Origin of the sequence: Streptomyces sp. NBC_00775 (assembly GCF_036347135.1) — a bacterium.
In the GTDB taxonomy this organism is placed as follows: Bacteria; Actinomycetota; Actinomycetes; order Streptomycetales; family Streptomycetaceae; genus Streptomyces; species Streptomyces lutosisoli.
The window spans coordinates 10,315,459-10,371,614 of the sequence record NZ_CP108938.1 but is presented as its reverse complement, the minus strand read 5'-3'; the positions used below and the strand labels follow the sequence as shown (position 1 = coordinate 10,371,614).

Genomic DNA, 56,156 nt, shown 5'->3' with positions numbered 1-56,156 from the left:
AGCCACGGGAGTGCGTTCGGGATCCCCATGGGGAAGTCCATGAGCTTCCCCATGGGGAATGCCGGGGCCGTTCACAGAGGCCGAGGACTACGTGATCGTGACCGTCACGAAATGCCGACCAGACCCGTTTTCAAGAATCCCCATCACCCCGACCGGCGAGGGAATCTACGACCGGAGAACAGCAGGGCCGCCACCACGGGACCTTCATCGGCGACGGCGGGGCATGCTGGTGGTCGTACGGGCGAGCCGGGAGGTGTTGGCATGCGGAACTGGGCTGGGGGATGGATGGTCGCCGGCGTATTCGTCCTGGCGGCCTGCGGAGCGTCGGCGGGTGGCGGATCGGCCGCAGGGCCATCCGGGAGCCGCTCGGAAGGGCTGTCGGAGGCACCGTCCTCGGCGGCACCCGCGAGCCCGACCGTGCCCGCGACTCCGACCGTGCCCGCGACTCCGACCGGGCCAAGCCCGTCCGGGCCGGCCACCACTCCCCCCGCTTCGGCGGGAAGCTGTGCCGCCGGGGAAGCCACAGTCACCGTCACCCCCGCTGACGCGTCCGACCAGCGGCTGTGCGTGCGGCCCGGGACCGTGGTGTCCCTCGTCCTGGAGCCCCGAACGGACGACAAGCGGTGGACGGACGTGCAGAGTTCCGCGCCGGTCCTCGTCCTGGCGTCCGGATGGAAGCTGGACGCGGACGGCACCGCCCGAGCCTCGCTGCGCTGCGCTGGGACAAGGGGCGGTACGGCCGACGTCACCGCGCTGGCGAAGGCGCCGGACGTGGCGGGCGCGCCGCGCGTCGCCTTCACGTTGCACGTGAGTGTGGTGCCGTACACGTCGCAGGGGTGACCCCGGTGAACCCGGGATCACCCCTGCGACGCCGCTTCGTCATTCGCAGTCACGCACCTTGATCGTGTAGATGCCGCGGCCGTGGGTGGCCGCGTACAGGGTGGTGCCGTCCGGGCTCAGCTTGAGCTGGAGCACGGCGACGGCCGGGAGGTTGCCGACGCGCTGCCACGTGGTGCGGCCCGGTGCGCGGTAGACGACGCCGAGGTCGGTGGCGACGGCGAGGCCGCCGTTCGGCGTGACGACGGCGGAGTTGGTCGGCACGTCGGGGAGGTTCTTCGAGATGTCCTTCCAGGTGGTGCCGCCGTCGGTGGACTCGAAGACGTGGCCGACGCCGGCGCCGGGTCCTTCGGTCCAGTGCCGGGAGAAGCCGTTGACCGCGAGGAAGACGTGGTCGGCGTTCTTGGGGTCGATGGCGAAGCCGCTGAGGTAGCGATTGGGGACGGTGCCGTCCACGCCGGTGGCCGGGAGAGTGATGTCGTGCCAGCCGGTGCCGTCCGCGTTGCCGACGGAGATGCCGCGCGCGAAGCCCTGGTTGTTGCAGGGGCCGCACCAGGCCGCGTAGACCTTGCCGCCCGCGGCCGCGACGGCGGTCGCGGTGTGCCCGGCGCCCAAGTCGTACACGCTGGTCCACTCCGAGCCGCTGCGGATGGCGTAGCCGTGGGTCTGGACCCAGATGTGGCGGCCGCCGGCGATCCAGGTCGAGCTGTTCTTCGCGTCGGCCGTGATCGGGGCGATGAAGCGGGCCTCGCCGGTGGCGTTGTCGGCGGGGGCGACGTTGTACGACGTGATCTTGCTGGAGTCGGTGATCCAACTGCCGTCGTTGACGGCGCAGTTCTGGGTCACCTGGATGGCGAGGTAGACATATTCCTCGGCGATGTTGCAGCCGTTGGCCGGGTCGGTGAGCGTGTCGCCGCCGTCGCCGCCGAAGTTGGAGCCCATCACCGTGTCGTTGCTGCGCAGGATGGACTGGCCGTTGTCCTGGAGGCCGCCGGTGACGGAGACTCCGCCGTAGGCCAGGTCCTTGCCGACGCCCACCGAGTAGTACTGGAGGGTGTCGATGGTGCCGTCATTGAGGGAGGTCCAGTCGGTGGCGTGTCCGGAGGTGTCCTGGGCGCCGTTGAGCGGGCGCTTGTAGACGCCGCCGTCATTGCCGACGTAGACGAAGCTCTTGCCGTGGTAGCTGCCGATCGCGACGCCGTGCTGGTCGGAGTGGGTGGTCTGGTTGCAGTCGCCCGTCTGCTTGGCCGGGTCGATGCTCCAGCAGGAGAAGCCGAAGTTCCAGTACGGGCCGACCGTCGACCAGCTGCTGCCACCGTCCTTGGTCTCGTAGACCTCCTCCAGGCCCGCGTACACATGCTCCGCGTTCGCCGGGTCGACGGTCAGGAACTGGTTGTACCAAGCCTGCACGCCTGGCATGTAGCCGCTGGAGGTGAGCGCCGAGCCGTCGGCGGCCAGGCCCTGGTAGTCGGCGATCTGCGTCCAAGGACCGGCGGGAGAGCCGGACTTGGACACGTAGATGCCCTCAAGACCGCTGTCCGGGTTGGTGTTCAGCTGCTCCGGCGACTGATCGATGGCGTAATAGCGCGAGCCGTCCGCGGAGCGGGCGAAAGTGACGTTGCCGACGTTGTCCGCGTCGGACGGCAGGTCGCCCAGGCCGCTGGTGATCCGCGTCCAGGCACCGTTCACCTTGGTGTAGAAGCCGTTGTAGTCGTCACCGCTGCGCCAGCCGACCGCGAGGACCACCTTGGAGGGGTCCTTCGGGTCGATCGCGATGTCGTTGGCGATGTTCTTGTACGCGGCCGAGGGGTCACTCGCGAGTGAACCGCCCGGCAGATAGTCGGGGTTGGGCGCGAACTCCAGCTTCCAGGCGCCCTTCAGCGCCTTCGTGGAGTGGCTCCACACACCCTCGCTGGTCGCCGCCCACACCTTGCCGCCGCCGAAGCGCAGCTCGTGGACGGTGGTGGACTCCAGCTCGTCGCCGCCGACCCGGCTGCGGGAGGAGAACGTGCCGTGACGCGGGTCGGACAGGACGTAGACGCCGCTGCCGAGGTACGCGTCCGCGTTCGTCGTCGCCTCACCGGTGCCCAGCCACAGCCGCCCTGCCCCGTCGAGGGCGAGCGCGCCGGTGGACTGCGAGGGCAGTTGGTCGCTGATGGGCTGCCAGCGCCCTCCTCCGGTACGGGAGCGCCACACTCCGCCGCCCGCACTGCCCGCGTACACGTACCCGTCGTCGTCGGCGGCCATCGCGGCCATCCGGCCGGTCACTTTGCCCGAGCCGCCGCTGGAGTTGGAGTCGTAGTCGCGGTAACGCGGGTCGTCGGAGTTGTAGGGCAGGTCGGTGACGTTCCGCCAACTGCCGCCGGTGCTCGGCAGGTTGGTCAGACTGGTCCAGGCGGCGCCGTACGCGCCTGGTGCGACGATGCCGGGTGAGGTGCGGGCCTCGGCGTACTGATCCGCGCCCTCGGCGATCTCGTCGGCCTCGTTGCCGTCGTCACCGCCGTCATCCTCCGCCTTCGCCCTGGGCGTGATGCCGCCCACCGACTGCGCGCGTTCGGAGGCGAGTTGGGCGAGTGCACGGGCCCCGAAGGGGCTGCCGTCCGGGCCGGACGCGGCGCCTGCGGGTATCGCGACGAGTGCGGCGGACGCGGTGATGGCGCAGATCGTGAGCCATCGTCTCTTACGGGTCGGTGCTGACACCAGATCCTCCTAAACGGGCGTTGATACAGCCGTCGCGGGAGACCCGATCAGTGCGGGAGGTGGAGCGTCCGACGCTTGAACAAGTTTTGGCGAGAACCTGTCACTCACCACATCCGTGCCGGAATCCAGCTGGCTCATCGCATGGAGAGGCGTACCGCGTGGGGGTGGTGCTCGGCGATCAGATCGCCCCAGGCTCGGCTGAGCTGGATGACGCCGTAGGCGCGCTGGAGGGCGGAGCGGGTGCCGGGGCGGTCGGCGGTGTCCTCGACGAGGAAGCGGGTAATGCCTCGACAGAGGGCAAGTGCCTGTCCGTCTGCACGGGTTCCGGCACGCAGGGCGTCCAGGGCGGGGGCGTGGCGATCGTGGACAAGGGCGCGTTTCGTGTCGTGCGGAAGGTCGCCGAGTACGTGCCGGAGGTCGAGGACGGACAGTGTGTGGAGTGTTGTCTCGAACGCAGCCCGCTGCGGGGTGCCGACCGGCCCAGCGGACCGGCAGGTGATCGCCACTCTACGCTGGCGGCATGACGGGATATCCGGGTTTCGGAGTGCTGCTGGCCAAGTTGTCCGATCGCAGAGACCTGGACATTGGCGCCCTGGCACGGCGAACCGGAGTCTCCGAACCCGAGATCCAGGACGTGTTGGACGGCGTCGTACCGACCCCATCGCTGCTCCGACAGCTCGGACCCGCACTCGGTCTGCACGCCGAAGACATATTCGTGTTCGCCGGGGTGACCGTTCCGGATGACCTGGCTCCCCTGGACGCGGAGGCCCGGAGGTGGGTCCCGTATGTCGTGAAACATGCGGTAGGTCTCCCACCGGAGAAGCGGAGCGAGTTGCGCCACCTCGTCCGGTCGTTGCCACAGCGCGAGTTCATGCAGTCTCCGCCGTTCCCGCAGCTCTATGACCCGCCTGCTGGGCCGCCCGGGGCCCTGCTCGTCCGCATGCTCCGATACCGGAACCTGGATTGGATGGGCACGGCCAGGACCTTTCTCCTCCTGACCGGCCGGTACTGGTCCGCGGCCACGTACGGAATGGTCGGCGCCGGCCGCAAGGAGCTCAGTCGCGATCTTGTTGCCGATTTCGGGACCGTGCTGGGCATCCCGGCCGGCGATCTGGCCGCTCTGACCGGCATCACCCTGTCCGAGGAGCCGCACACCCCGGAGCCGACGGCGGCCGATATGACCGATCTGATCTGGGACCTGCGACGCCTGACCGCCGACCAGGTGCGGCACGCCAGCGAGGCGGCAGCATCCATGTGGCCGATGTGACCACGCAGAAGAAGGGCCGCATGCGGGTGCCGCGCAAGCACGTGGAGACGGTAGACGGGGAGGTGATCCGGCTGGGGTCGTTCGTGGACAACAGCCGCCGCAAGGCTGCGAAGTTGAGTGTGGAACCCCGCGCTGATCCAGTGCTTGGACCGCATAGGTTCGCCGGGTTGGGCGATCAAGGCCATGATGTCGAGTGGCCTACCTTCCTGTCGGATGCCTTGCCGCGACGGACCTCGGCGCGTTCGCATCGCCGGTGCGGCACTAGAGTGAAATGGTGACCTCTCTGCCAGAAGACCCGACGCGACTGACCAGAGAAGACGACCGCGACTCGGCCGTGCAACGCCTGCAGGAGGCGTACGCCGAAGGGCACATCTCGCACGAGGAGTTGGACGAACGCCTCCACCAGTTGCTCACCGCGAAGACGCACGGCGAACTCGTGTCGGCTCTGGCCTCGCTCCCAGAGGAGAATGCGGGCACCACGTCCACGATTGCCGTCGCAAGCGGACGGATCCAGCGGCGCGGCGTATGGCGGGTACCTCGGATCCTCAAGGTCGAGTCCGCATTCGGAAGGGTGCACTTGGACCTGTCCCGGGCGGTCATCGAGCATCCGGTAGTCGACATCGAGTTGCAACTCGGCACCGGCAAGGCCAAGATCACGGTGCCTCGCGACGCGATCGTCGACGCCGAGCATCTGCGCACCGGGTGGAAGGACTTGCTCTACAAGCCCCGGCGACGCTCCCGCCCCGGCGGGCCGAGGATCCGGATCTCTGGGACCATGGGGTTCGGGCGGTTGAAGATCCGCCACGCGCGGCGTTGAGGCCCCAACCGACGCCGGCACCATCTGCCCGGCACCTCTTCGGCCCACTGCCGAATTGATCGGGTGGGGTAGAACCCGGGCAGGGTCCGTGCCGAACTCAGGCGGCACGCATCCACTGCGCTTCCCGGCGTCCCCCGGCCGGGCAGCCGAGCTGTCCGGCATCGCGCACGGCCCCGCCGTCGCGCGCGTAGAGCGCTGTGGCGCCCGATCCGTGCGGGTGAGACGTGTCCGGCCGATCACGCACCTCGCCAAGTGGCCAACGACTGAGGCGGGCCTGATAGATGCAGGGGAGATGAGCCGGGCCAGGCGGCACGCTGTTGTGGCGTTCAGGGGATTTTGCCGTAATCCGCATCACCCCGTTTGGGCCGTGTCCGGCGGGTGGCGTCTCGGGGGGAGAGATGGTGGTTCAGTCACCCACGCCCGCTCGGTCCCGAAGTCGTACGACGGCTGCCTCACGGGAGCTTTCGCGCTATGGGCCGTTCGCGGCGGCATATGCCGTGTTCCAGTCGCTGGTCGGTGTGCTGCCGGAGACGATTTCCGGCGCGAGCGCACGGTATGCGCTGGCCATGTGTGCGGGACTGTCGACCGGCATCATCGTGCGTCTAGCGGCCCTCGTGGCACGTCATCGTTCCGAGCAGCGCGCGACGCCGGAGCCGGGGCAGCAGACCGCCCCGTTCGTCGGTCTGTCCAGGCTTGTCGATGGCACTACCGCCGCACTGCTTGCCAGTTGCTCCACCGTGGACGACCCGGAGCGGGGGCGTCTGACCGGCTGGTCCCATTTCCTGGAGGAAGGGGAGGCCGGGGAGCCGCCGACGGCCATTGGTACGGCTTATGGACTGCATACCGTGCTGACGCTCGGCGCCACGGACGGCCGGCTCGCGCCTTCGGAACTGGTGGAGACGCTATGGCGGTTGCGGCTGCCCGACGGCGGGTGGGCGGCCCGGACCGGCGCTGGCGTCGGCCGCCCGGAGGTGACCGCCCTCGTGGTCGGGGTCCAGTGCCGGCAGTCGCGCGAGCAGGGTGTGCGCTGGTTGCTCACCGCGGGCAGTCTCGACAACCGCGTCGAGCACGTAGGGCGTTCGCTTGCCCCGCCCCAGCGGGGCCATGATCACGCGGTGATGCGGCATTTCACGGCCGCCTGGGTCGCCAGGGCCCTGCTCAGTACCCCTGCCGGCTACCTGACCGGTGACGCGGAGAGCGAGCAGCGCCGGGTCGACCGGCTCGAGGCCTCGCTAGCCGCGGTCTGGCGGTCGCAGCGGGACGGGGTGTGGGGATGGGAGGACGACCGGTACTTGCGGCCGATCTGGATGACCTATCAGGGCCTGTCCGTGCTGCGGTCGCCGGAACTGTGCGGTTGGACGCCCCCTCATGACTGATCGCCCAAGCCGAAGCGGTCCGACCGGACACCGCGCGCCGAGCCGCACTTTCGTATGACCACGCCCTGGGTTTCAGCAGCTCATGCTGCGGATGGCGGAGGTACGGCGTAGGGGGTGCGGACGCCATTGTTACGGTCGCGGGATGGAGAGCTGGGACGAGGACGGCGTACGCGCACGGATACGGGAGATGGCGGCACAGGACCCGGGGCGGGAGCGCTTCGGGGCGGACACGCACGGCTACGAGCTGACGCCTCCGCTGCCGGAGACGGAGATCCGGGCGTTCGAGGAAACTCACGGCATCGATCTGCCAACGCAGTACCGGTCCTTCGTCGCGGAGGTAGGCAACGGCCGCGCCGGTCCCTGCCACGGGTTGATGCCATTGACCGTCCCCCGCCCGGAGGCCGACGAGGAGTGGGCCGTGGACGACGAGTGGGAGCAGGACCGGCGGCTGGGCCGGCTTGCCCGGCCGTTCCCACTCACCGAACCCCTGCCCGGCCGGATCAACCCACTGACCGATGCGCTGCCCCAGGGCACACTCATGCTGGCCGAACAAGGCTGCGGCATCTTCATCCGGCTGATCCTGAACGACCCGCGAACCGGCGAGATCTGGCAGATCGATCCGGACTGGGGCGGCTTCGTCCCAGTGAGCCCCGACTTTCGCACCTGGTACACCGACTGGTTGGAGAGCCCGTGACCGCGTGTCACGCCGGGGGTGTCGGTTTTGCGAGTGGGGCCGCTGTGGCCTCCTGCCTCCACCACTGTTCCGTGCGCTCGGCGGCACAACGTGGCGTTGACGTTCTGCTGGTGCGGCAGGTGGAGTTCCGTGTCCAGCGTCCAGCCGTGCCCGACCGCCTGCCCCCGCTCGCGCAGCGCCTCCAGGACGGGCAGCGACTTCTCCCAGTTCTTCATCCACTCCCCCGACGGTGTGCGTCCGTACGCGTTCGCCGACCGTAGACGTCGATGCCGGTCTGGACAGTGCCAAGGCGGGGAAGGCCAGCCCATCCGGGGAATCCGTCCGGCGCTCAATGCACTCTCGGTAGAAGCCCGCGGATTCACGGCCTGGCCGCCGACGAGGAAGTGGCGGCCTCGACCGCCGACGCCCCTCGTGGCGGGCAGGCGATCATGGTCTCGGGGCCGGGATAGTTGGCGTAGGGTGGAGCCATACGACGCGGGGTGGAGCAGCTCGGTAGCTCGCTGGGCTCATAACCCAGAGGTCGCAGGTTCAAATCCTGTCCCCGCTACTGAAGCCTGAGGGGCCAGCACGATGTGCTGGCCCCTCAGGCGTATCCAGCCCCGGGGCACACGGCGTTGCAGCACGCACGTCGGGCGGGCCGAGCTGCGCTGTGGGCACCGCAGTTGGACTACTCACCATCGGGATCGCACACAGGTACCGGGTGAAGTCGTCGAGAAGGTCAGCCAGGATGCCCCCCGTAGGATCCGGGCATGAGCAGCAAGGGGTGGGGGGTCCTCTCTGGGCTGTGCTTCGCTGGTCGCCCTCGGCTGGGGGGCGGCCGGGCTTGTCGAGGGCGGGTGCGACTGGCATTACGACGGCCAACGAAGCGCGTGTGGGGTGCCGGACGGCTACGGCTGGTATGCCGCCGTCTTCGTCGTCGCGGCCCTTTCGTTCCCGCCGCTGTGCTGGACGGTGATCCGTACCGACGACTGGCGACCGTCGTTGGGGATTTCTGTCGGTGCTGCCATTGCCTTGGGGATCACTCTGTCCACGGGCACCACCCGAGGATTCTTGATTCTGGCGACGGTGGAGGCGGCCATCGCCGTGGGAGTGCCGTTGATTCTCAGAAGGGTCGGGCGCAAGAAGGCGCGGGCGAAGAAGATGAGCAGGAACTCCACGCCGACCTGAACGCCGGGCCGCGGGCCTGGACGAGGACATCGTCTTCGCGACCAAACCGGAGCCGGCCGCCCGCATGATCGGCCGGTTCATCGACGCCGGGCACTGCGTGGGCTGGGTCGCGGGGGACGAGGTCTACGGCGGCAACCCGACGCCGCGGTCCGCGCTGGAAGAGCGTCAGGTCGGCTACGTGCTCACCGCTGCCTGCTCAGCTGAAGTCACTACCGTTGCCGGGTAGTTCAGCATGGACGCGAATTCCGATTAGGCCCCTGCGGGAAGCGACCGGAGGGCACGACCGGCCTCCTGGCGCTTCTACGAGAGCGCCCGGAGGCCGGCCAGGCCGGTGTCGAGCATGATGCGATCGACGGTGGCGGCGAGGGTACTGTCGGCGCCGATCACGGTCTCGGTTCCGCCGGGCAGGAGATCGAGTTCCCGGTACCAGTCGCGCAGATCCGTCTCGCCCACTTCGCCGGCGATCGGCTTGCTGGCATGGCGGGCGAGAGTCTCCGCGAACGGCACGTGCAGGTAATAGCTGTGGGTCGGACCGCGGTGGTCCGCGCGCAGCTGCGCGAGCATGTCGCCATAGTGGTCGGTGTACAGGATGCCCTCCAGAACGACGTGATACCCGGCGTCCAGGGCATAGCGGGCGACGGTGTCGATCAGCCCCACGTTCACCGCGCCCGGCCGGTCCCGCTCGCGCAGCACGACCCGGCGAAGGTTGTCCTGGCCGACCAGGGCCAGGCCCCGGCCGAACTTCTCGCGGAGGCCTCCCGCGACGCTCGACTTGCCCGACGCGCTGTTGCCCCGCAGGACGACCAGCCGGGTCTCTTCCGTGCCCACCATCACGGCGACCAACCTACTGGCAACCGATGACATTGCCCGTCCGCTCACGACGACGGCCCGAACACGCGGTTTGGGCTCCGCCAAGAAGGCGTGGGCGCGGTGGCCGCCGAAATGGTCTGGCAGCTGTATGAGCACGAGGGAGAGGTCCTGCTTGGCGGTGCCGGTGGGCAGCAGCTCGGGCGGGGCCCACCGGGCGGTGGGGGTGACGGCCGGGGCGTTCTGCAGGACGAACCCGATGTCGGCGAGGCCGTCGAGGCCGAGCCGGGCGGCCAGCCGGTCGAAGGGGAGGCGCTGGTGGGCCAGGACGCGGAAGATGCGTGGCGTGGCCGTCGAGGGGCAGGTAGGAGGCGCCGGTGCGTACGACGCCGAGGAGTGCGACGACGAGGTCGGCGCCCCGGTCCAGGTCGAGGGCGACCACGCTCCCGGGGCCGATGCCGTGTTCGGCGAGGCGGGCGGCCATGCGGCCGGAACTCTCCCACAGGCGCCGGTAGTTGAGTTCGCGGCCGGTGGGTGCCTCGCGTACGGCCAGCGCCGCGGGCGCCTCCCGTACCCGCTCGGCGACCAGGCGGTGAACTCCCCCGTTGCCGACGCCAGTTGACCGGACGCGTGGCGCACCCATGAACCCCCCTCATGTTCTGTCGCGGATCACCCGAGCTCTCACCGGGCTCGAGGAAACGACCGAATCGCCCCGGACGTACGGGGGCCGCGGCAACCGGAAAGCAGGGTGCGACGGTCGGGCCACATTGCCCGGATTCGCATGGGTTCCCAGGGAAGGGATTCCACTCAACTTCCACATTGCGGAAGATCAATTCCGTCTTACGGTAGACTGTGCTTCGCGTCTCGACACGTCAACGATCAATCACTCAAGGGGGCGTAAATGATGGACAGCCGCGTCGCACTCATCACCGGTTCGTCGTCAGGGATCGGAGCCGCCGTCGCCCGGCGGCTGGCCGCGGAAGGCTTTCGGATCGTCGTCAACTCGGCCCGGAGCGAGGTGGCGGGGAAGGATCTCGCGACCGAGTTGCCGGACGCGGTGTACGTACAGGGAGACGTGGCCGATGGTGCGGACGCCCGGCGGATCGTCCAGGCCGCGATCGACGCCTACGGCCGCCTCGACATCCTCGTGAACAACGCGGGCACCACCCGCTTCATCCCGCTGGACGACCTGGAGGCCGCGGACGTCGAGGTCTGGCGGGAGATCTTCGACGTCAACGTCTTCGGCGCATGGCAGCTGACCGCCGCCGCCGTCCCGCATCTGAGGAAGTCCGACGCCGCCTCGGTCGTCAACATCTCGTCCGTCTCAGCCACCCGCGCCCTGGGCAGCTCCGTCCCCTACGCGGTGAGCAAGGCCGCGCTCAACCACATGACCCGCCTGCTCGCCTCCCAACTCGGCCCCGACATCAGGGTCAACGCGGTCGCGCCGGGCCTGGTCGACACCCCCTGGTACGACGAGGCCGAGCAGGTCTGGGAGAGCTCCCGGGAGTGGATCACCGCGAACACCCCGCTGCATCGCGTCGGCACGCCCGAGGACGTCGCCGAGGCGGTGAACTACCTCACCAACGCGGCGTACACGACCGGCGACGTCCTGACGGTGGACGGCGGTCGCCACATCGTCTGACGCCGACGCCCCGCCCCTGGAGAGCAGACGGCCCCCGCGGCCGACGGCCTCCGTGGTTGTTGTCCTCGGCGGCGTGGCTTCGGGTGGACGCTCGGCACCAAAGCCGGATGCCCCGTGAGCGCAGAGCGGAGGGTGCGCGGATCCGTGCCCAGCGCCTGGGCAATGGGCAACGGCCTCTGCCCCGCACCGACATGACGGTGCAGATCATCGATATCAAGATCAGAGGTGAGCAGACAGGAGAAACGCTCCCGGCTGTCAGTGGGCCAAGATATGGTCCCCTCGCAAGATCCCGCACATCAAGATCTTCAAGGGGGAACTCCGCCATGAGCAACACCGACAGCACGCACGGGGGATTCACAGCCGAGGAGCGGGCCGCGATGAAGGACCACGCCAAAGAGCTGAAGACGGCGGCCCGCCGCAGCTCGCGCGCGGACAAGGCGGCGGAGGCGGAGCGGGACGTGCTCGCGAAGATCGCCGAGATGCAGGACTCGGACCGGATCATGGCCGAGCGCGTCCATGCCGTCATCACAGCCAGCGCGCCGACCCTCGCGCCGAAGCTCTGGTACGGGATGCCCGCCTATGCGCTGGACGGCAAGGTCGTCTGCTTCTTCCAGAGCGCGGAGAAGTTCAAGGCGCGCTACGCGACGCTCGGGTTCAGCGACCAGGCGAAGCTGGACGACGGCACGATGTGGGCGGCCGGTTTCGCCCTGACCGGGGTGACGGCCGACGTGGAGGCGCGGATCGGTGCGCTCGTGAAGCAGGCGGTGAGCTGAGGCGCGTACCCGGTGAACGGGCTGGGCCTGCGGCACCTTTACGTGCTCGGCGGCCTGGCGCACGTTGTGGCCGCGGGCACCGGGGGGAACGGCAACGCCGGACCGGTGACCGTACGGGCAGCTCGTGTTGGGGGTCGGCATCGTGTTTCGTGAACCTCACGGACAGCCTGGAACACCCACGCCCAGAGGACTTCCCGACAGTCGGGACCATGCTCGACGAGAAGGAAATGCCTCCCGGGGACTCCTGAAGTCCGCCGAAGTCATCCGCGAAGAGCTCGCGCGGACAGGTGCGATGGAGCACCCGGGAGTGGATGAGGCACGGGCCCGGCGATCACGGAATTGCGATCCTCCGTGACCACTGGGGAGATCTGTGCCCGCACTGCCGTCATGGCTGACGCTTCAGCTGATACGAGTTCCTGCGCCGCTGACATGGACGCGCGGGTCTCCCGCGCGCAGCGTCACGGTGAGCTCGCCGGGGCGACCCAGGTCCTCGCCCTGATGCAGGGTGAGGACGGCGTCCTCGGGGACCAGGCCGAGCTCACGCGCGTACGCACCGAACGCGGCGGCCGCGGCGCCGGTCGCCGGGTCCTCGACGACGCCGCCGACGGGGAAGGGGTCACGGACATGGAAGACGGTGGCCGACTCCCGCCATACCAACTGGACCGTGGTCAGGTCCAAGCGGCGCATCAGGGCTTCGAGGCGCGCGAAGTCGTACGCGAGATCCGCGAGGCGGGCACGCGTCGCCGCCGCGAGGACGAGATGGCGGGCGCCGGCGAACGCGATACGGGGCGGGAAGGCCGGGTCGAGATCGGCTACCGGCCAGCCGAGCGCGGCGAGCGCCTCATCGAGGTCGGCGTCGGCGATCTCCTCGATGTGCGGCTCGACACTGGTGAGCGTGGCCCGGAACGTCCCGCCCTCCTCGGCCACCTCCACCGGCACGGTGCCCGCCCGCGTCGCGAACACCAGCTCCCCGGAGCCAATCCGCTCGGCAAGCGCGACGGCGGTCGCGACGGTGGCGTGCCCGCAGAACGGCACCTCGGCCTTGGGGCTGAAGTACCGGACGCTGTACGCCCGTCCCTCCTGGCCGCCGAGGCCCTCCGGGGGCGCGGTCAGGAACGCGGACTCCGAGTATCCGAGATCGGCGGCGATGGCCAGCATGTCACTGTCGTCCAGGGCGCTGGCGTCCAGAACGACGCCGGCGGGGTTTCCGCCGGCGGGGTCACTGGAGAAGGCGGTGTATCGCAGCACCTCGGGGCGGGGCTCATTCGTCGTCATGCTCGCGGCAACACCGGGCGGGCCCGGGGCCATTCCCGGATGGCTGTGTACGCGAGTTGCGGCTCTGGCTCAACTTCTGTGGTGCTTCCTCTCGGCACGGCCCGGCTAGGGTGTCGCGTCGTGACGGTTTTGATCGTTGGTGGTTCCGGGTTCTTGGGTGCCGAGCTGGTCCGGCAAGCGGCAGTGGCCGGGGACACGACGGCCGCGACCTACGCGACCAGGCCCGGGAGCACTCAAGAGGTCGCGTGGCACGCCCTCGACCTGCGGGATCCCGGCAGCGTGGAAGCGGTCGTGGCCGAGGTCAGCCCTCGTGTCATCGTCAACGCATCGAGCGGTAAGGCGGACTGGACGGTCACGGCCGAGGGTCCTGTCCGTCTGGCGATGGCTGCGGCGAAGTCCGGCATCCGGCTGATCCATGTCTCCAGTGACGCCGTGTTCTCCGGCGCCCGCGTCCACTACGACGAGTCCTGCCTACCCGATCCCGTCACCCCGTACGGGGCAGCGAAGGCCGCGGCGGAGACAGGGGTTCTTCTCGTTCATCCGGACGCCGTGGTCGCCCGCACCTCGCTGATCATCGGCGACGGGCAGTCCGTACACGAACGTGCTGTGCACGAACTTGCCGCCGAGCCCGGTGCCGGCGTCTTGTTCACAGACGACATCCGTTGCCCGGTGCATGTGGCCGACTTGGCCGCAGCTCTCATGGAACTCGCGTCGAAAGATGCGAGCGGCATCCACCATCTCGGTGGCAATGAAGCCCTCAGCCGTCACGAACTCGGCATCCTCATAGCCAGGCGCGACGGACTCGACCACTCCCGACTGCCCACGGGTCTGCGGGCAGACAGCAAGCTTCCCGGGGGCCTCGACGTACGCCTCGACAGCCGCGCGACCCAGCGCCAACTGCGCACCACGCTGCGCGGCGGCCACCAGTTCCTCACCCCGGCGGCTTGAACGCCCGGAGCCCGGCGGCTCGCTGTCGCAGATCAGGCACGTGATCCGCTGAGCGCTGACGCACCACCACAGAACTTGGGCCAGACCCCGAGGTGCGACCGTCGTATCAACGCGAGAATGGGGGTCGTACTCTCGCTTGATTACCCGATGCACGCGACTTCGAGAGTCACTCGCCTTCACCGGCCAACCGGCTTGTGAAACGTAGCGGTGGCAAGGCCGACAGCCCGGTCGATTGTGGAGGTCCGCACGCCGAACTGGGCGCGTCATCAAGGCATACGATCAGGCGCTCTTCGCTCTGGAAGGTGATCTGTCGATGCCGGTGCCGAGTCTGCTCGCGGTCTTCGCTCACCCGGACGACGAGTCCCTGTGGTCGGGCGGAGTGCTTGCCCGGCACGCGGCCGCAGGGGCTCGAACTGCGGTTGTTACGGCGACCTGGGCCGCTCACACTCAGCGCGGCGCGGAACTGGCCGAAGCGCTTCGGATCCTCGGCGCAGACGAGCCTCGCATGCTCGGTTACGCCGACGCCTGGGCACCTCAGTCAGCTTCGGGCAGCGTGCGGTTCTGCGATGCGCCGCTCGATGAGACGGTGGGGCGGTTGGTCGCGCAGGTGCGGGAGTTTCGTCCGGAGGTCGTGGTCACCCACGACGCCTACGGTGGGCTGACCGGTCATCCGGACCATGTGCACACCCACCGGGTGACCACGCTCGCAGTCCAGGCAGCCGGACTTGAACGGCTCTATCCGGGTGCGGGTGACCCCTGGCAGCCGAGCGCCCTCTACCTGGCCACGCACCCGCACTCGGCTGTACGGACGCTGAGCGACCTGGCCCGTGCCGGGAAGGCGATGAACAGTGTTCCGGACGAGCGGATCACCGCGACTGTCGATGTCAGCCCTTGGCTGGAGCAGAAATGGGCTGCCGTGCTGGCCCATCGCACCGAGGTGGAGCGAGGGGCCGCACCGGGTCTGCTCGCGGGCCTCCCGGAAGCCGTCCGGGAGCGGATTCTCTCCACCGAGTGGTACATCCGCCAGGACACCGTCTCCCCCGTGGCAGATCAAACCGAACTGACAGCCTGAACATGACGGGCCGCAGTGATGACCAGCAGTCTGACGGACTCGCATCGCGCCACCCACCGTGGCGCGAGTTCGGTGACAAGCTCGACAAGGCGTCCCCGTGACAGCCCGCAGAAGGCGAATGGGGACATGGCCGCACAGGCCTGACCATGGTTCACACCTCGACAACCTGGTGGGCCACCAGCACGTCACCGTCTGCGTGAAGACGCGGTCAGGCTGGCTGCCACAGCTCGACCCGATTGCCCTCAGGATCGGTGACCCAGCCGAATCGACCGACACCCTCCATGTCCTGCGTCTCTTCAGCCACGTCCGCTCCCTTGGCGCGCAATTGCGCGAGCATCGCTTCCAGGTCGCGGACCCGGAAGTTGAGCATGGTCTGCTGGGCGCGGGACCCGAAGTAGTCGCTCTCGGACTCGAACGTCGCGAACACCGTCAGCCCGGCGTCCTGACGCCACAGGCCGTTCTCATCGGCGTCCAGGCCCAGGCAATCGCGGTACCACGCGCCCAGGGCCACCGGGTCGGCGGCCCGCAGGAAGTAGCCACCGACTCCAAGCACACGTTCCATGCCGCCATCTTGCCAGGGCGGTGATCGGGCGTGGTGGCACCACACCATCGCCCGCTTCGCACTCCCGTCTCAATCGCGGGGGAACTCGTACGTCGTCGCCACGAGCAGTTCCTCTGCGCTGGACGTCCGAAGACGGTCCGTCCTGTCGGCGAAGTAGCGCTGGTTGAGCATGGCCGCCGACACATGCCGGGCCTCTTTCAAACCCATGTCGCGGGCCAGTGCCAGCATCTCCTGCGGGGTGAAGAAGCTGATGAAGGGCGTCCCTGATGCTCGGGCGCCGTGCTCCGCCGCCTGGCGCATGGGGCGAGCCTCCTCATCTACGAGCTCCAGCGGCGGCATGAACGACATGGCCAGCGTGGAACCGGGGGCGAGCACTGCCACCTGGCGCAGTGTGGCCGCGTTCGCGTCCTTGGTGAGGTACATGGAGACGCCCGTGGAGGCCACCACCGCCGGTTGCCCCGCGTCGAAGCCGGCGGCCACCAGCTGCTCCCACCACGAGTCGCCCGCTTCGAAGTCGACCGGCACGAGCCGCAGCCACTCGGGGACACCGAAGCCGAGCTCCATCAGGCGCTGCCGCTTCCAGGCCTGCGGGCCGGGCTGGTCGACCTCGAACACCCGTAGGCGGGAGGCGATCTCCGGCCTGCGCTGCGCGAAGGTGTCCAGGCCCGCGCCGAGGATGACGTACTGACCGACGCCCCGACCGACCTGCTCGACGACCAGATCCTCGACGAAACGAGCCCGGGCCACGATGCCCGCCCGAACGCGCCTCATGGCGTGCGGGTCCATGTCCGGGCGGCGGCGCCAGCCGTCGTCCGGGGCCGCCAGCCGCAGGCCGACCTCGTCCTCGAGCACGTGTGGCGGCGGATCGACCTGGACGTGCATGGCCCGCCACAAGGCGACCCGCTCCGCCGTACTGTCCACCGCCGCAGCTTGCTCGTCGCCCATGATGATGTCCCCTCCCGTTGCAGGTCGTCCCTCGTACTTCGCAACGCTAGGCAGGCGGATGCTTACGGCGCTTCTTCAGAATTGCGGTTCGATCACCGGCTCCAAGGTCGGCTTCTCCGTGGCCCAGAACGTCGCAGGCACCAGCGTGACTTAGCCCCATCACCAACGCCGCAGGCCACCTCCGCACGGTCCAGGACAGATAGCAACGCCCGCTCTCCCCCTCGCCGAGGCGGAGCCCGGTGGTCGTCCGCCGTAGCGCCCCCGCCGCCTGGATCGTCCCGCGTCGACCGGCTGTAGCCTCGGCCCTTATGAGTTGGCTTCCTGGGGACTTCGTCCACCCCGTCTACGTGCCCGTGCCCGACACCGCGCTGCATCTGCGGCCGATCCGGGAGGCGGACACCGCGATCGACTACCCCGCCGTGATGGGCTCCCGAGAGCGCTTGTGGGAGATCTTCGGCCCGGCCTGGGCCTGGCCCAAGGAGACGATGACCTATGAAGAGGACCGCATCGACTTGCTGCGGCACGAGAAGGAGATAGCCGCGCACCAGTCGTTCAACTACGCGCTGCTGGACGAGGAGGAGACGGCGATCCTCGGCTGCGTCTACATCGACCCGCCCGAGCGCACCGGCTCCGACGGCGAGGTCTCCTGGTGGGTGGTGGACGACCTCGTCGGCGGCGAGGTGGAGCGCGCGCTCGACGCGCTGGTGCCGCAGTGGATCGCCGCCGACTGGCCCTTCCAGCAGCCCCGTTGTCTGGGCCGCGACATCACCTGGCAGGACTGGCTCGCGCTGCCCCGCGCCTCGTGACGAGGTGAGCACTGCGACGGCTGACGTGCGGCCACCGTGAGATCACCGGTTCGCCCCGAGCCGTCGCGCCATCGCCGACGCCGTGGTGTCGTCGAGCCTCAACAGACTGACGGCCCTGCAGACCCTGTCCACCACCGATGTCGGGATCGCGGGTGACAGATTCGGTTGCCCGGTCACTGCTGATCTTGGAAGGCCTCGTTCCGTCTCGCCCTCGCGCCACGCCGTGGACCCGGACACCACGAGACGGCTCACCCGGGTTCATCCGCGAGAGCCAAAAAGAGTTTGGCGGCGATGTCGAGAACCCGTGTCCGGCTCCGTCCCCGCAGTGAACGCGACCACAATGGGTCGCACAGCACCGAGGAGAACCACGATGGCCAAGTACCTGCTGCTCAAGCACTACCGAGGCGCCCCGGCCGCGGTCAACGACGTGCCCATGGACCAGTGGACGCCGCAGGAGATCTCGGACCACGTGCAGTACATGAACGACTTCGCGGCACGGCTCGAGAAGACCGGCGAGTTCGTCGACGGTCAGGCGCTCGCCCCCGAGGGGACGTTCGTCCGGTACGACGGCGAGGGCCGCCCGCCGGTCACCGACGGCCCGTTCGCCGAGACCAAGGACCTCATCGCCGGCTGGATGGTGATCGACGTCGACAGCTACGAACGCGCCGTCGAGCTGGCCGGGGAGCTGTCAGCCGCCCCCGGGGCGGGCGGGAAGCCGATCCACGAGTGGCTCGAGCTGCGCCCGTTCCTGGGCGTGCAGCCCAACACCATGGAGTGCCACTGAAGTGAACGAGGTCCTGCTCCGGAGCCTCACGCCGGGCGTGCTCGCCATCCTCGTCCGCCGCGGAGCCGATTTCGCGGCGGCCGAGGACGCCGTGCAGGACGCGCTGGTCGAGGCGGTCCGCGTCTGGCCGGCCGACCCGCCGCGGGATGCGAAGGGCTGGCTGGTCACCGTGGCCTGGCGCAAGTTCCTCGACCAGGCCCGCGCGGACTCCGCCCGCCGCCGGCGTGAGGACCTCGTCGACGAGGAACCGGCGCCAGTTCCCGCACCCGCGGTGGACGACACGCTCCAGCTCTACTTCCTGTGCGCCCACCCGTCGCTGACGCCGTCGTCCGCGGTCGCGCTCACGCTGCGCGCCGTGGGCGGGCTGACCACCCGCCAGATCGCCCAGGCGTATCTGGTGCCCGAGGCGACCATGGCGCAGCGGATCAGCCGGGCCAAGCGCACCGTCTCCGGCGTGCGGTTCGACCAGCCCGGCGACGTCGCCACCGTGCTGCGCGTCCTCTACCTGGTCTTCAACGAGGGCTACTCCGGCGACGTCGACCTCGCCGCCGAGGCCATCCGGCTCACCCGGCAGCTCGCGGCAGCGATCGACCACCCCGAGGTGGCGGGGCTGCTCGCCCTCATGCTGCTCCACCACGCGCGGCGCGCCGCCCGGACCGCGCCCGACGGCAGCCTGGTGCCGCTCGCCGAGCAGGACCGCGGCCTGTGGGACACCGCGTCGATCTCCGAGGGCGTCGAGATCCTGCAGGCGGCCCTCGCCCACGACCGCCTTGGCGAGTTCCAGGCCCAGGCCGCCATCGCGGCACTCCACGCCGACGCGCCCACCGCCGAGGAGACCGACTGGGTGCAGATCGTCGAGTGGTACGACGAGCTCGCGCGCCTGACCGACAGCCCGGTCGTCCGGCTCAACCGCGCGGTGGCCGTCGGCGAGGCCGACGGACCGCGCGCCGGCCTCAACGCACTCGCGGCGCTGGACGACTCACTGCCCCGCCACACCGCGGTGGCGGCCTACCTCCACGAGCGCGACGGCGACCTGGCGACGGCGGCACGGCTGTACGCCGAGGCGGCCCAAAAAGCACCCAACCTCCCCGAGCGCGACCACCTGACGCGCCAGGCCGCCCGGCTCAACGCCCGTCGGTGTCGCTGACGGGTCCCGCTCGGACTTTCCCGCGCCACTGGCGCGGCCCCATGGCCAGAGCGGCTGCCTCAAAGTGGCAGGCGGGTCGGGACCAGCTGCACGACGCGTTGCCGACGGGGAAGCTCGGCGACGACGACATGCGCGCTGGAGGCAGCGTGTCTCCACAGACCAGAAGATCCGGCCTAACCCCCGCGCTTCAATCCGGCAGAGCCCCTGCGCTTCAATGGCGCACGCCCCCCCACCGTGCCCTCCCGTCGTCGACGACCCCAGTTCTCAGGCCTCAGTAGGCGGTGAGCCCGTGTTCCCTGAACTGCTCACGGACGCGCTCCGTCAGCGCCGGGTCGGGAACCGGGTTGTCCCGCAGCGGGAAGGGGACCCCGAGAGCCTCGTACTTCGAGGCGCCCAGCTTGTGGAACGGGAGGACGTCCACGCGGTCGACGTTGCCGAGACCGGCGACGAAGCGGGCGAGCCCGTTCACGGCCTCCGGATCGTCGGTCCAGCCGGGGACGAGAACGTAGCGGATCCACACCGCGATGCCGAGGCTGTCCAGGCGGGTGGCGAAGTTGAGCGTGGGGGCCAGTTCTCCGCCGGTCAGCTTCCGGTAGGCGCGAATGTCGAAGGACTTGATGTCCAGGAGTACCAGGTCCGTGTCGACGAGGAGTTCGTCGGAGGCGCGCTCGCCGAGGAAGCCGGAGGTGTCGAGTGCGGTGTGCAGCCCCACCTCCTTGCAGCGGCGGAGGAGTTCGGCGGTGAAGGCGGGCTGGAGCAATGGCTCGCCTCCCGTGATCGTCACCCCTCCCCCGGCCGTGGTGACGAAGCCCCGGTACTTCTCGGTCTCCGCCATCACCTCGTCGACCGTGACCTCGCGGCCGTCCCGCATGTGCCAGGTGTCGGGGTTGGCGCAGTACAGGCACCGCAGCGGGCAGCCGCTGGTGAAGAGGACGAACCGGGTCCCGGGACCGTCCACGCCGGTGGACAGGTCCCAGGAGTGGATCCGGCCCGTCGTCACGACCTTCATCGCGCTCACAGCGATCCGTGGAAGGTGCGGCTGATCACGTCGAGCTGCTGCTCACGGGTCAGACGGACGAAGTTGACGGCGTAGCCGGAGACGCGGATGGTCAACTCCGGGTACTTCTCGGGGTGTTCCATCGCATCCTCCAGCGTGGTCCGGTCCAGGACGTTGACGTTCATGTGGAAGCCGCCGGAGGCCGTGTACGCGTCGAGGATGCCGACCAGGTTCCCGGCCCGCTCGCCGGGCGCGTGTCCCAGGCCCTCCGGGGTGATCGTCGTCGTCAGTGAGATGCCGTCGCGGGCCTGCTCGTACGGCAACTTGGCGACCGACAGGGCGGAGGCGGCCACACCGTGCCGGTCACGCCCGTTCATGGGGTTGGCCCCAGGTGCGAAGGGCTGTCCGGCGCGCCGGCCGTCGGGGGTGTTGCCGGTGTGTTTGCCGTAGACGACGTTCGAGGTGATGGTCAGTACGGACTGGGTGTGCTCGGCGTTCCGGTAGGCCGGGTGCTTGCGCACCTTGGCCATGAAGGACTCGACCAGGCCGGCCGCGAGGGCGTCGGCGCGGTCGTCGTTGTTCCCGTACGCCGGCCAGCCGCCTTCGGTCTCGAAGTCGACGGCCAGCCCGGTGTCGTCCCGGATCACCTTCACCCGGGCGTATTTGACGGCGGACAGGCTGTCGGCGGTGACCGAGAGACCCGCGACGCCACAGGCCATGAAGCGGTGCACCGGGTGGTCGTGCAGCGCCATCTCGATACGCTCGTAGGCGTACTTGTCGTGCATGAAGTGGATGACGTTGAGCGTGTTGACGTACGTCCCCGCCAGCCAGTCCAGCATGCGGTCGTACGCCGCCGACAGCTCCTCGTAGTCCAGGTACTCCCCGGTCAACGCGGGTGCCTGGGGAGCGATCTGCTCGCCGGTCAGCTCGTCCCGGCCACCGTTGATCGCGTACAACAGGGCTTTGGCGAGGTTGACCCGTGCCCCGAAGAACTGCATCTGCCTGCCGACCGCCATCGCCGACACACAGCACGCGATCGCTGTGTCGTCCCCGGTGCGCGGGCGCGTCAGCTCGTCGGACTCGTACTGGACGGCGCTGGTGTCGATGGAGACCTGGGCACAGAACTCCTTGAAGCCCGCGGGCAGTCGGGGCGACCACAGCACGGTCAGGTTGGGTTCAGGGGCCGGGCCGAGGTTGTAGAGGGTCTGCAGGAAGCGGAAGGAAGTGCGGGTGACCAGGGGACGCCCGTCCGTGCCGATGCCGCCCAGGGACTCCGTCACCCAGGTCGGATCGCCGGAGAACAGCGCGTCGTACTCGGGGGTGCGCAGGAACCGTACGATCCGCAGCTTGATCACGAAGTCGTCGATCAGGTCCTGGGCGCGGGACTCGTCGAGCATCCCCTCCTCCAGGTCCCGTTGCAGGTAGACGTCCAGGAAGGTGGAGGTGCGGCCCAGCGACATGGCGGCGCCGTTCTGTTCCTTCACGGCGGCGAGATAGCCGAGGTAGAGCCACTGCACGGCCTCGCGGGCGGTGGTCGCGGGGCGGGAGACGTCGCAGCCGTACGAGGCCGCCATCCGCGTCAGTTCGTCCAACGCCCTTATCTGCTCGGCCAGTTCCTCCCGGTCGCGGATGACGTCGGACGTGGACGGCTGTGCGTCCAACCGAGCGCGCTCCGCGTGCTTGGCCTCGATCAGTCGGGCGGTGCCGTACAGCGCCACGCGCCGGTAGTCGCCGATGATCCGGCCGCGGCCGTAGGCATCGGGCAGTCCGGTGATGATCCCGGCCTTGCGGGCGGCGCGCATCTCGGGTGTGTAGGCGTCGAAGACACCGTCGTTGTGGGTCTTGCGGTAGGTGCCGAAGACGCGGGTGACGAAGGGGTCGGGCTCGTAGCCGTATGCCTTCAGGCTGTTCTCGACCATCCGCAAGCCGCCGTTGGGCATGATCGCGCGCTTCAGCGGGGCGTCGGTCTGCAGGCCGACGATCAGCTCCCGCTCACGGTCGATGTATCCGGGCGCGTGCGAGGTAATCGTCGACGGCGTCCTGGTGTCGACGTCCAGGATGCCCCTGCGCCGTTCCTCCGGGAACAGGGCGCTGACCTTCTCCCACACGGTGCGGCTGCGGTCCGTCGGGCCGGTCAGGAAGGCCGCGTCGCCCTCGTACGGGGTGTAGTTGGCCTGGATGAAGTCGCGTACGTCGACGCGCTCGCGCCATTGCGTTCCGGCGAAACCGCGCCATGCCTCGGGCGCACGTGTCCCGGCTGTCACTGTCGCTGTCATCGCCGGTTCTCTCCCTTGTTCCGCACTGGAATGTCTCCCTTTCCATACTCGTGCGACACGATCGCCGTCAGGAGGGGCCGGGCAGGGCCCACGGCCCCGCCGTCCGGCCCACCCGGCGGGGCCGTCCGGCCCCCTTGTCACGGGCACTCACGCGGCGGACAGATCCGGCCGGACGAGGGTGCCCGAGCTGCCGTGGACGATCTCGTACGCCGCGTCCAGGGATCCGATCGCGGCCAGTCCTCCGGTGTGTTCGACGAACCGGGCGGCGGCCTCGGTCTTGGGGCCCATGGAGCCGTCGGGGAAGCCGCCGCGGCGCAGCTCGGCTGGGGTGGCGCCGAGGACGGGCCGCTGGTCGGGAGTGCCGTAGCCGTCGTAGACGCACGGCACGTCGGTGAGGATGAGGAGGAAGTCCGCCTTCAGGTCCTCGGCGAGCAGCGCCGCGGTGAGGTCCTTGTCGATGACGGCCTCTGCCCCGGTGAGTGCGCCTGTGTCGTGGTCGGCGGTGACGGGGACGCCTCCGCCGCCGGCGCAGATGACGAGCGTGCCGCTGTTCAGCAGTTCGTGGACGGTGTCGGTCTCCAGAACGCGTTCGGGTGCCGGGGAGGGGACGACGCGGCGCCAGCCGGTGGTGTCGGCGGCGATGCGCCAGCCGCGTTGGCGGGCGAGCGTGGACGCGATCTCGTAGGGGTAGACCTGGCCGACGAACTTGGTGGGGTGGTCGAAGGCGGGGTCGTCGGCCCGGACGAGGGTGTGGGTGACCAGCGCGGCGATCCGCCGTCCGGGCAGGGCGTCGTGCAGGGTGCGGGCCAGCAGGGAGCCGATCATGCCCTGGGTCTGGGCGCCGAGCAGGTCCAGCGGGTAGGGGGCGCTCAGCGCGGGGTCGGCGGCGCTCTCGACGGCGAGCAGGCCGATCTGGGGGCCGTTGCCGTGGGTGATGACGATCTCGTGTTCCTGGGCGAGGGCGGCGATCGCGGTGGTCACCCGGTCGATGTTCGCCTCCTGGACGGCCGCGTCGGGGCGTTCGCCGCGGTGCAGCAGGGCGTTGCCTCCGAGGGCGATGACGATGCGCATGGCTCAGTCCTCCAGAGTGGCGACGAGTACGGCCTTGATGGTGTGCAGGCGGTTCTCGGCCTGGTCGAAGACGACGGAGGCGGGTGAGGAAAAGACCTCGTCGGTGACTTCGAGGCCGTCCAGACCGTAGGTGTCGAGCAGTTCGCGGCCGAGGTGGGTGTGGTGGTCGTGCAGGGCGGGCAGGCAGTGCATGAACTTCACGTCAGGGTTTCCGGTGAGGGCGAGGGTCTTGTCGTTGACCTGGTAGGGAAGCAAGAGTTCGATGCGCTCGCGCCAGGTGGCGGCGGGTTCGCCCATGGAGACCCAGACGTCGGTGTGCAGGAAGTCCGCTCCGCGTACGGCGGTCTCGACGTCCTCGGTGAGGGTGATCCGGGCCCCGCTGTCTTCGCCGAGCGCGCGGCAGGCGGCGACCAGTTCGGGTGCCGGCCACAGCGCCTCGGGCGCGGCGATCCGTACGTCCATGCCGAGCAGGGCGCCCATCGACAGCAGCGAGTTGCCCATGTTGTTGCGGGCGTCGCCGAGGTAGCAGTAGCTGATCTCCGGCACTGGTTTGGGGCTGTGTTCGTGCATGGTGAGGACGTCGCACAGGCTCTGGGTGGGGTGTGCGGTGTCGGTGAGGCCGTTGTAGACGGGGACGCCGGAGTGGGCGGCGAGTTCGGTGACGATCGACTGGGCCGCGCCGCGGTACTCGATGCCGTCGAACATCCGGCCGAGGACGCGGGCGGTGTCGGCGATGGACTCCTTGCTGCCCACGTGGGTGTCGCCGGGGCCGAGGTAGGTGGTGGCGGCGGCGCCCTGGTCGGCCGCGGCGACCTCGAAGGCGCAGCGGGTGCGGGTGGAGGTCTTCTCGAAGATCAGCGCCAGGTTCTTGCCGGTCAGCCGGGGCTGTTCGGTGCCGGAGCGCTTGGCCGCCTTGAGGTCGGCGGCCAGGTCCAGGAGGTGGTGGATCTCGGCGGCGGTGAAGTCGAGTTCGCTCAGGTAGGAGCGTCCTCGCAGGTCCGTGGTCATGGGATTCCTCGCTGGTGCGGTGGGAGCGGGCGGGTGCCTGGGTGTCGTCGGGGCGTATGGCCGTGTCGGTGCGGCAGGCCTCAGTTGGCCGGGTCGCGTTCGATCGGGCAGCTCATGCAGCGCGGGCCGCCCCGGCCGCGGCCGAGTTCGGCGCCGGCGATGGTGACGATCTCGATGCCCTGCTTGCGGAGGTAGGTGTTGGTGGTGACGTTGCGCTCGTAGCCGACGACGACACCCGGGGCGAGTGCGAGGAAGTTGCTGCCGTCGTCCCACTGCTCGCGCTCGGCGCCCGCGAGGTCCTGCGGCGCGGACAGCATGCGGACCTTGTCCAGGTCGAGCGCCTCGGCCAGCGCTGTCGCCAGGTCGGAGTTCGGGATGACGTCGAAACCGGTCGGGTAGGCGTCGCTGGGCCGCAGGGTCCACGAGCGCAGGGAGTCGGCGAGGCCGGGATAGACGGCGAAGGCGTCGCGGTCGAGCATGGTCAGCACGGTGTCGAGGTGCATGTACGCGCGGGTGGCGGGGAGTTGGACGGCTATCAGCCGGGTGGCCGTGCCGGTGGAGAAGAGCCGGGCGGCCAGGTTCTCCACGGCCTGGGCGGTGGTCCGCTCCCCCATGCCGACCATGACGGCGCCGTTGCCGAGGACGTGCACGTCGCCGCCTTCGAGTGTCCCGACGGGGCCGTCGAGGACCGGCTCGGGCGCGGCGGAGGCGAACATCGGGTGGAACCGGTAGATGGCCTCGGCGTGCAGGCTCTCGCGCCGCCGGGCGTGCTTGGCCATCGGGTTGACCGACAACCGGTCGTACATCCAGCAGGAGTTGTCGCGTGGGAAGAGGTGGTTGGGCAGTGGGGCGAGCGCGAAGGCCTCGGTGTCCAGCGCGTGCCAGACCAGGCTGTGCGGGGTGGTGAGCGGCAGGTCGCTCTTCAGCATGCCGCCGATCAGGTATCCCACGAGGCTCTCGCCGTCCAGCTCGGCGCAGCGCTCGCGTACCGCGTCCAGCAGGGCGGGGCCCATGGTCGCTGGGGTGACGACCCGGTCCAGGAGCCAGTCGCGGCCCTCGGGCACCTCCAGGGTCTGGGCCAGCAGGTCGGCGAAGTAGTGCACCCGGGCGCCGTGGTCGCGCAGCACCTGGGCGAAGGCGTCGTGCTCCTCACGGGCGCGCTTGGCCCAGAGGATGTCGTCGAACAGCAAGGAGTCGACGTTGCGCGGGGTCAGCCGGGAGAGTTCCAGGCCGGGGCGGTGCAGGATCACCTGGCGGAGGCGGCCGACTTCGGAGTCGACGTGGAAGGCGGTGGTGGCGTTCATGGCGGGGCTGCTCCTGTGGTCGTACGGGTGCGGGGCTGGCTCGGGGCGCGGTCAGTCGCGGTTGCGGAGGCGGTTCCTCCGGAGGGCACCGGTGCGGCTCGTGGGCACGGCACGGGAGATCCGCCTGGCCGTCGGGATGGCGGTCTCGGGAGCCCTGTCGTCGGTGAGAGGCCCGGGGGCCGTCGACTGCTCGCCGTACACCCCTTGGCCCCGCTTCAGCCACACGTACACCGGCAGTCCGAGCAGCAGGACGAACAGCCCGTAGTAGACGGTCTGGTAGCCGCTGCCCTGGATCGACCAGTACGAGAAGGCCATCGCGAGGACGGAGACGGTGATGTCGCGGGCCAGCCGCCGGGGGCTGAGGGTCTCGCGTCCGCGGACCAGCAGCCAGTACAGCTGGGCGGCGGCGGAGAAGAGGTACGGGATCACGGCGGTCAGCACGCTCAGCAGCACGATCTTGGTGAAGACGTCGTCGAAGCGCGTGTAGCTGAACACGGTGATCAGCGAGGCAAGGACGGTGGAGGCCACGATGCCGAAGACCGGGACGCCGTTCTCGCCGCGCAGCTTCGCGAAGGCCCCGGGGAAGAGTCCGTCGCGGGCGGCGGCGTACGGCATTTCGGCGCAGAGCATGGTCCAGCCGTTGAGGGCGCCGATGCCGGAGATGATGGCGGCCACCGCGACCGTGTAGCCGGCCCAGGTGCCGCCGAAGATGTTGTTGGCGGCGTCGGTGAAGGGCGCGGTGGAGGCGCCGAGTTCGCCGTGCGAGACGGTGCCGAAGACGGCGAGGGTGCCCAGGATGTAGATGACGGCGCAGGCGAGGGTGCCGTACACGGTGGCGCGCGGCACGTTGCGGCCCGGCTCGCGGACCCGGCCGGCGACCACGGAGGCGGCCTCCAGGCCCAGGTAGCTGAACAGGGCGATGGCCGCGGCGGCCGAGATCGCGCCCAGCGCCGACTGGCCGCTGGCGTTGAAGGAACCGAAGTTGTGCGGATCGATGAACAGCAGGCCGATGGTGGCCATGAAGACCAGCGGGATGAACTTCAGTACGGTGGTGACCACTTGGACGGCGCCGATGTTCCGTACGCCCGTGAGGTTGATCGCGGCCGGGATCCACAGCCCGACCAGCGCGATGAGCACCGACATCGCCGTGCGGTGGCCGGTGTTGACGAACACCTCGACATATCCGACCCACGCCACCACGATCGCGGCGTTCCCGGCCCACGCGGTAATCCAGTACGACCAGGCGTTGAGGAAGCCGGCGAACTCGCCGAAGGCCTCCCTGGCGTAGACGTACGGACCGCCGCTCGCCGGGACACGCTTCGACAGCGCCCCGAAGGTCACCGCCAGCGCGAGCGCGCCGAGCGTGACGACGCCGAACGCCACGAGCGAGATCGGCCCGTACGGTGCCAGGGCCGACGGGAGCGCGAAGACTCCGGTGCCGATGATGCTGCCGATCACGAGCGCGGTCGCCGAGGGAAGGCCGAGGGCCGCCCTGGGGGACGGCCTCTCGTCGCTTCTTTGGGTGCTGGACATGGCTGTGCTCCTTGCGCGGGTCGTTGGGGACGGGCTGCGGATGACTCGATCCGCGAACGATCCTGCTCGGCGGCCGTCATCGCGGTCAGTGGCCACCCGACCCCCGCCGGGCCCATTGGTCCCATTCGGGAGTCCCGAACGGCCCTGTGCTCCGCCTCCCCGGTGGGTGGGGATGCGAAGCACAGGGCCGTTGACGTGGCGCGGGTCTGGTCAGGAGGACAGGTCCACCCCGTACATCGTGTGGCCTCCGACGAGTTGACGACCGGTCACCAACTCGGGCTCGACACGAATGAAGACCTCCTCGGGCGAGGCCACCCAGGAGCGCGGGCCGGACCGGGTGAGCCGGCCGTTCTCGACGGGACCGGTCACCACGGTCGCGTGGCAGGTGACCGCAACACTCCAACATCAGTACCGCGGAGTCGGTGTCCAGGCACAAGTCGACCGGCAGGACGGCGGGCAGGGCGTGGCGCGTGTGGACGACGCGGCCGATCGCTGCACGGCGCCGGGGTCCGTCACGGCCCGGGCGAAGCCGCGTATGAGCACGCTCCAGCCCTGGCTGAGCGCCTCGTCGATGTGGTCGACCTCGAAGGCGACGTGCGCCCCGACAGCTGTGAGTTCGATCAGCTCAGGGTGGCGGGCGGCCCGGCCGATACCGGGAGGAAGATCGGCGTCGCCTCCGCGCAGGGCCGCCACGCTCGTCTGCGACGCGTCCGTCAGCCGGATGAGGACGGCGGTCCCGGGCATCGCGGTGGACAGTTCCTCCAGATAATGGCCGTAGCCGGGAGCCGTGCCCGCCCGGAATGCCGCCTCCTCCCGGGTCAGTCCGAGTTCCTCGCGTCGCTGAGCGATGCGACGCCCGATGTCGCCCCGTGTGCTGTCCGCGGTGGCGGACACGGCGTTCGACGGTGTCTGCTCCGACGTGGCCCTTCGCTTCCTTGTCTCAGGATGTCCTGATCGTCAGGGCGTCCTGACCGTCAGGGCGTCGTGCTGCGGTGCGCCGAGGACGACCTTGAGCGCGCCGGTGTCGGCGGCCCGTGAGAAGACGTCGTAGGCCTCCTCCATCGCGTCCAGCGGGAAGGTGTGGGTGACCAGGGACGACGTGGGCAGTTGCCCGGCGGCCGTCATACGCAGCAGGGTGGGCGTGGAGTACGTGTCGACCAGGCCGGTGGTGATCGTCACGCTCTTGATCCACAGGTCTTCGAGGTGGAGTGTCACGGGCTTGCCGTGCACGCCGACGTTGGCCACGTGCCCGCCGGGCCGCACCATGCGGGTACACGCCTCGAAGCTCGCCGGCACCCCCACCGCCTCGATGACCACATCGGCCCCCAGGCCCTCGGTGAGGTCGGCGACCAGCTGCTCCGCCTCGTCCCCCGCCGTGGCCACCGCGTCGGCACCGAGGCGCTTGGCGGCGTCCAGCCGGGCCGGGGCCAGGTCCACGGCGATGATCTTCCCAGGGCTGTAGAGCCGTGCCGTGGCGATCGCGGCGAGCCCGATCGGCCCGGCTCCGACCACGACGACGGTGTCCGCGGGCCGTACCCGCCCGTTCAGCACGCCCACCTCGTAGGCGGTGGGGAAGATGTCGGCCAGCAGCACGGCGTCCTTGCTGTCCACGGCACCCGGCAGCAGATGCGTCGACAGATCCGCATGCGGTACGCGGACGTACTCGGCCTGCGTGCCGTCAATCGAGTGGCCGAGGATCCAGCCCCCGCCACCGCGGCACTGCCCATACATGCTTTCCCGGCAGTATCGGCAGCGGCCGCACGCCGTGATGCACGAGACCAGGACACGGTCACCGGGGCGGACCGTGCGGACGTCGCCGCCCACGTCGACGATCTCCCCGACGGCTTCGTGTCCGAGCACCGTGCCGGGGCGTACCTCCGGGACATCGCCCTTGAGGATGTGCAGATCGGTACCGCAGATCGTGACGGCGTCGACACGGACGACCGCGTCGGTGGCATCCTGGATACCGGGATCCGCCACGTCCTCCCACGCGGACTCTCCGGGACCGTGGAACACGAGTGCTTTCATGACGATTCCTTTCTGGACCTGGCGGATGCCTGTGGCGGGGGGGCGACGGCATGTGAGCGCCCTTCGACGGCCTCCTCACGCGTGGATTGACCTTGTATGTCCAGCCTGAGCGTGACACCCGCTGTCCGCTTGGGCCGGTCGGTCCCCCGTAGAGGGACCGGGCAGGGCCGTTCGGGCCGACCGACGGCCTCGCATACGAGCACGGCGTCGTCCTTCCTCGCGGACAAGGGCCGAACGGCTCGCCGCCGGACGCCGGGGAGCACCGGACGGCCCCACGAAGCCGCCCGGACGGCCCCTGCCCTCGTGCGGTCCCCGCTGCCACCGTCCTGTCTACGACGGGACGACGAGGAGGTGCAGTCAGATGCGCGGCACCAAGCGTGTGAGGCAACTGCTGTGGCGGTGGCGCAGCAATCCCCTGCGACGACACGACGATGTCGTCGAGGCCTGGATCGTGCTGGCCGTCTGGGCGGTCATCGCGATCGGCGGCACCCTGGCCGGCATGCTGACCGCCCATGCCGCCGACGGGTCCTTCGCGCGGCTTCGCAGCGAGCGGCACCCGGTCCAGGCCGTCCTCGTCGAGAGCACGGCCCGGACCACGGCGGTCGGGGCGGACACGCCCTACAACCAGGTCCGGGCGACGGTCCGCTGGACGGCGACGGACGGCTCCAAGCACACCGGCCGGGCCCTCGTGAACACCGGGCATCAGACGGGATCGAAGGTCGTTGTCTGGCTGAACAGCAAGGAGCAGCTCACCACGGCGCCGACATCCGCCTCGTCGGCCGCCGTCGAGGCGGCCGTGCTCGGAGCCGGAGCCGCACTTGCCTTCGGTGGCCTGGCTCTCGCCGCCGGGCGCCTCGCACAGTGGCGGCTCGACCAGCGGCGCTACGACCAGTGGGGGCGAGAGTGGGATCAGGTCGGACCGCGGTGGCGGCGCAAGGCCACGTGAGGTGTCACCGGTCCGTACGAAGGTGAGGAGAAAGTGATGCTGCATACGGTGGAGTGGAAGGTTCGCCTCTACCTCTCCGAGGACGGAGGGACGACCAAGGCACGTGTAGTGGTGAACACCGGAACCACGACCCTCACCGGCCACGGGGCCGCGCACTGCAACCCCGCGGACGCCGATGTGCCCGAGATCGGTGACGAACTCGCGGCGGGCAGGGCCATGCACGATCTCGCCCAGCAATTGGTCAACACCGCCGAGCGCGACATCGAGGGCCTGGCCACGCCCGCCACTGGACGAAGCCTTCGCCAGGTGGCCGGATGGCCCATGTGACGGACGCCTGCGCGGCAGCCTCACATCGACTCTGGCCACGCGCACGCCCAGAACCTGGCGACATCGGACATCCACCCCCGATCTCATGTGCCGGGGTGCGGGAGCCGTCGATTCGGTAGGCGCTGTGCTCAGAGACCAAGGCGACGCCGTCAACGCTCCGGCGCAGCCGCTCGATCACGGAGATCAAGCCCTTGACCTCGACGGATCCGCCCAAAATCCCCTGCCCCTCACGCGCCTCGACCGTCACCTGCGCAGGGCCCAACGTCCGCCGCAGCATGTCCCCGGTGATCTCCTCGCGGATGGCGTCGTCGCGCCGCAGGCACCCGCGGCATCTGCTGACGGGCCGGTCGGCCGGAGAACGGTCCGTTCGGCACTCCTGGTGGGGCCGCCCGGGCCATGCGGCGGCGCTCTGCGCGTGGCACGTTGGGTACAGCACCATTCTGAGGAAGGAGCGGCGATCATGCGAGCTCACCTCGGCGACCAGCTCGTTGTCGAAAGCCCGGCCACCGGCGTCACCAGGCGCGACGGCGAGATTGTCGGACTCCACCACGAGGACGGAACCCCTCCCTACGACGTGCACTGGTCGGATACGGACGAGGTGACGCTGGTGTTCCCCGGGCCCGACGCGCACGTCCATCACCTCGAACACGGGCCACGAGAAAGCCCCGCCCCGGTTTCCCCGCCGAGCACGGACGAGGCACGGCAGCAGACGGATGCCGGGGCCGGCACGCCCCCGTCGGACGGGGCGTCCCACGCCGGTGACATCGGCCGACGCATGGCCGCCGCACGCCGGCGCCAGGGGCTGACCCAGGCGGAGACAGCCCGGCGCGCCAAGATGGCGCCCCAGTACCTGGCCTACCTCGAAGAGCGGTCGGCCGACCCGAGCCTGGCGACTCTCATCAGACTGGCCGCCGCGCTGGGCACCTCCGTCGCCGCCCTGCGCGGGGGCGGAATCGATCTCCCGCCAGGCCAGGGCCAGGCACTCCTCGATCCCCAGCTGCGGGACCTCGGCACGGAGGAATGTCGCGCCCACCTCTCCACGCACGGCCTGGGGCGCGTCGCGGTGTCGACCCCTGACGGTCCGGCGGTCGTTCCGGTGAACTACGAGGTCGTCGACAACGCGATCGTCTTCCGGACCGCGCCGAACTCGGCCCCGGCGGAGGCCGTCGGAACGGAAGTCGCCTTCGAGGTCGACCATGTGGACGAGGCCATGAGCCAGGGCTGGAGTGTGCTGGCCGTCGGCCCCGCCCGGGCGGTCACCGAGCCCGACGCGGTGCGAAGGCTGGCCGATCGCGCCCACAGCAAGCCATGGGCGGGGGGCGAACGTGAGCTGTGGGTGTCGATCAGGCCCACCCAGCTCACGGGGCGTCGCATCAGTCCGGCCGATGACAGCGGGCACTGACCGCGCTTCTCCCGACAGGCATTCCACCGCGAGGATCCCGCGACATCCGAGGAGCGGGCCCCGTCCAAGGGCTCGCCGACTTCTGAAGGGAGGCAGCGGTGAGCCAACGAGCACTCTCCCCGGAGCGTGTGGCGACCCTGGTCAACGACGCCACGGCCGCGCCGTCGATGCACAACGCGCAGCCATGGCGCTTCCGCTACTTTCAGAACAGCCGCACGTTCCATGTGCGCGCCGATCTCGGCCGAGCCATGCCCCACTCCGACCCCGACACCCGTGCCCTCCACCTCGGCTGCGGCGCCGCCCTGCTCAACCTGCGGGTCGCGGTGGCCCACGGGGGCTGGTACCCGGCGACCCGGCTGCTGCCCGACCTCGCCGACCCCAGCCTGCTCGCGACCGTACAACTGACCGGGTTCGGCAGCGGCGAGAGCGACCTTGCCACGCTGTATCCGGCGATTCACCAGCGGCACAGCAGTCGTTTCCCGTTCGAGGAGACGGAGATACCCGAGGCCGTACGGACGGCGCTGAGCGACGCCGCCCGTCTGGAGGGGGCGTCGCTGTCCTTCGCCACCGCATGGCATCTGCAGCAGGTGCTGGAGCTCGTCGAGGAGGCCGAGGCACGCAATCGGACCGACCCGGGCAGCGACGAGGACCTCGCCACCTGGACCCGTACCGGCGACCCATCGGTGCCCTCGACGCCCGACGGGGTCCCGGAGTACGCCTTCGGGCCACACAAGCTCGGCGGCAAGGCTCCGGTACGCGACTTCGCGGGCACCAGGTCAGTGGCCGGCCGCACCGCGACAGCGTTCGAACGCTCCCCTCAACTCGCCCTCCTCAGCACATCTCGCGACCGCCTGGAGGACTGGCTGCACGCCGGTCAGGCCATGCAGCACGTGCTGCTGCGCGCCACCCTCGAAGGCCTGTCCAGCTCGTTCGTCACCCAGGCCCTGGAGTGGCCGGACCTGCGCTGGCCGCTGCGGGACCCGATGTCGGGCACCGGCCATGTACAGATGGTGCTTCGCCTCGGCTACGGGCCCAAGGGCCCCGACACACCACGCCGCCCGGTACCGGAGATACTCGACATCCAGCCCTGAGAGTGGGAACTCGACGTCCACGACACCCTCCGTGACGTGGCCGAGGCACGCGGCGTTCAGTGCCCGTCGGCTCGTGCTCGTCGGCTCGTGCTCGTCACCTCCGCTCCGACGATGCGGGCGGCGGCGCGTGCGCAGACGCGGGTCCAGCCGGCGGTGACGTCCGCCGGAGCGAGACCGGCCGCCGCCGAGTACAGGGCGTCGTCGCCCGCCGCCGTGCGCTCGGTCAGTCGTGCGGGACCACGGCCACCGGTGCGGCGGCATGGTGCAGCACCGCTTGCGTCACCGGTCCGATGTGCGGGCCCACCGGCGTACGACGGTTGCGACGCCCGACCACGACCAGCGCCGCGTTGCGGGAGGCGTCGATCAGGTGGGAGCTCGCGTTGCCGATCACCACCTGCTCGTTCACCTCGACGCCGGGGAACTTCTCCCGCCATGGCCGCAGCACCTCGATCATGTTGTGCCGCAACTGCGCGCGCAGTTCCTCGTTGAGGTCGACGTCGAAGGCGCCGCCGTAACCGTAGGAGGACGGCAGGCTCCATCCGTGGACAACGCGGAGCTTCCGCCCGTGCCGGGAGGCGGCTTCGAATGCGAAACCGATCAGGGAACCGTCCGGATGGTCCATGTCGAGGCCGAGCACGACTTCATCGCTCAGGTGGTCGTCTTCGGCGCCTTCACCGGCTCGTACGAGGACGACCGGCCGCTGGGTCCTGGCCACGACGGCGAGTGCCACGGAGCCGACGAGGAACCCGGTGACTCCGCCCAGGCCCCGGGACCCGAGCACCAGAAGATCGGCCTCCTCCGCGGCAGCCAGCAGGGTGGTGACGGGTTGTTCCGGGATCCGCTCGGCGGTGATGCGCAGGCTGGGATGGCGCTCGGCGAGCCGGGCCGCGGTCTCCCGCGGCAGGCGCTCGGCCCACTCGATCTGCGAGTCGTCCACCGGCGGCACGGAGGCGCCCGCCAGCGGGGAGTACGTGTAGGGCTGCCACTGCCAGGCGTGCACGAGGCGCAGGGGCACCTCGCGCAGCAGCGCCTCGTGGGCGGCCCAGTCGGCGGCTGCGAGACTCTCAGGCGAACCGTCCAGACCGACGGTGACGTTGCGGGACATGTGCGGACCTCCTCAGGGGATGCGACTCAGTCTCCGGGTGGCAGGCCCACGTCAGGAGGGGCCACAGGTCCCGGCCCGGGACCGACCGGCCCATCCGGCACGTGTCCCGTTCTCCCGCGAGGGTCCGTTCACACGATCGCGACCGGGCAGTGGGAGTGGTGCAGCAGGGCGGCGATGACCGGGCCCGGTCGCGGGCCGATGCGGTGGGAGGGGCCGTGGGCACCGACGACCACGACGGCGGCTTCGCGGGTCGCCTCCAGCAGCGAGTGAACCCTGCCGAAGTCGACCGTGCGGACCGCCACCTCGACCTGGGGATCGCGCTGCCGTAGCCCGGCAACCGCACGGCGCGGTACAGCCTGTTCGGTCAGTACGCGCACAACAGCACCGTCCCGCGCCCGATCCGCGGGGACGGGGGCCCGGGGTGCCGGCGTCCGGCGCCGATGGGCCGCGGAGTGCAGCACACGCAGCCGGACCCCGCGGCGCTCCGCCTCCGCGAAGGCGAACGCCGCGGCATCCGCGTCGGCGTCGCCTTCCAGGCCGAGCAACACCTCGCCGCGCCCGGCGGATTGGTGGTTCCCCCTGACGACGAGCAGCGGACCGCGCGCGTGCCCGGCCAGCCGCAGGCTCACCGAGCCGAACAGTAAGCCACCGATACCGCCGAGCCCTCGCGTACCGACCACGGTGAGCTCAGCGTCCCGACCGTGCTGAGCCAGCGCCTGGAGCGGTCCGCCCTCGAAGGCGGAGGTCGTGACGGGCAGGCCGGGATGCCGCTCGCGTACCCGGGCAGCCGCGGACGCCAGTACCGGGCCGGCCTCGTCGAGGTCGGGCACGGCGTACACGATGGCCAGCAGGGCGCCACGCAGCACCGCTTCCTCGGCGGCCCGGTCCAATGCCCGTACGGCGATGAGCGAACCGTCCACGCCGACGGTCACATGACGGGTGGTCATGTCTTTCCCTCCCCTTGGTCGGTGTTGTCTAGGTGGCCGCGGACGCCCCGTCGGCCCGGTTCGCCAGCGCCGCGCGACCCGCTTCCAGGCGGGCGACAGGAACGCGGAAGGGCGAGCAGGAGACGTAGTCGAGGCCGGTGTCGTGGAAGAAGTGGATGGAGTCCGGGTCGCCGCCGTGTTCGCCGCAGACGCCGATCTTCAGGGTCGGGTTCGTCGCGCGGCCCTCCTCGACGGCGATCCGGACCAGTCGGCCGACGCCGTCCCGGTCGAGGGTCTCGAAGGGCGAGGTGGCGAAGATGCCTTGCGCCAGGTAGGCGGGGAAGAAGGACGCCTCGACATCGTCACGGGACAGTCCCCACGCCGTCTGGGTCAGGTCGTTGGTGCCGAAGGAGAAGAAGTCGGCGGCCTCGGCGATCCGGCCGGCGGTCAGCGCGGCACGGGGCAGTTCGATCATCGTGCCGATGGGGCAGTCGACGGTGAGCCCGGACGCCTTCGACACCTCGGCGAGTACATGCTCCGCAGCCGCCCGCACGATCCGCAGCTCCCCGACCGTGCCGACCAGCGGAACCATGATCTCGGCCCGGGGGTCTCCCCCGTCCCGCAACCGCTCCACAACGGCTTCGGCGATCGCCCGTACCTGCATCTCGACCAACCCCGGGACAACGAGTCCCAGACGAACGCCGCGCAGCCCGAGCATCGGGTTGCTCTCGTGCATGCGCTCCACGGCGGCCAGCAGGCGCCGGTCGTGGGCGGTGGGGTGGGTGGCGACGCGTACGGCGAGTTCGGTGCGGTCGGGCAGGAACTCGTGCAGCGGTGGGTCGATCAGCCGGATGGTCACCGGCAGGCCGTCCATAGCGGCCAGGATTCCCACGAAGTCGGCCCGCTGGAGCGGCAGCAGCGCTTCCAGGGCGGCGCGCCGCCCGGTCTCGTCCTCGGCGAGGATCATCGCCTCGATCAGGCCGCGTCGCTCGCCGAGGAACATGTGCTCCGTGCGGCACAAGCCGATGCCCTCGGCCCCGTAACGCCTCGCTCGGGCCGCGTCCTCGGGAGTGTCGGCGTTGGCGCGCACCCCCAAATGCCGTACGGAGTCGGCGTGTTCGAGGGTGCGGGCCACGGCATCCGTCAAGGCCCCGTCGCGTTCCCCGGTGTCGAGGAAGCGGCCGACCGGCGAGTCGGTCAGTGGCAGTGCCCCGAGGTGGACCGTGCCCGCCGTGCCGTCCACGGAGAGCACCGTGCCTTCGGCGAGCACGGTCCGGTCGGGTGCGGTGAGCGTCCGTGCCTCGACGTCCACCGTCAGTTCCTCTGCGCCGCACACGCACACCTTGCCCATGCCGCGCGCCACCACGGCCGCGTGGCTGGTCTTGCCACCGCGGCTGGTGAGCACGGCCTCGGCCGCGACCATCCCGGGCAGATCGTCGGGGGTGGTCTCCCGGCGTACGAGGATCACCTTCTCCCCCGTCGCGGCGCGGCGCACCGCCTCGGCCGAGTCGAAGACGATCGCTCCGACGGCGGCGCCGGGAGAGGCCGGGACCCCGTGCGCCAGGGGCTTCGTCTCGGCGTGTGCCTCGAAGCGGGGGAACATCAGTCGGGCGAGCTGCGCCCCTCCGACGCGGGCGAGCGCTTCGTCCTCGCCGATCAGCTTCTCGTCGACGAGCGCCTCGGCGATACGGAAGGCGGCCTCGGCGGTGCGCTTGCCGACCCGGGTCTGGAGCATCCAGAGCGTGCCGCGCTCGATGGTGAACTCGATGTCGCACAGGTCGCGGTAGTGGTGCTCCAACGTGCCCATGTGGTCGATGAGTTGCCGGTACGAGGGCGGGTCGAGCCGCTCCAGCTCGGCAAGTGGCACGGCGTTGCGGATACCGGCGACGACGTCCTCGCCCTGGGCGTCCCGCAGGTAGTCGCCGTAGACACCCCGGGCGCCGGTGGCCGGGTCGCGGGTGAAGGCGACTCCCGTGCCGGAGTCCGGACCCCGGTTGCCGAAGACCATGACCTGGATGTTCACGGCGGTGCCCAGGTCGTCGGGGATGTGTTCACGGCGGCGGTAGAGGCGGGCGCGCTCGCTGTTCCAGGAGCGGAAGACGGCCCGGATCGAGCGGTACAGCTGCGCGCCGGGGTCCTGCGGGAACTCCTCGCCCGTCGCGTCCCGGATCACCTGCTTGAAGTCCTCGACGAGCCGGGCGGGGTCGTCGGTGCTCCCGCGCCGGTCGAACCGTTCCGGGGCGATACCGAGGACCGTGCGGCCGTACATCTGGAGGAGACGACGGTAGGAGTCCCACGCGAAGTGCTCGCTGCCGGCGGCCTTGGCGAGCCCGGGGACGGATGCGTCACCGAGGCCGATGTCCAGGATCGTCTCCATCATCCCGGGCATCGAGAACTTGCTGCCCGAACGCACGGACAACAGCAGGGGGTTGTCACGGCCGCCCAGCTGACGACCGGTGCGTCGTTCCAGCTCCACCAGCGCGTGGGCGACCTGGGCGGCCAGTTCTCCCGGCTCCTCGCCCGTTGCCAGGTATGCGCGGCAGGCGTCGGTGGTGACGGTGAAGCCGGGCGGTACCGGCAGTCCCAGGCGGGTCATCTCCGCCAGGTTGGCTCCCTTGCCGCCGAGCAGGTCCGCCATGTCACGGCCGCCCTCGGAGAATTCGTACACGTACCTGGTCATCTCTCTCATCCTCCGGGGCTGTTCAGGCGTGTGGGACGACGGCGACGGGGCAGGGTGCGTGGTGCAGTGCGGCGTGTACGACGGAGCCGAGGTGGTTGCCGAGCATGGTCCGCCGCACCCGGCGGCCCACCACGAGGAGGGCCGCGCCGGCCGAGGCATGGATCAGCTCGCCGGCCGCGCGCCCTTCGGTGACGGTCTCGGTCACGGCGACCTCGGGGAACTTCTCGCACCAGGGGCGCAGCGTCGCGACCACGGCGCGCTCGTGCTCGGCGAGTAGCTCGGGGCCGTTCACCGGGGCGAGCCTGTCGATCGCCGCGTAGGCGGGCGGCGCGCTGAAGGCATGGACCACGCGAAGCGCGGTGGCACGGCGTCGGGCGGCGTCGAAGGCGAACTCGATGAGTTCGTCGCAGGGCCGGTCCGTGTCGAAGCCGAGCACGACGTCGCGGTACGGGGTCTGGGGTATCTCGTCGGGGGAGATTCCGGCTACCGCCGAGAAGTGCTCGTGGGCGGTGCACTCCCCCGCCCGCACCAGCACCACGGGACGCGGTGCCCTGGCGACCACCCGCTGCGACACCGACCCGGTCAGGAACCCCGCGACGCCGCTGATCCCACGGGAGCCGAGGACCAGCAGATCGGCTTCCTCGGCCGCCGCGAGCAGGACCCCGACCGGCGCGTCGGCGACCGAGTGGGTGACGACCCGCAGGCCGGGGTGCGCGGCGCGCATGCTGTCCGACGCCTGCGCCACCATGTCCTCGGCCCAGGACCGCTGCGACATGTCCGCGGGCACGGTCGGGTCGGGCCGCGGCCGCCACTCCCAGGCGTGCACCAGCCGCAGCGCCGTGCCCCGGCGCACGGCTTCCCTGGCCGCCCAGTGCGCGGCGGCCAGACCTTCGGGAGTCCCGTCGATCCCCGCGGCGACGTGTCGAAGCATGGTCCGCACCTCCTGCGTGCATACCGGTGGATTCCTCTTCTCCCCATCGAGCCTGATACCGGGCTGGGCCCGGGTGCAGGGGCCGGGCAGGCCCTTCCGAGGGGCCCTATGGCCCCGGTGTCGTCCCGACCCTCCACGCCCCGGGCAGCCTCACTCCCGTACGGCGCGCCGGGGCACCGGACCGCATGCACCGGGCGATGCCGTACGGCCCGGCCTCGGGGCCGCTCGGCCCATGGTGAAGACGGGGCTTCGAGGAGAGATTGGAGGTGGCAGGATCGCGTTCCAGGAAGAGGACAGGATCATGAACGCTTCCCCCACTGCCGGCTTGCTGCGGGCGTTGCCCGCCGAGCACGGCGAGCGCCTGATGCACGTAGCCCGGGAGGTGTCGTTCCCGCAGGGAACCCGCCTGTTCGAGGAGGGCCGGCGAGCGGACCGGTTCTGGATCGTCCGTACCGGCACCGTGGCCCTCGACATGCGCGTGCCCGGCCGCCGCGCGGCCGTCATCGAGACCGTCGGGCACAACGAACTCGTCGGCTGGTCCTGGCTGTTCGGACCGCACACCTGGCATCTGGGCGCCGAGGCCACGAGCCCGGTGCGCGCCTACGAGTTCGACGCCGACGTCGTACGCGGCATGTGCCAGGCCGATCCGGCGCTGGGCATGGCCGTGGGCCAGTGGGTGGGAGACATCGTCGCCCGCCGGCTGCGGTCGGCCAGGAACCGGCTGCTGGACCTGTACGCGCCCTACGGCAGCGGAAGCCTTCGCTGACCGTGTCGCCATCCACCGAGGAGTCAGCATGCACGGCACCCCGCACATCGTCAGCGACGTGATGACCCACACCGTCGCCGCCGTCGGCCGCAAGGCCAACTTCAAGGAGATCGTGCGGTTGATGGAGCAGTGGAAAGTCAGTGCCCTGCCCGTCCTGGAGGGCGAGGACCGCGTGGTCGGCGTCGTCTCCGAGGCTGACTTGCTGCACAAGGAGGAGTTCCGGGACGACGACCCGGACCGCGATACCCAGCTTCGGCGCCTTTCGGACCTCACCAAGGCCGGCGCGGTGACCGCCGAGGACCTGATGACGGCCCCGGTCGTCACCGTCCAGGCGGACGCGACCCTGGCGCAGGCCGCGCGGACCATGGCGCACGCCAAGGTCAAGCGGCTCCCCGTCGTCGACGACATGGGCAAACTCGAAGGCGTCGTCAGCCGCGGCGATCTGCTGAAGGTGTTCCTGCGGGACGACGAGGACATCGCCGAGGAGGTCCGGCGGGAAATCGTGTCGTACTTGTTCCGTGCTCCCTTGTCCGCTGTTCGCGTGCAGGTGCGGGACGGTGTCGTCACACTCGCCGGTCAGATCCGGGACACCTCGCTGGTGCCTGTGGCCGCGCGCCTGGTGCGGGCCGTCGAAGGTGTGGTGGACGTGGAGTTCGAGTTGACGGGGCCGGCCCGCGGACCGGAGCAGTGACCAGGGGCCGATGCGACGACCGCACTCAAGTGGGGCCGGTCGGCCCTGGTGTGATGGACCCCGGAGCGTGATGATCGTCGTCACAGCCAGCTCGTGGTCCGCAGTCCACTACTGAACAAGGGGTCGTCATGGCCGAGGCGCGCAAGTTCACGGAACAGGACCCCATCCGGGTCTTCCTGCTGGACGACCACGAGGTCGTGCGCCGCGGTCTGACCGATCTCCTGGACGCCGAGCCGGACATCTCGGTGGTCGGGGATGTGGGCAGTGTCGAGCACGCGCTGGTGCGCGGGCCGGCGCTGCGGCCGCATGTCGCGGTCCTGGACGTCCGTCTGCCGGACGGCGACGGGATCAGTGTCTGCCGGGAGCTGCGCAGCCGGATGCCGGAGCTGGCTTGTCTGATGCTGACCTCGTTCGACGACGAGGAAGCCCTGCTCGACGCCATCATGGCCGGAGCCTCGGGCTATGTGCTCAAGCAGATCCGCGGTTCCGACCTGGTCGCGGCGGTCCGCACGGTGGCATCCGGGCAGTCGATGCTGGACCCCACGACGACCGCCCGGCTGATGCGCTCCCTGCGCGCGGACCCCACCGAGGCACCGGCCCTCGCGCCCGAGCTCGCCAGCCTCTCACCCCGCGAGCGGGACGTTCTCGCGCTGATCGGGGACGGGCTCACCAACCGCGAGATCGGCAAGAAGCTCTACCTGTCCGAGAAGACGGTCAAGAACCACATCTCGCGGCTCCTGGCCAAGCTCGGCGTCCAGCGCAGGGTCCAGGCGGCGGTCCTGGCCAGCCAGCTGGAGCACCCCAACACCGCCAACCTCCCCGGACATTGAGTCCGTACCTCTTCAGAGGCGAGGGGGAACGACGCGGTCGGCCGCCGTCCGTCCGCGGCCGAAGAACTCCGGACACGAGCGGCACCGACGGTCTCAGCCGTTCGGCGAGCCGTCGGCCGTCGCCGCGCCGGTCGGACCCACCGGTACCCACCACACCAGCCGCGTGCCACCGCCCTCGGGCCGTTCGCCGAGCGTCAGTACGCCCCCGAGGGCAACCGCCCGCTCCTCCAGGTTCTTGAGCCCGCTGCGCTGGACGTCGCTGGGCACTCCGCATCCGTTGTCCGTCACGGTGAGCGTCAACTCGCCCCCGGCGCACTGGAGTCGGACGTCGACGGCTTGCGCGCCGGAGTGCCGGGCCGCGTTGCTCAGCGCCTCGCCGAGCACCGCGACCGCGTGGTCCGCGATGTCGCCGGGGACGTCCGTCTCGACGAGCCCCTCGATCCGCAGCGCGGGCGCGAAACCGAACGACGTGGTCGAGGCCGTGACCGCCTCGGACACCCGGCCGCGCAATCCGTTGCCCTCCCGGCCCCTTCCGCCGTGTGTGCGCAGGCCGAAGATCGTGGACCGGATGATCTTGATGGTGTCATCGAGGTCGTCGACGGTTCGCGTCAGCCGCTCCATGCCCTCGGCGTGCTCCATGAAGCGCTGGGCACTCTGCAGCGTCATCCCGGCCGCGAAGAGCCGCTGGATGGCGAGGTCGTGCAGGTCACGAGCGATACGGTCGCGGTCCTGGAGCAACGCGATCTGTTCCGCGTCCCGCCGCCGTTCGGCCAGCTCCAGCGCCAGCGCCGCCTGGTCGGCGAACCCGAGCAGCGGCCCGGTGTCCGCGTCGCCGAACGGCGTACCGCCCTGCACCCTCCCCAGCAGCAGCACGCCCCGGGCCTTCCCGCTGGTACCGAGCGGCACCGCGACCACGGGGCCGAGCCCGGCCCACTGGGGCTCCCCCTCGCGCGCGCGGGCGTCGTGTTGGATGTCGGTGCTGACCACCGGCTCCGCGGAGCTGAGCGCGGATCCGACCAAGCCGTCCCGGGCCGACATCACCAAGCCACCGCGCTGCTCCGCGCCGAGCCCGACGGCGAGCGCCGGCCGCAGCGCCTGCTCGCCCGGTATGTTGTCCGCGATCATGCCCATGTCCGCGGAGACGATCTTCCGGGCCTCGTCGACGATCAGCTCCAGCACCTCAGCGCTGGGCGCCCCGGTCAGCAGGGCACTGGTGACCTTGCCGCTGGCCCGCTGCCAGCGCTCGCGGAGCCTGGTCTCCTCGTACAACCGCGCGTTCTCGATGGCGACCCCGGCGGCCACGGCCAGCGTCGACAGGACGGACTCGTCCTCCGCGTCGAACTCCCGCTCGCTCCGTTTCTCGGCGAGGTAGAGGTTGCCGAACACCTCCTCGCGTACCCGGATCGGCACGCCGAGAAAGGAGTGCATCGGGGGGTGATGGGCCGGAAAACCGTACGACTCCGGATGCTCCGAGAGCTCCGGCAGCCGCAGCGGCACCGGGTGCCGGATGAGCTCGCCAAGGAGCCCGTGCCCGCTGGGCAGCGCCCCGATCTCGGACCGCTGCTCCTCGTCGATGCCGACAGTGAGGAACTCGGACAGCTTCCGGTCGCCGCCGATCACGCCCAGCGCCCCGTACTCGGCATCCACCAGGACCACCGCGGCCTCGACGATGCTGCGCAGCACCTGCGGCAGGTCCAGCTCCCGTCCGACCGACAGAACGGCCTCCAACAGGCTGTGCAGGCGATCCCGGGTACCCCGCACCGCGTCGATACGCACCTGAAGCTCACCCAGCAACTCGTCGAGCCGAAGCTTGGGCAGATGCTGCTCGGAACCCCCGCGCGCGTCCGCCCCCATCGCTTCCTCCGGCCCATCAAGCGGACAAGGCCGCGCATCAGTTCGACTGCCGTCACGGTACTGCCTGGGAGGCCTCGGCGGCACCACGCACCGCTCCGACGACGGGAATCCTCAGCGCAGTTCAGACACCAGGCGGTCGTCGGAGTCTCGTCCGGTCGCATCAGACTTCAGGGCGGCGTCAGGGCGCAAGCCGGAAAGGTTCCGGCTTGCGCCCTGTACCGAAACGGCGCGCGGCTCATTCCGCCGGTGCGCCGGACACCAGCTCGGTGCCGATGCGCGCGGCCCACGCCTCGATCTGCCCGAAGTCACGAAAGTCCCCGCCCTTCCCGGAGGAAACGATCTTCCGGGCGATGAATCCCTTGGCCCCTTCTTCCAGGCAGCCCCCGAACGTGACGTGTTCCCGGACGTCGAGCCGGGTCATGGCCCGCCGCACGCCAGGGACGGGCGGTATGTCCTTCTCCGTGGCCGAGGCGTCGAGGGGACCGCTGCTGAAGAACCACAGCGGTCGCCCGGCGAGTGCACGGCCGTGCCGACGGACGAAGCGGCGGGCGTCCTTGTGCCAGCGCCCCGCGTACAGCGCGCCGCCCACCACCAGGGCGTCGTACGACTCGATGTCCGTCACGAAGCGAGCGGGCACCGCTTCGGCGAGCACGCCTTCCTTGCGCAGGACTTCCGCGATGGTCTCCGCGATCCGCGCGGTCGATCCGTTCGTCGTCCCGTAGGCGACGACCACCTTGCTCAGCATGGCGGTACCCCTTCTCTCGCCTTGCTTCAGAGCTTTCGCAGCCATTCCTCGGTGACTCCGTGCAGGGCCGGCTCGTCCGGCCGCAGGTGCGAGTCGTCCATCCGGTAGGTGAGCTTGTCGGTCACGGCGACCACGCCGTCGATCCGGTCGGTCATGGAGACGGCGATCTCCGCCTCGCTCCGGCGCTCCACATGGCCGTCGAGGGTGACGACACCCTCGTGCACACCGACGTTGACGGCCGAGGGGGCCAGCCACAGCGTGCGGACCAGCACCTCGTCGATCACCTCGCGACGGATGACGTCGTCCGGTTGCAGAAAGACCTGTATCAGGTCGCGGCGGGTGACGATGCCGACCAGCCGATCCTCCTCGTCGACCACCGGCAGCCGCTCCACGCAGCTGTGTGCCATGGTCCGGGCCGCCTCGGCGATGGTGTCGTCGGCTTGCACGGTGACCGGCGGCACGGACATCAGCTGTCCGGCGGTACGGGCGTGCCCCTTCGCGGCCTGCCGACGGGCACCGCGGGTCAGCCCGGCGAACCGGGAGCGGCGCGGCGTCTCGTAGGGATCGGGTACACCCGCCTGCCGGACCATGAGATCGGTCTCGGAAATCACACCGAGGACCTTGCCGTCCTCGTCGACCACCGGCAGCCCGCTGATGCGGTGCTCGGCAAGCAGCCGTGCCACTTCCTTGAACGGCGTGTCGTACCGGACCGTGACGACCTCCGTCGCCATGACCGATCCGACCTTCTTCTGCCTCATGTCTGTTCCTCCTCAGCGCAGTCGGCGCAGATAGGGGTCCTGGGCCCGGCGCGGCAGCAGGCGGACGCGTGCGTCCAGCACGGTGACCGCGGCCGGTGTCGCCAGGACGGGGTTGAAGTCGGCCTCGGCGAGCTGCGGCAGCTCGCCCGCCATACGGGACAGCCGCAGCAGGAGCTGTTCGAGGCCCTGGAGATCGGCCGGCCGGCTGCCGTGCGCGCCCAGCAGCAGTGGCGCACAGCGCGGCGCGGTGATCAGGTCGTGAACGTCGTGGTCGGTCAGCGGGGCGAGCCGGGCGGCGTAGTCGGCCAGCACCTCGGTCGCCGTACCGCCGAGCCCGAACAGGACCAGGGGGCCGAAGACCTCGTCCTGCGTCACGCCGGCGAACAGCTCGGTGCCGCGCGCTGCCAGCGGCTGGACGACGACCCCTGTCATGAGTCCGGCGAAGCGGGTCTCGAAGTCCCGGAAACCGGCGCGCACTTGGGCGTCGCCCTGGAGGTCGAGATGGACCGCGTGCTGTTCGGTCTTGTGGACCAGGCCGGGCCACTGTGCCTTCATGACCACACGGCCGTCGGCACCACGCAGTCGTTCTGCGGCGATGACGGCGTCGTCCTCGGTCTCGGCCCAGGCCCACGGGAGTTGCGGAATGCCGTAGCAGGCGAGGAGTTCGGCGCAGGTGCGCGGGTCGAGCCAGCCGCCGTCCGGATGGGCGGCGAGGTAGGTCTCGGCGACCGTGTGCGCTCGGGCCGTGTCGACCTCCATCAGCTCCGGGATCGTGCCCGCGGGCCGGTTCAGCCAGGCCGTACGACGGGCGGCGTGCGCCAGGGCCCGCGCCACCGCGACCGGCTCGGCGTACGAGGGGATGACACCGCCCTCCGTCGTGGGCAGCAGCTTGACCGGCAGGTCCTGCTCAAGGCGTACGACGGCGACCGGCCGTTCCCGCCGTCCGGGGCCGTCGGTGAGGGCGCGCACGAGGTCGTCGCCGGTCGCCTCGGCGACGGCGGTGGGGACGAGAGCCAGCAGCACGGCGTCGATGCCCGGGTACCGCAGAAGCCGGTCCACGCAGTCCCTGAGCTGGTCCTCCGTGACGGCCGCTGTGGCGTCGACGGGGTTGCCGACTGCGGCGCCCTCGGGCAGCACCGCGAGCAGGTCGTCGATCAGTTCGGGGGTGGGGGCGGGCAGGGACAGCCCGGCCTCGGCGCAGGCGTCCGCCGCGAGGACACCCGCGCCGCCCGCGTTGGTGACGATCGCCACGCGGGTCCCGGCCGGTAGCGGCTGGGAGTGCAACAGGGCGGCGGTTTCGAGGAGTTCACCCACCGAGCTGGTGGCGGTGATGCCCGCCTGGGTGAACAGCGTTTGCCGGGTCACGGTCGGGGTCGCGGCGGCCGCGGTGTGCGAGGCGGCGGCACGGCGACCGGCCTCGGTACGGCCCGCGTCGACCGTCAGGACGGGCATACGGCGGGTCACGCGCCGGGCGGTGCGGGCGAACGCCCGCGGGTTGCCGAAGGACTCCAGGTGCAGCAGGGCGAGGTCGGTACGGCCGTCGCTCTCCCACCACTGGAGCATGTCGTTGCCGCTGACGTCGTACTTGTCGCCGAGCGACGCGAAGGACGAGACGCCGATGCCGAGCCGGGACAGCCCGTCGAGCAGGGCGATGCCCACGCCGCCGGACTGTACGGCGACGCCCGCCGTGCCGGGGCGCGGGTGGCCGGCGGCGAACGTGGCGTCGAGGCGGAGCGTCGGGTCGGTGTTGGAGATGCCGAGGCAGTTGGGGCCGACCAGTCGCATGCCGTAGGTGCGGCACGCTGCCATGAGCGCTTCCGCCTGGTCGCTGTCGAGCCCGGCGGTCACCACGAGCAGCGCCCGGACGCCGGCCTTGCCACACTCTTCGGCCGTGGCGGGCAGGGCATCGGCCGGGATCGCGAGGACCGCGAGATCGGGGACCTTGGGCAGGGCGCCGACCGACGGGTAGGACGGCACGCCGAGGATCGACGAGACGTGAGGGTTCACCGCGAAGAGCCGCCGGGTGAACCCGCCGGCGTGCAGATGGTGCAGAAGGGCCCGTCCCACCGATCCGGGCCTGCGGCCGGCGCCGACCACGGCGACCACGTCGGGGCGCAGCAGGGGTTCCAGGCTGGCGACGTCGGCGGACCGGCCACGGGCCTCGACGGCCGAAAGATAGGTGTCGTCCTCGGCGAGCGCGATGGTGCAGCGCACTTCCGGGCCCTCGAACCGGCGTGCGGCGCGCAGGCCCAGGTCGGTGAAGAGCCGGAGCACCTCGTAGTTCTCGCTGAGCGCGTCGGCGGTGAACGTGGTGACGTCGTCCGCACGGGCCGCGGAGACGAGGTGTTCGACGAGGAGGGTGCCGACGCCTCGGTGGTGCAGCCCGTCGGCCACGGCGATCGAGATCTCGGCCGTGTGCGCGTCGTCGCCGGTCTCGTACTCGGCGAGGCCGATCACCCGGCCCTGGGTCTCGGCGAGCAGCGCTCGGTAACCGGGGCGTGCCGGCGCCGCGGCCCGGTCGGCGGCCAGGTCGGCGGAGCGGCGGCTCGCGGCGAAGAACCGCCGCCGGAGGTTCTCCGTCGACATCTCCTCGTAGAGTCCTCGCAGCTGCTCATGGTCACCGGGCCGCACGGACCGTATGCACACGGTGGTGCCGTCCGCGAGCAGGGCGTGAACGGTGGGGCGGTCGCGCTCGTCGTCCGTCATCTCGGGCCTCCTCAAAACCTCTTGGCCCTTCGAGCATCCAGCGCTGCGCGGCTCCGTCCCAGGGGCTGATCGGGTGCGCCGTATGGGCCGGTCGGCCCCTGCGTCAAGGCCGGTCCACGGCGGATGGTGGACACCCTGGACTCCCGCACGCATGGAGGGACGAGCTGCCATGACCGAGCCAATCGTTGTCGGGGTCGACGCCCGAGATCCGGTGAGCGCGGTCGTGGACTTCGCGTTCGACGTAGCCCGGCGCCGCGGTGCCCGACTGCACGCCGTGCATGCCTGGCGGCTCCCGTCCGCCGCCGAGCAGTGGATGCCCTACGCGTTGCCGGAGGAGGACCGCGGAGCGTGGGAGGACCAGGAGGTGCAACTGCTGTCGGACGCGCTGCGGCCGTGGCGGGAGAAGTATCCGCAGGTGGACGTGTACGAGGACGTCCGTTTGCAGAGCCCCTCGGCCGCGCTGGTCCAGGCGTCGGCCTCGGCGGGGCTCCTGGTGGTCGGCCGCGCGGGCCGGTCGCTGGGGTCCACACTGCGGGCCGTGCTGGAACACGCCGAGTGCCCGGTGACCGTGGTTCCGCGCTGACGCGGGACGGCGCAGTTGCACCCCGCGACAGCCTCGGTAGCGGATGGCGAAGCCGTACGCGGACAGCTCCGGCAGCGGCACCGGATGACGCCGTCGGTGTCGAGGACCACGGCCCGCGCCCCCGCAGCAGACGGGGTACGCGGGCCGCGTCGCTGCGCTCCGCGCTCAACGGTCGTCGGCCACCAGTGCGGTGAGATCGAGGAGCCGGTTGGTGTAGCCCCACTCGTTGTCGTACCAGCCGAAGACCTTCACCAGGGTGCCGTTGGCCTGGGTCAGGGCCGGGTCGAAGACGCAGGAGGCGGGGTCGCCGATGACGTCCCGGGAGACGATCGGCGCCTTCGAGACGCGGAGGATGCCGTTCAGTGGTCCCTCCGATGCCTCGGCGAAGGCGGTGTTGATCTCCTCTGCCGTCGCCGCCGTCCGCAGAACCACCGCGAGGTCGGTGAGCGAGCCGTCCTCGACGGGCACGCGCACCGCGATGCCGTCCAGGGAGCCGGCCAGTTCCGGTATCACCAGCCCGACGGCGCGGGCGGCTCCCGTGCTGGTCGGGATGATGCTGAGGGCCGCCGAGCGGGCCCGGCGCAGATCCTTGTGGGGGCCGTCCAGCAGGGACTGGTCGTTGGTGTAGCCGTGGATGGTGGTCATCACACCGCGCTCGATGCCGAAGGCCTCGTGGAGCACCTTGACCATGGGCGCGACGCAGTTGGTGGTGCAGGAGGCGGCGGACACGATCCGGTCGCTGTGCCGGTCGTAGGTGTCGTCGTTGACACCCACCACGATGGTCGCGTCCGCGTTCTTGCCGGGCGCCGAGAGCAGCACCGTGTGGGCGCCGGCCTTCAGGTGCAGGGCGGCGGCGTCGCGGTCACGGAAGCGGCCGGTGGACTCGATGACGATGTCGGCGCCATAGTCGGACCACCGCAGGGCCCCCGGGTCGCGCTCGGCAGAGACGGAGATGCGTCGGCCGTCGACGGTGATCGAGCTGTCGTCGTGCAGGACCTCACGTCCGATGTGTCCGAACGTCGAGTCGTACTCCAGGAGGTGGGCCAGGGTGGCGGGCGGCGCGATGTCGTTGACGGCGACCACGTGGACGTCCTGAGCGCCCGCCTCCGCCCGGTCGAGTGCCGCGCGCAGATAGGTGCGGCCGATGCGGCCGAAGCCGTTGATGCCGACGCGTACGGTCATGGCGATGAACTCCTTCGCGGGGGTGGGGTTTTCAGCTGATGCGGGTAGGGGTTCTCAGGCGGTCCAGGTCCACTCGGCGACCTCGGACAGGTCGGTGCCGTGTTCGCGGATCCAGGCGCGGTGGCGGGTACGGACGTCGGCCATCAGCTGACGTACGGCGGCCGCGCGGACGCCGAGGCCGGGGACGCGGTCGATGACGTCCATGACCGTGGGCGTGGCCGGTGCGCCGGTCCATCGACAGCCAGTCCAAGCACGGCTGCTTGCCCGCGACCACGACATTCGCATGGTCACGGCTACACAGGACGTGATCGGTGCAGGGGCCGCAGGTCCCCAGAAGGGACCGATCGGCCCCGTGGACCCGCGGCCGGCGGAGGAGAAGGCGGCCCTCTGTGCGAGGCCGGCCCTCCTCTCCAGCGGTCAGCGCAGCCAGCCGTGGTTCCGGACGATGGGCAGCTTGGCCCAGAGCTTGCCGACGCCCAGGGTGTCGCCTGCCGCGACCAGTGCCAGGGCGATGAGGACGACGGCGTAGATGAGGTGATAGTCCACGAACGGGTTGGTGGACATGCTGGCCGAACCGTCCGAGAGGTGCCTGGCGGGCGGCCACTCGGCGATCCACATCAGCGCCATCAACGCCGTGCCCGCGACAGCGGCCAGACGCAGCGCGATCCCGCCGATCAGGGCGAGCCCGATACCCAGCAGGCCCGCCATGAACAGCCAGTCGGCCCAGGTGTCACCCGCCCAGGAGTGGAAGGTGGACTCCATCGGACCCGCGGCCACGCCACCGAGGAAGCCCTTCGTCGGCGAGCCGCCGTCCACCCAGCCCTTGCCCGACGCGGTGGCGTAACCGAAGCCGAAGGTCTTGTCGAGGAACGCCCACAGGAAGACGAACCCCGTCAGCAGCCGCAGCGAGGCGAAGGAGTAGGCCCGCAGAGTGTGCGTGTCGGTGCTCGCCGACACGGCGGACTCAGAGGTGGACGCGGTCCGGCTCGTGCGGAACGACGGCAGGTGGAACCCCGGGCTCCGGTGAGGGTGCTCGTGCACGGCCATGGTGGTGATCCCTTCAGGGAATCGGAGAGTGCCGGACCGGTGCCCGACAACGACCACTCTGGTGGTGCGGGGCACATGGTGGCGGATGCCGAAGGGCCGCGACCGTGGGGCTGAACGGCCCTATCTGCAAGGCCTGTTGGACTTGTCGTCCAGGGCGGGCACGACGGCGACCGCGCCGTGCGGTGGGCCTCCACCCGATCGCTGTGACGCCGCAGTGGATTACGCCGCCAGCGCCAGAACCACACCTTCGCCGCCTTCGTACGACAGGTGCTCGCCATCGGTGGACACCCCCTTCCCCGTACCGACAGCACCCCTGTCAGTTGCTGCCAGGAACGTCCCACCGGCGCCCACCACACGGGAGGGACCACTCGGCACCGCTGCCCACTCTCGGTACCCACCCAGCCTCAGGTTGGGGCCGGACGGCCCCTTCGCCCCGCTCTTCGCACGGCAGCAGGCTCAGGGCATCGCACGCCCTGCAGCTCGCCTCGTCCGAGAGGAGGCCCCCATGTCTGCCACATATCTCGACTCATCAGCGTTGGAGAAGCTGATCTCGGCGGCCGTCGCCGCGCCCTCGATGCACAACACGCAGCCCTGGCGTTTCCGCCTCGACGCCGACTCGACCACCATGGAGATCCACGCCGCCGCCGAGCGGGGGCTTCCGCACGAGGACCCGCACGGCCGGGCCCTGCACATCTCCGCGGGCGCGGCCCTGTTCAATCTGCGGGTCGCGGTGAGTCAGTTCGGCTGGAAGCCGGTCACTCGGCTGCTCCCGGATCCCCACCACCCCGGGCTGCTCGCCTCCATCCACATCACCATGCGCACCAGCCCGCGCACACTCTACGGCGACGACCTGTACGAGGCGATCTGGCACCGGCACAGCAGCCGGTTCCCCTTCGCCAACCAACCTGTTCCCGGGGCCGTACTCCACGAACTTGCCGAAGCCGCCCACTCCGAGGGCGCGACGCTCGCCGTCACCGGACCGCGCGAGACGACGCGGCTGCTACGGGTCACCGCCGAAGCGGAGCACCGCAACCACGCCGACCCCTCACGCAGCACCGAAAGCCGCCGCTGGACGAACCGGGACGGGGCCGCGGACACAGGTATCCCGTCCACGGCGCTTGGGCCCCAGGACACCTTTGAGCAGCTTCCCCTGCGTGACTTCAGCGCGCGGCGATCCCAGGAACAGCTGCCGGCCCGGCCGTTCGAACGGACACCTGCGCTCGTGTCGCTCAGCACCTGCCACGACCGGCGCATCGACTGGCTCCGGGCCGGACAGGCACTTGAGCGCGTCCTGCTCGTCGCAACAGCCCACGGAGTGCGCACCTCACTTCTGCACCAGGCACTGGAGTGGGCTGACCTCCGCGACGAGCTGCGTTCCGCGACGTCTCCGTTCGACCACGTCCAGATGCTCATCCGACTCGGCTACGGCCCGGAAGGGCCTCCCACTCCGCGCCGCCCACCGCGCCTCTTCCTCGACCCGGACCCCGACCCCTACCTCGACCTGGACCTCGACCGCACCGGCCCTCAGACAGATCAGCACTGACCGACCAGGTGCACCTCACAGGCCTGCGCGATCGCGAACTCCCGGCCGGCCTCCGGTCACCTGACTGGCGCTCCCGCACACGTCTCCTCAGCATCGACGTCTCGCGCCCACCGGGCCGGTCGGCCGAAGCCGGGGCCGACCGGCCCATGGGGCGACGACCCAGGGCGCCGCACAGTGGAAGGGAACACATGTGGCGCAGGAGGCGGGAGTCATGCAGCACCGGATGGTGAGCGATCTGATGACGACATCGGTCGTACGAGTACGCGAGAACACCGGCTTCAAGGAGATCGCCAAGCTGCTCGCCGAGTACGACATCACGGCGGTACCGGTCGTGGACGACGACGACCGGCCCGTGGGTGTGGTCTCCGAGGCGGATCTACTGCGCAAGGAGGCGGGCCAGCTGGACCCAGCGGGGCTGCTACCGGTCCTGCACTCGCGCCCCGTCGACCGGGCCAAGCGGGAGGCGACCACCGCTGAAGGCCTGATGAACAGCCCGGCCATCACGGCCCGGCCGCAATGGACGGTGGTGGAGGCCGCCCAGGTGATGGAGCGCTACCGCGTCAAGCGGCTGCCGGTGGTGGACGAAGCCGACCGGCTGATCGGACTGATCAGCCGCGCCGACCTGTTGCGGGTGTTCCTCCGCGGTGACAGTGCCATCCGCGAGGAGATCTCCGGGAACGTACTGGTCCGCACGCTGGGCATCGCCCCCGACTCGGTGACCGTTCGTGTCGTGGACGGCCGGGTCTCCCTGAAGGGAACCGTCGAACGGAAATCCCTCATCCCCGTCGCCGTGCGGTTGTGCCAAGGCGTGGACGGTGTAGTGGACGTCACCGAACAGCTGAGCCACCGGACGGACGACACCGCCGAAACCGTGGACACCGGCTCACCACGCCGCGCTCAACTGGCACCTTGACGGGCAGCCGGATGCCTCCTTCCAAGTGACACCGGCACGAGTACGGGACGACGTACTGGGCGGGTTGGTATGCCGCGGCGAAGGTGAGAGATCCGTGCCAGAACCGAGTTTTGATGTCACTGGGCGCCTATGACACGCGGCGTGGGCCGGGGACCAAGTCCCCAGCCCCCACGAAGTGTTGCTCGCCGAGCGCATCAGCAGCGCACCGACGTACGGTGGTCGTTCCGCTCCGGCCGGTACGGCGCCTGTGGCGGCATCCTGTGTGCCCGACGGCGCAGGACCCGGATGGCGAGATCGTCGAAGACCGCGGCGAGGACACAGGTCAGACCCGCCGCGAGCACGAGCAGCACCGCGAACCGCTCCCAAAACTCCGGTGTGAGACTGGTACCCACTGCCCTCGCCCTCCCTCGTCGATGTCGTTCTCCGTGCTTCCAGCCAACCCCGCCGCAGGCCGGGGCGCATGGGCCAAGAGGGCCTGCCAGAGGTCCACAACGGCCCTTGTACGCGGGGGCTCACTGGCCTTGGGCCGGCCCATCCAGGGGACCATGGCACCACCTCCGCCCAGCCCAGGGTCCGATCGATCCGGTCGCACAGCACGGCTGGCGCGTTCCGGCTCGGCGTGGACCAGGCAGGCCGTGTGAGAGGACCGTGTTCCCCACCCGACTCGCCCGGGACGTGTAGCGCGGCCCGGAGACTTCGGGGCCGGTCAGCCCGACAAAGGGACCAACGGGACCTGGGTCGCAGAACCGCGGACGAGAGACGGTGCTGGTGGGAGCGGTACCGGTCCTTCTCTCCCCCAGCCGTGCCGTTCCCTCCACGCTCCGCCGCCTCCGCGGCGGCGCCCTCTCGACAACGGAGGCTCGCCCCCATGACCCGCCACGACGACCCAGGCGCGACCGCCGGCCCCGCCGCCACGCCGTCCGACATCGCCATCGCGGTGGACCGGCTGGTGACGAGCGGGCTCAAGGCACTCGCCGACTATGAGGCGCTCGATCAGGAGCAGGTCGACCACATAGTGAAGAAGGCGTCGGTCGCCGCCCTGGACCAGCACACCGCGCTCGCGCGGCTCGCGGTGGAGGAGACCGGACGCGGCGTCTTCGAGGACAAGGCCGCCAAGAACATGTTCGCCTGCGAGCACGTCACGCACAGCATGGGCCCGCTGAAGACGGTCGGCGTCATCGCCCGCGACGACATCGAGGACATGATCGAGGTGGCCGAGCCCGTCGGCGTGGTGTGCGCCATCACTCCCGTAACCAACCCGACCTCCACCACGATCTTCAAGGCACTGATGGCGCTGAAGACACGCAACCCGGTCGTGTTCGCCTTCCACCCCTCCGCTCAGCGCTGCAGCGTGCAGGCGGCCCGCATCGTGCGCGACGCGGCGGTCGCAGCGGGTGCGCCCGAGGACTGCGTGCAGTGGATCGAGACCCCGTCCGTGGAGGCGGCCGGCGCCCTGATGCGACACCCGGGTGTCTCCCTGATCCTCGCCACCGGCGGCAACGCCATGGTCAAGGCCGCCTATTCGGCGGGGAAGCCCGCTCTGGGAGTGGGCGCCGGCAACGTCCCCGCCTATGTCCACCGGACCGCCAAGCTGCGCCGAGCCGTGAACGACCTGGTGCTGTCCAAGTCGTTCGACAACGGCATGATCTGTGCCTCCGAACAGGCCGTCATCCTGGACGAGGAGATCTACGACTCGGCCCTCGCCGAATTCCACACCCTGCACGCCCATCTGGCGACCGCCGAGGAGAAGGCGAAGCTGGAGGCGTTCCTGTTCCCCGCAGGCACCGCGGGCGCGGGCTGCGAGCCCAAGGTCAACTCCGCGGCCGTCGGCCAGAGCCCGGCCTGGATCGCCGAGCAGGCCGGATTCTCCGTGCCGGACGACACGTCGCTCATCCTGGTCGAGGCCGACCGGGTCGGCGCGGACGAACCGCTCACCCGGGAGAAGCTCTGCCCGGTCCTCGCCGTGCTCCGCGCCGGCTCCGAACAGCAGGGCTTCGACCTGGCCGCCGACATGGTGGCCTTTCACGGGCAGGGGCACAGCGCCGTCATCCACACCGAGGACCTCGCGCTGGCGGAGGCGTACGGAAGGCGCATGAAGACCGTGCGGATCATCGTCAACGCCCCGTCCTCCCAGGGCGCGATCGGCGGCATCTACAACAGCCTGCTGCCGTCGCTGACGCTGGGGTGCGGCTCCTGGGGCAGCACGTCGGTGTCGAACAACGTGTCCGCCGCCCAGCTGCTGAACGTCAAGCGCGTCTCGGCGCGCCGCAACAACCTGCAGTGGTTCAAGGTTCCACCGAAGATCTACTTCGAGCCACAGTCCATCCAGTACCTCGCCTCCATGCCGGAGGTTCACCGCGTCACCATCGTCACCGACGCGACGATGACCCGGCTCGGCCTCGTCGACCGGGTCGAGCGCGTACTACGGCGGCGCCGGGAACCGGTCACCATCCAGGTCATCGACAACGTCGAGCCCGAGCCCAGCATCGACTCCGTTCGGCGCGGCGCCCGCCTGATGGGGGACTTCCACCCGGACACCATCATCGCGCTCGGCGGCGGCTCTCCCATGGACGCGGCCAAGGTGATGTGGCTGCTGTACGAACAGCAGGCCGAGGGCAGGGACGTCGACTTCGCCGACATGCGGCACAAGTTCTCCGACATCCGCAAGCGCGCCTTCCGCTTCCCCGTCCTCGGCCGGCTCGCCCGCCTGGTGTGCATCCCCACCACCTCGGGCACCGGCGCCGAGGTGACCCCGTTCGCCGTCATCTCCGACCCCGCCACCGGCAAGAAGTACCCGCTGGCCGACTACGCGCTCACTCCCAGTGTGGCCATCATCGACCCGCTCCTCACCACAGATCTGCCCCGGGCGCTGGCCGCCGACAGCGGCTTCGACGCCCTCACCCACGCCATCGAGGCGTACGTGTCGGTCTACGCCAGCGACTTCACCGACGGCCTCGCCCTGCACGCGATCCGGCTGATCTTCGACAACATCGAGGCAGCGGTGAACGACCGCGCGGCCCGGCCGGAGGCCCGGGAGAAGATGCACAACGCGGGCACCATCGCGGGCATGGCCTTCGGCAACGCCTTCCTCGGCATCGTCCACGCCATGTCCCACACCCTCGGCGCCACCTTCCATATCGCGCACGGCCGTACCAACGCCGTTCTGCTTCCGCACGTCATCCGCTACAACGGCACCGTCCCCACGAAGCTCACCGGCTGGCCCAAGTACGAGAACTACCGTGCCCCCGAACGCTTTCAGGACATCGCCCAGACCCTCGGACTGCCCGCCACCAC

At 70.3% G+C, this 56,156-nt stretch carries 50 protein-coding genes, 1 tRNA gene and 3 pseudogenes (1 of these 54 running past the window's edge); 26 read left to right on the top strand and 28 right to left on the bottom strand.

Features of this window, described 5'->3' with window-relative positions; translation table 11 throughout:
• Positions 1-261: 261 nt before the first annotated feature.
• Complete coding sequence (locus OIC96_RS46205; RefSeq protein ID WP_330302066.1) at positions 262-840, top strand: hypothetical protein; 579 nt, start codon at positions 262-264, stop codon at positions 838-840.
• Positions 841-879: 39 nt separating this feature from the next.
• On the opposite strand, the gene OIC96_RS46200 is transcribed toward OIC96_RS46205, so the two are convergent.
• Entirely contained in the window at positions 880-3,537 is a 2,658-nt protein-coding gene (locus OIC96_RS46200) for a glycosyl hydrolase (protein WP_330302067.1), read from the bottom strand.
• A 140-nt stretch (positions 3,538-3,677) separates the two neighbouring features.
• Positions 3,678-3,977 (bottom strand): annotated as a pseudogene (locus tag OIC96_RS46195) (L-tyrosine/L-tryptophan isonitrile synthase family protein); the annotation flags it as partial.
• Positions 3,978-4,057: 80 nt separating this feature from the next.
• On the opposite strand from OIC96_RS46195, the gene OIC96_RS46190 reads away from it, so the two are divergent.
• The 7 genes and pseudogenes from OIC96_RS46190 to OIC96_RS46165 all read left to right on the top strand — a co-directional run.
• On the top strand, positions 4,058-4,804 hold the full coding sequence (locus OIC96_RS46190; protein WP_330302068.1) for a helix-turn-helix domain-containing protein: 747 nt from the start codon (positions 4,058-4,060) through the stop codon (positions 4,802-4,804).
• Between the two features lie 274 nt (positions 4,805-5,078).
• Positions 5,079-5,621, top strand: coding sequence for a DUF1707 SHOCT-like domain-containing protein (locus OIC96_RS46185; protein ID WP_330302069.1), 543 nt, complete (start codon positions 5,079-5,081; stop codon positions 5,619-5,621).
• Between the two features lie 497 nt (positions 5,622-6,118).
• Entirely contained in the window at positions 6,119-6,997 is an 879-nt protein-coding gene (locus tag OIC96_RS46180; RefSeq protein ID WP_330302070.1) for a hypothetical protein, read from the top strand.
• 142 nt (positions 6,998-7,139) lie between these two features.
• Positions 7,140-7,691, top strand: coding sequence for an SMI1/KNR4 family protein (locus OIC96_RS46175; RefSeq protein ID WP_330302071.1), 552 nt, complete (start codon positions 7,140-7,142; stop codon positions 7,689-7,691).
• Between the two features lie 473 nt (positions 7,692-8,164).
• Positions 8,165-8,238, top strand: a tRNA-Met gene (locus OIC96_RS46170).
• Between the two features lie 329 nt (positions 8,239-8,567).
• Entirely contained in the window at positions 8,568-8,858 is a 291-nt protein-coding gene (locus OIC96_RS50010) for a hypothetical protein (protein WP_406501245.1), read from the top strand.
• Positions 8,854-9,081, top strand: a pseudogene (locus tag OIC96_RS46165) (IS701 family transposase); the annotation flags it as partial. The gene OIC96_RS50010 and the pseudogene OIC96_RS46165, both read left to right, overlap by 5 nt.
• 77 nt (positions 9,082-9,158) lie before the next feature.
• Here the strand turns inward: OIC96_RS46165 and OIC96_RS46160 are convergent.
• Positions 9,159-9,689 (bottom strand): AAA family ATPase, encoded by a 531-nt coding sequence (locus tag OIC96_RS46160; RefSeq protein ID WP_330309952.1) that lies wholly within the window; start codon positions 9,687-9,689, stop codon positions 9,159-9,161.
• A 13-nt stretch (positions 9,690-9,702) separates the two neighbouring features.
• Positions 9,703-10,308, bottom strand: a complete 606-nt coding sequence (locus OIC96_RS50005; RefSeq protein WP_406501246.1) for an AMP-binding protein — start codon at positions 10,306-10,308, stop codon at positions 9,703-9,705.
• Positions 10,309-10,566: 258 nt separating this feature from the next.
• Here OIC96_RS50005 and OIC96_RS46150 point away from each other — a divergent pair, with 258 nt between their 5' ends.
• Together OIC96_RS46150 and OIC96_RS46145 are read left to right on the top strand one after the other, a co-directional pair.
• Positions 10,567-11,307, top strand: coding sequence for an SDR family NAD(P)-dependent oxidoreductase (locus OIC96_RS46150; RefSeq protein ID WP_330302073.1), 741 nt, complete (start codon positions 10,567-10,569; stop codon positions 11,305-11,307).
• 323 nt (positions 11,308-11,630) lie between these two features.
• A complete protein-coding gene (locus OIC96_RS46145) occupies positions 11,631-12,080 on the top strand; it encodes an iron chaperone (RefSeq protein ID WP_330302074.1) in 450 nt (149 codons plus the stop codon).
• A gap of 399 nt (positions 12,081-12,479) precedes the next feature.
• Here OIC96_RS46145 and OIC96_RS46140 read toward each other — a convergent pair whose 3' ends face one another.
• Positions 12,480-13,355 carry a PhzF family phenazine biosynthesis protein gene (locus OIC96_RS46140; protein WP_330302075.1) on the bottom strand — a complete coding sequence of 292 codons (876 nt, stop codon included), beginning with the start codon at positions 13,353-13,355 and terminating at the stop codon, positions 12,480-12,482.
• 120 nt (positions 13,356-13,475) lie between these two features.
• On the opposite strand from OIC96_RS46140, the gene OIC96_RS46135 reads away from it, so the two are divergent.
• Both OIC96_RS46135 and OIC96_RS46130 read left to right on the top strand, forming a co-directional pair.
• Positions 13,476-14,303 carry an SDR family oxidoreductase gene (locus OIC96_RS46135; protein ID WP_330302076.1) on the top strand — a complete coding sequence of 276 codons (828 nt, stop codon included), beginning with the start codon at positions 13,476-13,478 and terminating at the stop codon, positions 14,301-14,303.
• 313 nt (positions 14,304-14,616) lie between these two features.
• Positions 14,617-15,375 (top strand): PIG-L family deacetylase, encoded by a 759-nt coding sequence (locus tag OIC96_RS46130; RefSeq protein ID WP_330302077.1) that lies wholly within the window; start codon positions 14,617-14,619, stop codon positions 15,373-15,375.
• Between the two features lie 208 nt (positions 15,376-15,583).
• Here OIC96_RS46130 and OIC96_RS46125 read toward each other — a convergent pair whose 3' ends face one another.
• Together OIC96_RS46125 and OIC96_RS46120 are read right to left on the bottom strand one after the other, a co-directional pair.
• Complete coding sequence (locus OIC96_RS46125) at positions 15,584-15,937, bottom strand: VOC family protein (protein ID WP_330302078.1); 354 nt, start codon at positions 15,935-15,937, stop codon at positions 15,584-15,586.
• Between the two features lie 69 nt (positions 15,938-16,006).
• Entirely contained in the window at positions 16,007-16,882 is an 876-nt protein-coding gene (locus OIC96_RS46120) for a class I SAM-dependent methyltransferase (RefSeq protein ID WP_330302079.1), read from the bottom strand.
• A gap of 308 nt (positions 16,883-17,190) precedes the next feature.
• Here OIC96_RS46120 and OIC96_RS46115 point away from each other — a divergent pair, with 308 nt between their 5' ends.
• The 3 genes from OIC96_RS46115 to OIC96_RS46105 all read left to right on the top strand — a co-directional run bounded on the left by OIC96_RS46115 (position 17,191) and on the right by OIC96_RS46105 (position 19,619).
• Positions 17,191-17,688: an N-acetyltransferase gene (locus OIC96_RS46115; protein WP_330302080.1), complete on the top strand. Its 498-nt coding sequence runs from the start codon at positions 17,191-17,193 to the stop codon at positions 17,686-17,688.
• A 370-nt stretch (positions 17,689-18,058) separates the two neighbouring features.
• The gene (locus OIC96_RS46110) at positions 18,059-18,472 is read left to right on the top strand and encodes a YciI family protein (RefSeq protein ID WP_330302081.1); all 414 of its coding nucleotides are present in this window, start codon (positions 18,059-18,061) and stop codon (positions 18,470-18,472) included.
• Position 18,473: 1 nt separating this feature from the next.
• Complete coding sequence (locus OIC96_RS46105; protein WP_330302082.1) at positions 18,474-19,619, top strand: RNA polymerase sigma factor; 1,146 nt, start codon at positions 18,474-18,476, stop codon at positions 19,617-19,619.
• Between the two features lie 271 nt (positions 19,620-19,890).
• Here OIC96_RS46105 and pflA read toward each other — a convergent pair whose 3' ends face one another.
• The 9 genes from pflA to OIC96_RS46060 all read right to left on the bottom strand — a co-directional run bounded on the left by pflA (position 19,891) and on the right by OIC96_RS46060 (position 29,836).
• On the bottom strand, positions 19,891-20,628 hold the full coding sequence (gene pflA, locus OIC96_RS46100) for a pyruvate formate-lyase-activating protein (RefSeq protein ID WP_330309953.1): 738 nt from the start codon (positions 20,626-20,628) through the stop codon (positions 19,891-19,893).
• Positions 20,629-20,633: 5 nt separating this feature from the next.
• Complete coding sequence (pflB, locus tag OIC96_RS46095; protein WP_330302083.1) at positions 20,634-22,892, bottom strand: formate C-acetyltransferase; 2,259 nt, start codon at positions 22,890-22,892, stop codon at positions 20,634-20,636.
• 147 nt (positions 22,893-23,039) lie between these two features.
• Positions 23,040-23,963, bottom strand: a complete 924-nt coding sequence (locus OIC96_RS46090; RefSeq protein WP_330302084.1) for a carbamate kinase — start codon at positions 23,961-23,963, stop codon at positions 23,040-23,042.
• Between the two features lie 3 nt (positions 23,964-23,966).
• Positions 23,967-24,971 (bottom strand): ornithine carbamoyltransferase, encoded by a 1,005-nt coding sequence (argF, locus tag OIC96_RS46085; protein WP_330302085.1) that lies wholly within the window; start codon positions 24,969-24,971, stop codon positions 23,967-23,969.
• A gap of 80 nt (positions 24,972-25,051) precedes the next feature.
• Positions 25,052-26,275: an arginine deiminase gene (locus OIC96_RS46080; RefSeq protein WP_330302086.1), complete on the bottom strand. Its 1,224-nt coding sequence runs from the start codon at positions 26,273-26,275 to the stop codon at positions 25,052-25,054.
• Positions 26,276-26,326: 51 nt separating this feature from the next.
• Positions 26,327-27,808 (bottom strand): APC family permease, encoded by a 1,482-nt coding sequence (locus OIC96_RS46075; RefSeq protein ID WP_406501247.1) that lies wholly within the window; start codon positions 27,806-27,808, stop codon positions 26,327-26,329.
• A gap of 210 nt (positions 27,809-28,018) precedes the next feature.
• On the bottom strand, positions 28,019-28,177 hold the full coding sequence (locus OIC96_RS46070) for a hypothetical protein (protein WP_443058486.1): 159 nt from the start codon (positions 28,175-28,177) through the stop codon (positions 28,019-28,021).
• Positions 28,178-28,213: 36 nt separating this feature from the next.
• Complete coding sequence (locus tag OIC96_RS46065; protein WP_330302087.1) at positions 28,214-28,702, bottom strand: helix-turn-helix domain-containing protein; 489 nt, start codon at positions 28,700-28,702, stop codon at positions 28,214-28,216.
• A gap of 63 nt (positions 28,703-28,765) precedes the next feature.
• Positions 28,766-29,836 carry a zinc-dependent alcohol dehydrogenase family protein gene (locus OIC96_RS46060; RefSeq protein WP_330302088.1) on the bottom strand — a complete coding sequence of 357 codons (1,071 nt, stop codon included), beginning with the start codon at positions 29,834-29,836 and terminating at the stop codon, positions 28,766-28,768.
• Positions 29,837-30,197: 361 nt separating this feature from the next.
• Here OIC96_RS46060 and OIC96_RS46055 point away from each other — a divergent pair, with 361 nt between their 5' ends.
• The 4 genes from OIC96_RS46055 (at position 30,198) to OIC96_RS46040 (ending at position 33,602) form a co-directional block, all read left to right on the top strand.
• Positions 30,198-30,782, top strand: a complete 585-nt coding sequence (locus OIC96_RS46055; RefSeq protein ID WP_330302089.1) for an Rv1733c family protein — start codon at positions 30,198-30,200, stop codon at positions 30,780-30,782.
• 36 nt (positions 30,783-30,818) lie between these two features.
• Positions 30,819-31,109 carry a dsRBD fold-containing protein gene (locus OIC96_RS46050; protein WP_330302090.1) on the top strand — a complete coding sequence of 97 codons (291 nt, stop codon included), beginning with the start codon at positions 30,819-30,821 and terminating at the stop codon, positions 31,107-31,109.
• A 460-nt stretch (positions 31,110-31,569) separates the two neighbouring features.
• Positions 31,570-32,511, top strand: coding sequence for a pyridoxamine 5'-phosphate oxidase family protein (locus tag OIC96_RS46045; protein WP_330302091.1), 942 nt, complete (start codon positions 31,570-31,572; stop codon positions 32,509-32,511).
• 98 nt (positions 32,512-32,609) lie between these two features.
• Positions 32,610-33,602: an Acg family FMN-binding oxidoreductase gene (locus OIC96_RS46040; RefSeq protein ID WP_330302092.1), complete on the top strand. Its 993-nt coding sequence runs from the start codon at positions 32,610-32,612 to the stop codon at positions 33,600-33,602.
• 223 nt (positions 33,603-33,825) lie between these two features.
• On the opposite strand, the gene OIC96_RS46035 is transcribed toward OIC96_RS46040, so the two are convergent.
• The 4 genes from OIC96_RS46035 to OIC96_RS46020 form a co-directional block, all read right to left on the bottom strand.
• Positions 33,826-34,707: a universal stress protein gene (locus OIC96_RS46035; RefSeq protein WP_330302093.1), complete on the bottom strand. Its 882-nt coding sequence runs from the start codon at positions 34,705-34,707 to the stop codon at positions 33,826-33,828.
• 128 nt (positions 34,708-34,835) lie between these two features.
• A complete protein-coding gene (locus OIC96_RS46030; protein WP_330302094.1) occupies positions 34,836-35,654 on the bottom strand; it encodes a universal stress protein in 819 nt (272 codons plus the stop codon).
• Between the two features lie 28 nt (positions 35,655-35,682).
• A complete protein-coding gene (ppdK, locus tag OIC96_RS46025; protein WP_330302095.1) occupies positions 35,683-38,313 on the bottom strand; it encodes a pyruvate, phosphate dikinase in 2,631 nt (876 codons plus the stop codon).
• Between the two features lie 22 nt (positions 38,314-38,335).
• Positions 38,336-39,244: a universal stress protein gene (locus OIC96_RS46020; protein WP_330302096.1), complete on the bottom strand. Its 909-nt coding sequence runs from the start codon at positions 39,242-39,244 to the stop codon at positions 38,336-38,338.
• Positions 39,245-39,545: 301 nt separating this feature from the next.
• Between OIC96_RS46020 and OIC96_RS46015 the strand changes: the two genes are divergently transcribed.
• The 3 genes from OIC96_RS46015 (at position 39,546) to OIC96_RS46005 (ending at position 41,531) form a co-directional block, all read left to right on the top strand.
• The gene (locus OIC96_RS46015) at positions 39,546-40,010 is read left to right on the top strand and encodes a Crp/Fnr family transcriptional regulator (RefSeq protein ID WP_330302097.1); all 465 of its coding nucleotides are present in this window, start codon (positions 39,546-39,548) and stop codon (positions 40,008-40,010) included.
• 28 nt (positions 40,011-40,038) lie between these two features.
• Entirely contained in the window at positions 40,039-40,701 is a 663-nt protein-coding gene (locus OIC96_RS46010) for a CBS domain-containing protein (protein WP_330302098.1), read from the top strand.
• Positions 40,702-40,829: 128 nt separating this feature from the next.
• Complete coding sequence (locus tag OIC96_RS46005) at positions 40,830-41,531, top strand: response regulator transcription factor (RefSeq protein ID WP_330302099.1); 702 nt, start codon at positions 40,830-40,832, stop codon at positions 41,529-41,531.
• Positions 41,532-41,624: 93 nt separating this feature from the next.
• On the opposite strand, the gene OIC96_RS46000 is transcribed toward OIC96_RS46005, so the two are convergent.
• From OIC96_RS46000 to OIC96_RS45985, 4 genes are all read right to left on the bottom strand, one after another.
• Positions 41,625-43,385 carry a sensor histidine kinase gene (locus tag OIC96_RS46000; protein WP_330302100.1) on the bottom strand — a complete coding sequence of 587 codons (1,761 nt, stop codon included), beginning with the start codon at positions 43,383-43,385 and terminating at the stop codon, positions 41,625-41,627.
• A 235-nt stretch (positions 43,386-43,620) separates the two neighbouring features.
• Positions 43,621-44,130 carry a flavodoxin domain-containing protein gene (locus tag OIC96_RS45995; RefSeq protein ID WP_330302101.1) on the bottom strand — a complete coding sequence of 170 codons (510 nt, stop codon included), beginning with the start codon at positions 44,128-44,130 and terminating at the stop codon, positions 43,621-43,623.
• A gap of 26 nt (positions 44,131-44,156) precedes the next feature.
• On the bottom strand, positions 44,157-44,888 hold the full coding sequence (locus OIC96_RS45990) for a CBS domain-containing protein (RefSeq protein ID WP_330302102.1): 732 nt from the start codon (positions 44,886-44,888) through the stop codon (positions 44,157-44,159).
• 12 nt (positions 44,889-44,900) lie between these two features.
• Positions 44,901-47,594 carry a bifunctional acetate--CoA ligase family protein/GNAT family N-acetyltransferase gene (locus tag OIC96_RS45985; RefSeq protein WP_330302103.1) on the bottom strand — a complete coding sequence of 898 codons (2,694 nt, stop codon included), beginning with the start codon at positions 47,592-47,594 and terminating at the stop codon, positions 44,901-44,903.
• Between the two features lie 169 nt (positions 47,595-47,763).
• Between OIC96_RS45985 and OIC96_RS45980 the strand changes: the two genes are divergently transcribed.
• Entirely contained in the window at positions 47,764-48,177 is a 414-nt protein-coding gene (locus tag OIC96_RS45980) for a universal stress protein (protein WP_330302104.1), read from the top strand.
• A 165-nt stretch (positions 48,178-48,342) separates the two neighbouring features.
• Here the strand turns inward: OIC96_RS45980 and gap are convergent, their stop codons facing one another.
• From gap to OIC96_RS45965, 3 genes and pseudogenes are all read right to left on the bottom strand, one after another.
• Positions 48,343-49,359, bottom strand: a complete 1,017-nt coding sequence (gap, locus tag OIC96_RS45975) for a type I glyceraldehyde-3-phosphate dehydrogenase (protein WP_330302105.1) — start codon at positions 49,357-49,359, stop codon at positions 48,343-48,345.
• 54 nt (positions 49,360-49,413) lie between these two features.
• A pseudogene (locus tag OIC96_RS45970) lies at positions 49,414-49,566 on the bottom strand (hypothetical protein); the annotation flags it as partial.
• 210 nt (positions 49,567-49,776) lie between these two features.
• Complete coding sequence (locus tag OIC96_RS45965) at positions 49,777-50,406, bottom strand: hypothetical protein (protein WP_330302106.1); 630 nt, start codon at positions 50,404-50,406, stop codon at positions 49,777-49,779.
• A gap of 505 nt (positions 50,407-50,911) precedes the next feature.
• Here OIC96_RS45965 and OIC96_RS45960 point away from each other — a divergent pair.
• Both OIC96_RS45960 and OIC96_RS45955 read left to right on the top strand, forming a co-directional pair.
• Positions 50,912-51,949 carry an Acg family FMN-binding oxidoreductase gene (locus OIC96_RS45960; protein WP_330302107.1) on the top strand — a complete coding sequence of 346 codons (1,038 nt, stop codon included), beginning with the start codon at positions 50,912-50,914 and terminating at the stop codon, positions 51,947-51,949.
• 211 nt (positions 51,950-52,160) lie between these two features.
• Complete coding sequence (locus OIC96_RS45955; RefSeq protein ID WP_330302108.1) at positions 52,161-52,862, top strand: CBS domain-containing protein; 702 nt, start codon at positions 52,161-52,163, stop codon at positions 52,860-52,862.
• A 194-nt stretch (positions 52,863-53,056) separates the two neighbouring features.
• Here the strand turns inward: OIC96_RS45955 and OIC96_RS45950 are convergent, their stop codons facing one another.
• A complete protein-coding gene (locus OIC96_RS45950; RefSeq protein WP_330302109.1) occupies positions 53,057-53,254 on the bottom strand; it encodes a hypothetical protein in 198 nt (65 codons plus the stop codon).
• Between the two features lie 476 nt (positions 53,255-53,730).
• Here OIC96_RS45950 and adhE point away from each other — a divergent pair, with 476 nt between their 5' ends.
• Positions 53,731-56,156: the 5' portion of a bifunctional acetaldehyde-CoA/alcohol dehydrogenase gene (gene adhE, locus OIC96_RS45945; protein ID WP_330302110.1), read on the top strand. The gene runs 268 nt beyond the window's last position; only the first 2,426 of its 2,694 coding nucleotides appear in the window; the start codon lies at positions 53,731-53,733; the stop codon falls past the right edge of the window.

Bases quoted from the DNA above. Each gene is read 5' to 3' on its own strand.
- OIC96_RS46145 (WP_330302074.1), top strand. From the start codon at position 11,631: ATGAGCAACACCGACAGCACGCACGGGGGATTCACAGCCGAGGAGCGG.
- OIC96_RS46120 (WP_330302079.1), bottom strand. From the start codon at position 16,882: ATGGGCGACGAGCAAGCTGCGGCGGTGGACAGTACGGCGGAGCGGGTC.
- OIC96_RS45995 (WP_330302101.1), bottom strand. From the start codon at position 44,130: ATGCTGAGCAAGGTGGTCGTCGCCTACGGGACGACGAACGGATCGACC.
- OIC96_RS46000 (WP_330302100.1), bottom strand. From the start codon at position 43,385: ATGGGGGCGGACGCGCGCGGGGGTTCCGAGCAGCATCTGCCCAAGCTT.
- OIC96_RS46205 (WP_330302066.1), top strand. From the start codon at position 262: ATGCGGAACTGGGCTGGGGGATGGATGGTCGCCGGCGTATTCGTCCTG.
- pflB (WP_330302083.1), bottom strand. From the start codon at position 22,892: ATGACAGCGACAGTGACAGCCGGGACACGTGCGCCCGAGGCATGGCGC.
- OIC96_RS50005 (WP_406501246.1), bottom strand. From the start codon at position 10,308: ATGGGTGCGCCACGCGTCCGGTCAACTGGCGTCGGCAACGGGGGAGTT.
- ppdK (WP_330302095.1), bottom strand. From the start codon at position 38,313: ATGACCAGGTACGTGTACGAATTCTCCGAGGGCGGCCGTGACATGGCG.
- OIC96_RS46130 (WP_330302077.1), top strand. From the start codon at position 14,617: ATGCCGGTGCCGAGTCTGCTCGCGGTCTTCGCTCACCCGGACGACGAG.
- OIC96_RS46090 (WP_330302084.1), bottom strand. From the start codon at position 23,963: ATGCGCATCGTCATCGCCCTCGGAGGCAACGCCCTGCTGCACCGCGGC.
- OIC96_RS46055 (WP_330302089.1), top strand. From the start codon at position 30,198: ATGCGCGGCACCAAGCGTGTGAGGCAACTGCTGTGGCGGTGGCGCAGC.
- OIC96_RS46160 (WP_330309952.1), bottom strand. From the start codon at position 9,689: ATGGTGGGCACGGAAGAGACCCGGCTGGTCGTCCTGCGGGGCAACAGC.
- OIC96_RS46010 (WP_330302098.1), top strand. From the start codon at position 40,039: ATGCACGGCACCCCGCACATCGTCAGCGACGTGATGACCCACACCGTC.
- OIC96_RS45960 (WP_330302107.1), top strand. From the start codon at position 50,912: ATGTCTGCCACATATCTCGACTCATCAGCGTTGGAGAAGCTGATCTCG.
- OIC96_RS46115 (WP_330302080.1), top strand. From the start codon at position 17,191: ATGAGTTGGCTTCCTGGGGACTTCGTCCACCCCGTCTACGTGCCCGTG.
- OIC96_RS46060 (WP_330302088.1), bottom strand. From the start codon at position 29,836: ATGAAAGCACTCGTGTTCCACGGTCCCGGAGAGTCCGCGTGGGAGGAC.
- OIC96_RS46050 (WP_330302090.1), top strand. From the start codon at position 30,819: ATGCTGCATACGGTGGAGTGGAAGGTTCGCCTCTACCTCTCCGAGGAC.
- OIC96_RS46005 (WP_330302099.1), top strand. From the start codon at position 40,830: ATGGCCGAGGCGCGCAAGTTCACGGAACAGGACCCCATCCGGGTCTTC.
- OIC96_RS46175 (WP_330302071.1), top strand. From the start codon at position 7,140: ATGGAGAGCTGGGACGAGGACGGCGTACGCGCACGGATACGGGAGATG.
- OIC96_RS45955 (WP_330302108.1), top strand. From the start codon at position 52,161: ATGCAGCACCGGATGGTGAGCGATCTGATGACGACATCGGTCGTACGA.
- OIC96_RS46020 (WP_330302096.1), bottom strand. From the start codon at position 39,244: ATGCTTCGACACGTCGCCGCGGGGATCGACGGGACTCCCGAAGGTCTG.
- OIC96_RS46035 (WP_330302093.1), bottom strand. From the start codon at position 34,707: ATGTCCCGCAACGTCACCGTCGGTCTGGACGGTTCGCCTGAGAGTCTC.
- OIC96_RS46150 (WP_330302073.1), top strand. From the start codon at position 10,567: ATGATGGACAGCCGCGTCGCACTCATCACCGGTTCGTCGTCAGGGATC.
- OIC96_RS45980 (WP_330302104.1), top strand. From the start codon at position 47,764: ATGACCGAGCCAATCGTTGTCGGGGTCGACGCCCGAGATCCGGTGAGC.
- OIC96_RS46080 (WP_330302086.1), bottom strand. From the start codon at position 26,275: ATGAACGCCACCACCGCCTTCCACGTCGACTCCGAAGTCGGCCGCCTC.
- argF (WP_330302085.1), bottom strand. From the start codon at position 24,971: ATGACCACGGACCTGCGAGGACGCTCCTACCTGAGCGAACTCGACTTC.
- OIC96_RS46030 (WP_330302094.1), bottom strand. From the start codon at position 35,654: ATGACCACCCGTCATGTGACCGTCGGCGTGGACGGTTCGCTCATCGCC.
- OIC96_RS46075 (WP_406501247.1), bottom strand. From the start codon at position 27,808: ATGTCCAGCACCCAAAGAAGCGACGAGAGGCCGTCCCCCAGGGCGGCC.
- OIC96_RS45985 (WP_330302103.1), bottom strand. From the start codon at position 47,594: ATGACGGACGACGAGCGCGACCGCCCCACCGTTCACGCCCTGCTCGCG.
- OIC96_RS46125 (WP_330302078.1), bottom strand. From the start codon at position 15,937: ATGGAACGTGTGCTTGGAGTCGGTGGCTACTTCCTGCGGGCCGCCGAC.
- OIC96_RS46140 (WP_330302075.1), bottom strand. From the start codon at position 13,355: ATGACGACGAATGAGCCCCGCCCCGAGGTGCTGCGATACACCGCCTTC.
- OIC96_RS46045 (WP_330302091.1), top strand. From the start codon at position 31,570: ATGCGAGCTCACCTCGGCGACCAGCTCGTTGTCGAAAGCCCGGCCACC.
- pflA (WP_330309953.1), bottom strand. From the start codon at position 20,628: ATGAAGGTCGTGACGACGGGCCGGATCCACTCCTGGGACCTGTCCACC.
- OIC96_RS46110 (WP_330302081.1), top strand. From the start codon at position 18,059: ATGGCCAAGTACCTGCTGCTCAAGCACTACCGAGGCGCCCCGGCCGCG.
- OIC96_RS45990 (WP_330302102.1), bottom strand. From the start codon at position 44,888: ATGAGGCAGAAGAAGGTCGGATCGGTCATGGCGACGGAGGTCGTCACG.
- OIC96_RS46190 (WP_330302068.1), top strand. From the start codon at position 4,058: ATGACGGGATATCCGGGTTTCGGAGTGCTGCTGGCCAAGTTGTCCGAT.
- gap (WP_330302105.1), bottom strand. From the start codon at position 49,359: ATGACCGTACGCGTCGGCATCAACGGCTTCGGCCGCATCGGCCGCACC.
- OIC96_RS45965 (WP_330302106.1), bottom strand. From the start codon at position 50,406: ATGGCCGTGCACGAGCACCCTCACCGGAGCCCGGGGTTCCACCTGCCG.
- OIC96_RS46015 (WP_330302097.1), top strand. From the start codon at position 39,546: ATGAACGCTTCCCCCACTGCCGGCTTGCTGCGGGCGTTGCCCGCCGAG.